This window comes from Aporhodopirellula rubra (assembly GCF_014192335.1).
In the GTDB taxonomy this organism is placed as follows: Bacteria; Planctomycetota; Planctomycetia; order Pirellulales; family Pirellulaceae; genus Rhodopirellula; species Rhodopirellula rubra.
Map to the genome: position 1 here is coordinate 230,685 of NZ_JACHXU010000011.1, position 51,572 is coordinate 282,256.

39 protein-coding genes (1 of these 39 only partly in view) are annotated in these 51,572 nt (G+C 57.5%); 13 read left to right on the forward strand and 26 right to left on the reverse strand.

Annotated features, from left to right (window positions below; all coding sequences use genetic code 11):
- Together FHS27_RS16325 and FHS27_RS16330 are read left to right on the forward strand one after the other, a co-directional pair.
- A protein-coding gene (locus FHS27_RS16325; RefSeq protein WP_184305962.1) for a hydantoinase/oxoprolinase family protein crosses the window boundary here: on the forward strand, window positions 1–818 show its 3' portion. Its footprint begins 259 nt before the window's first position; only the last 818 of its 1,077 coding nucleotides appear in the window; the start codon falls outside the window, past its left edge; its stop codon occupies window positions 816–818.
- Window positions 815–1,456 carry a protein kinase gene (locus tag FHS27_RS16330; protein WP_184305963.1) on the forward strand — a complete coding sequence of 214 codons (642 nt, stop codon included), beginning with the start codon at window positions 815–817 and terminating at the stop codon, window positions 1,454–1,456. Before FHS27_RS16325 ends, FHS27_RS16330 begins: the two co-directional genes overlap by 4 nt.
- Window positions 1,457–1,500: 44 nt before the next feature.
- Here FHS27_RS16330 and uvrA read toward each other — a convergent pair whose 3' ends face one another.
- On the reverse strand, window positions 1,501–4,512 hold the full coding sequence (uvrA, locus tag FHS27_RS16335; protein ID WP_246419915.1) for an excinuclease ABC subunit UvrA: 3,012 nt from the start codon (window positions 4,510–4,512) through the stop codon (window positions 1,501–1,503).
- Window positions 4,513–4,729: 217 nt separating this feature from the next.
- Between uvrA and FHS27_RS16340 the strand changes: the two genes are divergently transcribed.
- Window positions 4,730–6,064, forward strand: a complete 1,335-nt coding sequence (locus FHS27_RS16340) for a 3-keto-disaccharide hydrolase (RefSeq protein WP_315854589.1) — start codon at window positions 4,730–4,732, stop codon at window positions 6,062–6,064.
- 298 nt (window positions 6,065–6,362) lie between these two features.
- Here FHS27_RS16340 and FHS27_RS16345 read toward each other — a convergent pair whose 3' ends face one another.
- Window positions 6,363–7,019 carry a hypothetical protein gene (locus FHS27_RS16345; RefSeq protein WP_184305964.1) on the reverse strand — a complete coding sequence of 219 codons (657 nt, stop codon included), beginning with the start codon at window positions 7,017–7,019 and terminating at the stop codon, window positions 6,363–6,365.
- Between the two features lie 362 nt (window positions 7,020–7,381).
- On the opposite strand from FHS27_RS16345, the gene FHS27_RS16350 reads away from it, so the two are divergent.
- Window positions 7,382–8,893, forward strand: a complete 1,512-nt coding sequence (locus FHS27_RS16350) for a hypothetical protein (protein ID WP_184305965.1) — start codon at window positions 7,382–7,384, stop codon at window positions 8,891–8,893.
- Window positions 8,894–9,028: 135 nt separating this feature from the next.
- Complete coding sequence (locus tag FHS27_RS16355) at window positions 9,029–9,520, forward strand: DinB family protein (RefSeq protein ID WP_184305966.1); 492 nt, start codon at window positions 9,029–9,031, stop codon at window positions 9,518–9,520.
- 164 nt (window positions 9,521–9,684) lie between these two features.
- On the opposite strand, the gene FHS27_RS16360 is transcribed toward FHS27_RS16355, so the two are convergent.
- A complete protein-coding gene (locus FHS27_RS16360) occupies window positions 9,685–10,677 on the reverse strand; it encodes a DUF1559 domain-containing protein (protein WP_184305967.1) in 993 nt (330 codons plus the stop codon).
- Between the two features lie 81 nt (window positions 10,678–10,758).
- Window positions 10,759–14,412, reverse strand: coding sequence for a serine/threonine-protein kinase (locus tag FHS27_RS16365; RefSeq protein WP_184305968.1), 3,654 nt, complete (start codon window positions 14,410–14,412; stop codon window positions 10,759–10,761).
- A 756-nt stretch (window positions 14,413–15,168) separates the two neighbouring features.
- Between FHS27_RS16365 and FHS27_RS16370 the strand changes: the two genes are divergently transcribed.
- The gene (locus tag FHS27_RS16370; protein ID WP_246419917.1) at window positions 15,169–16,623 is read left to right on the forward strand and encodes a carbohydrate porin; all 1,455 of its coding nucleotides are present in this window, start codon (window positions 15,169–15,171) and stop codon (window positions 16,621–16,623) included.
- A 30-nt stretch (window positions 16,624–16,653) separates the two neighbouring features.
- Here the strand turns inward: FHS27_RS16370 and FHS27_RS16375 are convergent, their stop codons facing one another.
- The 8 genes from FHS27_RS16375 to FHS27_RS16410 form a co-directional block, all read right to left on the reverse strand.
- The gene (locus FHS27_RS16375) at window positions 16,654–18,531 is read right to left on the reverse strand and encodes a mu-protocadherin- cell-suface protein (RefSeq protein ID WP_184305969.1); all 1,878 of its coding nucleotides are present in this window, start codon (window positions 18,529–18,531) and stop codon (window positions 16,654–16,656) included.
- Window positions 18,532–18,546: 15 nt separating this feature from the next.
- A complete protein-coding gene (locus FHS27_RS16380) occupies window positions 18,547–19,458 on the reverse strand; it encodes a YybH family protein (protein ID WP_246419918.1) in 912 nt (303 codons plus the stop codon).
- Between the two features lie 35 nt (window positions 19,459–19,493).
- Window positions 19,494–20,621, reverse strand: coding sequence for an HlyD family secretion protein (locus FHS27_RS16385; RefSeq protein ID WP_184305970.1), 1,128 nt, complete (start codon window positions 20,619–20,621; stop codon window positions 19,494–19,496).
- The gene (locus FHS27_RS16390) at window positions 20,618–20,806 is read right to left on the reverse strand and encodes a hypothetical protein (protein WP_184305971.1); all 189 of its coding nucleotides are present in this window, start codon (window positions 20,804–20,806) and stop codon (window positions 20,618–20,620) included. The genes FHS27_RS16385 and FHS27_RS16390 overlap by 4 nt, the downstream gene beginning before the upstream one ends.
- Window positions 20,803–21,168, reverse strand: a complete 366-nt coding sequence (locus FHS27_RS16395; protein ID WP_184305972.1) for a DUF3302 domain-containing protein — start codon at window positions 21,166–21,168, stop codon at window positions 20,803–20,805. Before FHS27_RS16395 ends, FHS27_RS16390 begins: the two co-directional genes overlap by 4 nt.
- A gap of 74 nt (window positions 21,169–21,242) precedes the next feature.
- Window positions 21,243–22,778: an arylsulfatase gene (locus FHS27_RS16400; RefSeq protein ID WP_221225163.1), complete on the reverse strand. Its 1,536-nt coding sequence runs from the start codon at window positions 22,776–22,778 to the stop codon at window positions 21,243–21,245.
- Between the two features lie 673 nt (window positions 22,779–23,451).
- Window positions 23,452–25,578, reverse strand: coding sequence for an excinuclease ABC subunit UvrB (gene uvrB / locus FHS27_RS16405; protein ID WP_184305974.1), 2,127 nt, complete (start codon window positions 25,576–25,578; stop codon window positions 23,452–23,454).
- A gap of 72 nt (window positions 25,579–25,650) precedes the next feature.
- Window positions 25,651–26,670, reverse strand: a complete 1,020-nt coding sequence (locus FHS27_RS16410; protein WP_315854586.1) for an NAD-dependent epimerase/dehydratase family protein — start codon at window positions 26,668–26,670, stop codon at window positions 25,651–25,653.
- A 238-nt stretch (window positions 26,671–26,908) separates the two neighbouring features.
- Between FHS27_RS16410 and FHS27_RS16415 the strand changes: the two genes are divergently transcribed.
- Genes FHS27_RS16415 through FHS27_RS16425 form a run of 3 tightly spaced genes read left to right on the forward strand, consistent with a single transcriptional unit; the run spans window position 26,909 to window position 31,733 of the window.
- Window positions 26,909–28,282 (forward strand): S1C family serine protease, encoded by a 1,374-nt coding sequence (locus tag FHS27_RS16415; RefSeq protein WP_184305975.1) that lies wholly within the window; start codon window positions 26,909–26,911, stop codon window positions 28,280–28,282.
- 10 nt (window positions 28,283–28,292) lie between these two features.
- Complete coding sequence (locus FHS27_RS16420) at window positions 28,293–29,417, forward strand: PDZ domain-containing protein (protein ID WP_184305976.1); 1,125 nt, start codon at window positions 28,293–28,295, stop codon at window positions 29,415–29,417.
- Between the two features lie 3 nt (window positions 29,418–29,420).
- Window positions 29,421–31,733, forward strand: coding sequence for a hypothetical protein (locus FHS27_RS16425; RefSeq protein ID WP_246419919.1), 2,313 nt, complete (start codon window positions 29,421–29,423; stop codon window positions 31,731–31,733).
- Window positions 31,734–31,867: 134 nt separating this feature from the next.
- Here FHS27_RS16425 and hisS read toward each other — a convergent pair whose 3' ends face one another.
- The 4 genes from hisS to typA all read right to left on the reverse strand — a co-directional run bounded on the left by hisS (window position 31,868) and on the right by typA (window position 36,953).
- Entirely contained in the window at window positions 31,868–33,196 is a 1,329-nt protein-coding gene (gene hisS / locus FHS27_RS16430; RefSeq protein WP_184306010.1) for a histidine--tRNA ligase, read from the reverse strand.
- An 81-nt stretch (window positions 33,197–33,277) separates the two neighbouring features.
- Window positions 33,278–34,147, reverse strand: a complete 870-nt coding sequence (locus FHS27_RS16435; protein WP_184305977.1) for a DUF6159 family protein — start codon at window positions 34,145–34,147, stop codon at window positions 33,278–33,280.
- A gap of 167 nt (window positions 34,148–34,314) precedes the next feature.
- Entirely contained in the window at window positions 34,315–35,103 is a 789-nt protein-coding gene (locus FHS27_RS16440) for a histidine phosphatase family protein (RefSeq protein ID WP_184305978.1), read from the reverse strand.
- A complete protein-coding gene (gene typA, locus FHS27_RS16445; protein ID WP_184306011.1) occupies window positions 35,100–36,953 on the reverse strand; it encodes a translational GTPase TypA in 1,854 nt (617 codons plus the stop codon). The genes FHS27_RS16440 and typA overlap by 4 nt, the downstream gene beginning before the upstream one ends.
- Window positions 36,954–37,169: 216 nt before the next feature.
- On the opposite strand from typA, the gene FHS27_RS16450 reads away from it, so the two are divergent.
- On the forward strand, window positions 37,170–38,078 hold the full coding sequence (locus tag FHS27_RS16450; protein ID WP_184305979.1) for an NAD-dependent epimerase/dehydratase family protein: 909 nt from the start codon (window positions 37,170–37,172) through the stop codon (window positions 38,076–38,078).
- A 73-nt stretch (window positions 38,079–38,151) separates the two neighbouring features.
- Here FHS27_RS16450 and FHS27_RS16455 read toward each other — a convergent pair whose 3' ends face one another.
- The 7 genes from FHS27_RS16455 to FHS27_RS16485 all read right to left on the reverse strand — a co-directional run bounded on the left by FHS27_RS16455 (window position 38,152) and on the right by FHS27_RS16485 (window position 44,519).
- Window positions 38,152–38,808, reverse strand: coding sequence for a ribonuclease H1 domain-containing protein (locus FHS27_RS16455; protein ID WP_184305980.1), 657 nt, complete (start codon window positions 38,806–38,808; stop codon window positions 38,152–38,154).
- Window positions 38,809–38,931: 123 nt separating this feature from the next.
- The gene (locus tag FHS27_RS16460) at window positions 38,932–39,954 is read right to left on the reverse strand and encodes a DUF1573 domain-containing protein (protein WP_246419920.1); all 1,023 of its coding nucleotides are present in this window, start codon (window positions 39,952–39,954) and stop codon (window positions 38,932–38,934) included.
- A 123-nt stretch (window positions 39,955–40,077) separates the two neighbouring features.
- The gene (locus FHS27_RS16465) at window positions 40,078–40,734 is read right to left on the reverse strand and encodes a Maf family protein (RefSeq protein ID WP_246419921.1); all 657 of its coding nucleotides are present in this window, start codon (window positions 40,732–40,734) and stop codon (window positions 40,078–40,080) included.
- Window positions 40,731–41,294 carry a DMT family transporter gene (locus FHS27_RS16470; RefSeq protein WP_144059110.1) on the reverse strand — a complete coding sequence of 188 codons (564 nt, stop codon included), beginning with the start codon at window positions 41,292–41,294 and terminating at the stop codon, window positions 40,731–40,733. The genes FHS27_RS16465 and FHS27_RS16470 overlap by 4 nt, the downstream gene beginning before the upstream one ends.
- A 1-nt stretch (window position 41,295) precedes the next feature.
- Window positions 41,296–41,784: an aspartate 1-decarboxylase gene (panD, locus tag FHS27_RS16475; protein WP_184305981.1), complete on the reverse strand. Its 489-nt coding sequence runs from the start codon at window positions 41,782–41,784 to the stop codon at window positions 41,296–41,298.
- Window positions 41,785–41,789: 5 nt separating this feature from the next.
- Window positions 41,790–42,164: a response regulator gene (locus FHS27_RS16480; RefSeq protein ID WP_184305982.1), complete on the reverse strand. Its 375-nt coding sequence runs from the start codon at window positions 42,162–42,164 to the stop codon at window positions 41,790–41,792.
- 507 nt (window positions 42,165–42,671) lie between these two features.
- Complete coding sequence (locus FHS27_RS16485) at window positions 42,672–44,519, reverse strand: hypothetical protein (protein ID WP_246419922.1); 1,848 nt, start codon at window positions 44,517–44,519, stop codon at window positions 42,672–42,674.
- On the opposite strand from FHS27_RS16485, the gene FHS27_RS16490 reads away from it, so the two are divergent.
- Entirely contained in the window at window positions 44,518–45,540 is a 1,023-nt protein-coding gene (locus tag FHS27_RS16490) for a DUF1559 domain-containing protein (protein ID WP_246419924.1), read from the forward strand. The genes FHS27_RS16485 and FHS27_RS16490 overlap by 2 nt on opposite strands.
- 100 nt (window positions 45,541–45,640) lie before the next feature.
- Here the strand turns inward: FHS27_RS16490 and ribD are convergent, their stop codons facing one another.
- The 3 genes from ribD to FHS27_RS16505 form a co-directional block, all read right to left on the reverse strand.
- A complete protein-coding gene (gene ribD / locus FHS27_RS16495; RefSeq protein ID WP_184306015.1) occupies window positions 45,641–46,780 on the reverse strand; it encodes a bifunctional diaminohydroxyphosphoribosylaminopyrimidine deaminase/5-amino-6-(5-phosphoribosylamino)uracil reductase RibD in 1,140 nt (379 codons plus the stop codon).
- Between the two features lie 373 nt (window positions 46,781–47,153).
- Window positions 47,154–49,313: a protein-disulfide isomerase gene (locus FHS27_RS16500; protein ID WP_184305984.1), complete on the reverse strand. Its 2,160-nt coding sequence runs from the start codon at window positions 49,311–49,313 to the stop codon at window positions 47,154–47,156.
- Window positions 49,314–49,485: 172 nt separating this feature from the next.
- A complete protein-coding gene (locus FHS27_RS16505; protein WP_184305985.1) occupies window positions 49,486–49,758 on the reverse strand; it encodes a hypothetical protein in 273 nt (90 codons plus the stop codon).
- 707 nt (window positions 49,759–50,465) lie between these two features.
- Between FHS27_RS16505 and FHS27_RS16510 the strand changes: the two genes are divergently transcribed.
- A complete protein-coding gene (locus FHS27_RS16510) occupies window positions 50,466–50,873 on the forward strand; it encodes an antitoxin Xre/MbcA/ParS toxin-binding domain-containing protein (RefSeq protein ID WP_184305986.1) in 408 nt (135 codons plus the stop codon).
- Complete coding sequence (locus tag FHS27_RS16515) at window positions 50,873–51,349, forward strand: RES family NAD+ phosphorylase (protein WP_184305987.1); 477 nt, start codon at window positions 50,873–50,875, stop codon at window positions 51,347–51,349. Before FHS27_RS16510 ends, FHS27_RS16515 begins: the two co-directional genes overlap by 1 nt.
- Window positions 51,350–51,572 lie beyond the last annotated feature (223 nt).

Here is a 51,572-nt window from a genome sequence, read left to right on the forward strand (position 1 = left end):
AGGTGACCGATTGCCTGCCGCGTGTCGGACTGAGCACGGCCGGCTTCTATGGCACGGACGGACGATTTTACAATGCCGATTCGGCAACCGAGAACTGGGAGAACATCGCCGCATCGAATTGGCACGCCTTAGCCAAATCGGTCGGTCTGCGGCTGATCAAAGACGCTCTCCTTATCGATGTGGGATCAACAACGACGGACGTGATTGCGATTCGTGACGGCGATGTTCTGACGCATGCGGCAACGGACTACGAACGACTTCGTGAAGATTGCTTGGTTTACGTCGGATGCCGGCGCACGCCAGTATGTGCGTTGGTTTCCGAACTAAGATTCCGAGACGAGAGCGTCCCGGTGATGAACGAAGTCTTTGCGACGATCGACGACGCTCGATTGATTCTCGGTCGGCAAAGTGAAGACAGCCGCGATCACGAAACGGCGGACTCCCATCCTCGTGATCGCCGCCACGCCAAAGCACGCCTGGCACGAATGATCGGATTGGACCGCGATCAAATGACGGATCAGGAAGTCAGCGACCTATCGAAACAGATTCTTGCGGCCGCAGAAACGCGAATCGAGACGGCGGTAACGAAGTGGATCACCATCTTACAAACTTCGACGCAGCAATCCCCGACAATCGTGTTGAGCGGTCACGGGCAGGACCTCGTGCGTGTTCCCGACGATGCCCGAGTGTTGGACTTACGTGAAGAACTATCCGGCAGCGTGTCACGCGGCGCTCCCGCGTGGGCCGTTGCCGTCTTGGCGGGTGAGGACGCATTCATGAATGCCGCGTGCGAAACAGTAAAGGACGCTGAACGATGAGGTTGCGGGTCATCAAGATCGGCGGCAGCCTCCTGGTGCGTGATCACCTGATGGCCGACCTTCGCGTGTGGCTCGATCGACAACCTCCCGCGATCACGCTCGCCATTGCGGGCGGTGGCGAGATGATCAACGCGGTTCGCCAATGGGATCGTTTGCGTCCAGGGGATCCGGCGAACGTGCATTGGCGTTGCGTCGAGATGCTGCGATTCTCATTCGAATCACTCGCCGAATCGTTTCAATCCGATTCTCACTTTCCTGACTTCGAAACGATCGCGGACGTCGCCGCATGGCATCGATTCGCAACCATCATTGCAACTTCGAAATCCATCTCACAGTCGACTCCCAAACTCTATTTGGGCAACGTTCCCGCGTTCTATCACCGAGACTCTGTCGCCCAGCACACATCTGATCGAGTGCCGCGTTTGCCTGAAACGTGGGACACCACGACCGACGCGATCGCATTCTGGATGGCCGCGCGTTTAAACGCCGATGAATGCGTCGTACTAAAATCGTGCGATGTTGATCCGGCCTCGTCACTGGCGGATCTCATCGATGGCGGCGTGGTTGACCCAGCCTGCTCACGTTTTGCAGGCTGCGACTTCCGGATCGTCGTCGAACGATTGCCACTTGCTTCGTAGACGGTCTAATTCGGAACGCGAGGGTCGCACGACACGCAAATGAATTAGACCGCACGTTCGGATCGAACGATTTCTCCACCCTCGTCAGCCGCTCCCGGTCCGATTTCGACGATCCAATCCGCAGCTTGGACGAGCATCGGGTGGTGCTCGATCACGATCAGCGAATGTCCGTCCGCGATCAGTGCGTTGAAGCAATCGATCAAACGCTCCACGTCGGCAAAGTGCAATCCCGTCGTCGGCTCGTCCATCAGGAACAACGTCCGCCGGCGTTTTGTTCCGGCGAGAAACGCAGCGAGTTTCAATCGTTGAGCCTCTCCCGAGGAAAGGGTCGTTGCGGGTTGGCCGAGATGGATGTAATCCAAACCGACATCGATCAACCGCTTTAGTCTCGCCTGTGCTTTGGGCATCGTGCGAAAGAAGCGATACGCTTCGCCGACGGTCATCTCCAACACGTCCGCGATCGTGCGGTCTCGATAACGCACCTGCAAGACTTCCTCGCGATATCGCCGACCACGACATTCGGGACACCGCATCGAAACATCCGCGAGGAACTGCATGTCAACCGTTTGCACGCCCGCGCCCTCGCAAGCGGTGCATTGACCGGCGGCCGAATTGAAACTGAAATGGCCAGGCTTGAAATTACGAATTTTGGCGTCAACGGTTTCAGCGAACGCCTTGCGAATCTCGTCGAACGCTTTCGCAAACGTGACCGGGCAACTCCGCGGACTACGACTGATCGGCGACTGATCGACTAACAAACAATCTTCAATTCGTTCAACACCTTCAATTCCCTCGTGCGGTAACGTTTGCGCCGTATCCGGGTTCGGCGTCTCCCCACGACGATGCGATAATCGTCGCGAGACGGCACCGAACAAGGTGTCATGGATCAACGAACTCTTCCCACTGCCCGAACGTCCCGTCACCACGCAAAGTGCACCGAGCGGAAACTCGACGTCGATTTTTTTCAAGTTGTGTCCCGACGCTCCACGCAGTGTGATGAAGTCAGTCGGTTTCCTCGCGGCATGTTGACGTTCGTATCCGCCAACGTCATCGGCAAGGTATTCACCCGTGACGGAATCGCTATCGTTTTTCAATTCGTCGGGCGTGCCCTGAAACGTGACCTGACCTCCACCCACACCCGCGTTAGGGCCGATCTCGATCACATGATCTGCTGCCGCGATTAACTGCGCGTTGTGCTCCACCGCGACAACGGTATTGCCACGATCGCGCAGCTCGACAATGGTGCGGATCAAGTTGGTCACATCGTCGGGGTGCAAACCCGCCGTCGGTTCATCGAGGACATACAACATCCCAACGAGAGTGCTGCCGAGCGCCGACGTCAATGCAATCCGCTGCGTTTCGCCACCTGAGAGCGTCCGCAATGGACGGTCGAGTTGCAGGTACCCCAATCCGACCGCGTCCAAAAAGCGAAGCCGATCGCGGATCTGTCGCACCGGTTCGCTAGCAATGGTGTACTGCCGCAGATCGTGAGCCTCGGCGACCATCGCGAGAGTCAACTGGCTATCCGTACCGGTCTCACATTTTGAATCCGTCTCGCTCTCGGCAGTGGTAAGGTGCCCGCTATCGGCATGGGATTCGAATTCGAGTGCGGCAAGGAATTGATCGAGTTGATCGCAACGCATTTCCAAAACATCCGCCACGTTCCGACCGTCGATCCGATAGGAAAGAGCCTCGGGTTTGAATCGCTTGCCCTCACAGGTCGGACACGTCGTGTAGCTGCGATATCGGGCTGCAAAAACACGCACGTGCATTTTGTACTTCTTGCGATCCAACCACGCAAAGAAACCATCGAGTCCTCCGAAATTTCGTTCGGGAACGCCACCGTGGATTTTCTTTAATTCGCTCTTCTTCAACTTTGAAAAAGGAACATCCACGCGAATTTTGTAATCGTCCGCGAGGTCGATCAGTTCATCTAATTCGTGACTGTACGACGGCGTGTTCCAGGGGGCGATCGCGCCCTCACGCAGCGACAACGATGGATCGGGAACCACGCGAGACATGTCGACTCGCAATACGTCCCCAAAACCTTCGCACGTCGGGCAGGCACCGAGCGGATGATTGAAATTGAAGAGACGTGGCACCGGATCGGGAAACTCGAGATCGCACTCGTCGCAGCGGCGTCGATCGCTGACGATCCGTTGCACCATCTCGCGACCGTCGACGGCGATCGTCCGTGGCGACATATCAGACTCGACCGGCGATTCCGGTGCAGCACCGGACGCCTCGTACAGCACGACACCGCGCCCGTTTCCTTCCGCCATCGCGGTTTCGAGCGATTCGGTCCACCGAGGTTGTTCGCTTTGTCCCGACAACCGGTCGACAACGACGATCGCGGTCGCCCCGCGGCTGCCGATGCGCCGAGCCAGCGGACGACGATCATCGTCGGACAACTGAAACGTCTCACCTTTGAGAATCAGACGCAGATAGCCTTCCTGTTGCAGCCCCAACAAGATCTCACCGGCGGACGTCCGGTCGGGCAACCATATCTCGAACCCGACAATCGCGCGACCTACCTGCGTGGCCGGATCCGTCATTTCCGCCGCGACGCTCTGCGGGCTGTCAATTTCGACTTTTCGCCCGCACTGATAACACGTCAAATCGCCCGCTTTCGCGAACAGCAACCGAACATGCTCCGCGATCTCGGTCGCCGTCGCTACGGTACTGCGGTTGTTCTTCACCGCCGAGGCTCGGGTCACGGCGATGGCGGGCGGGATCCCGTTGATGGAATCGCAATCGGGCTTCTCCAACCGCGCCAGATACTGACGTGTGTAAGCCGAAAAGCTCTCGATGTAACAACGCTGCCCTTCGGCGTAGAGCGTGTCGAGCGCGAGCGAAGTCTTGCCGCTGCCCGAGAGCCCGCAGACGACGACGAGTTTTCCGCGGGGAATGTCGACATCAATGCTCTGCAGATTATTAACGCGACAACCACGCAACTCGATTGGACGCGTATCGGCCTCATTTTCTTTACTGGCCGACGTATCGATTGCGGTGATCGTGCCGCCCGAACGCTTTTGACTGCGAGCTTTTGATTTCATGAACGTTTTCGAGTCCTCTCCGGTACAACGACCTTCGCGCCGCCAATTACAATACTTGCTTTACTATTTCGCTTCGGCGACCCTCCCCCCCACACTCCCCTCCGACCAAACACTGCCCAAAATGATGATGAAGCATTTCTCAGGGACCAATCACAGGCCAACTTCGTTGACTCCGGCCATTTCCGCCGTGGTTGTCGCTCTCGCTTTTGGATTGGTTGTGTTGCCTTCGAAAACTGCCGCCGGGCAGGAAAACGCCGCGGCAGCGAACGAATCGCCCGATGCGGCTCAATCCGACGTGGCTAAAGATAAGCCGAACGAGGCGTCGAGCGAAGAGCAGTCGAAATCCGCCGCAGAGGAAAAACAACCCGCCAAAACGAGCGATCCGAAGGCGGACGGCGACGCCGCGAAAATGAAATCCGGAAACGACCAAACTGGTACCGCCGCCACCGATTCCAAGGAATCACAGCCCAAAGAATCGCAACCCGAAAAGGCCGAACCCGATACTCCGACCGAGGAAACACCCGCCCCTGAGCCCGGTCCGGACCCGGAATGGAAAGCCAAGGGCGTTTGGACGTTGCCGCCAACCGATGGCCCCGCCGCGATCGACTTTTCCCTCGTCGGAGAATATCTAGGCGAACTCGAGTCAAGCGACAACAACCAAAAGGACGGCGACTCCGCTGCAAAAAATCGCCGCCTGGGCGTGCAGATCCGCAATCTCGGCAAAGGTGAATTCGAAGCCCGCGCTTACTCCGGCGGACTTCCAGGACAGGAATTATTCGAAGACGAGAAACCGATGCTGCTGTTCGGACGTCGCAGCGGTTCCACCTTGGTGCTTTCGGGTGGCCCATGGGCGATGTTCGCTGGCGCCGAAGAGTGCAAGATCATCGACGAGACCGGCACGACGCTCGCAAAACTTCCACGTGTCGAACGTTCCAGCCCCACGCTCGGTGCCACTCCACCCGAAGGTGCGATGGTCTTGTTCGACGGAACCGACACCAACGCGTTCGCACACGCCCGGATGACCGAGGACAAATTGCTCGCTCAAGGTGCTAACATCAACTTCATGCTCAATGATTTCGATTTGCACCTTGAGTTCCGCATCCCACACATGCCCGCACAGCGGGAGCAAAAACGAGGCAACAGCGGCGTCTATTTGCAAGGCCGCTATGAATGCCAAGTGCTCGACTCATTCGGCGACGCCAAAGTATTCAACGGCCTCGGTGCCCTGTACCGGCACAAGGCTCCTAAGTTCAACATGGCATTGCCGCCGTTGGTTTGGCAGACCTACGACATCCACTTCACCGCCGCACGATTCGCCGCCGATGGCAGCAAAATTCGTAACGCCCGGATTTCATCCTGGGTCAACGGCGTCAAAGTTCAAGACGATGAAGAGTTGCCGGGTCCCACCGGACACGGCAAACCCGAGTCGCCGACTCTGTTGCCAACGCTCATCCAAGATCACGGTGACCCAGTGCGTTTTCGCAATATTTGGGTAATCGATCGCGGATTGTCCGGCGGGATCGAGTTCCCGCAAATGGCCGACACCAAGTAGCCGGACCGCTAAAGTCAAGATCATCGGCTAGAGCATCCACGAAAATGCTGTAGCCGATGTCGACCAAATTCAGAGGTCTGAATTTTGGCGAGACAAGCGGCGGTAAGCGAGCCCGGCAACATGCGTCATGCTCTCGAGCGTTACGACGCGCGATGTGCGTTTTCAAGGTAGCTGCGTTAAACCGAACGTGGTCCAACGTCGCGCGACGGTGGCTACATCAAAAATGGAAACGCTCTGGCGGATCACCCCGTGCGCCCCCAACGGCAGCACCTCCGGAGTGATCCAACCACCGAGGCTTTTATCGTTTGTGGATGAACTCACCCGAAACGCCCGCGACGGAAAATGCGGAACGAATCTCGCTTCGAATCTTTCCCAACGTCGGTGTGAGCGAAATCACACCCACGAGGCATACGATGACGGCCGCGAAATGCAACGCGTTCCCATCGAGCATCGAGAGCACGAGATTGACGACGGCGGCGCCTTCCAAAATCGCCTGCGATACCAATCGTGACGTTTGCGACCCTTCCAAGTACTGACGCAGCGGTCTCGGGAGCGTCTCGTCGCGGTCCCAATTCTCCCACGCGTCCCGCGCCGGTTGCGATGCCGCAACGCCTCCGCTGACCAACTCAGCCACTTCGGGCTCCGTTCGCAGTTTGCTCGCCGCGGCAGACCGCAACATCATTCGCATCAAAAACGCCGTCACGAGTGCCATCACAAACACACCGCCGCCGATCAGCAACAACACCATCTCACCCTCGGCGGCCTCTTCGTCATTCTGCATCATCAAGAACGCGAACACCGCCGTCATCGTGATAATCCCCGACGTAAGTGCGAAGGAGATCAATTGGCCCACTCGCAGGAACTCGCTGAGCGTCGTGGACGTCCTCCCGGTCCTGGACGAGATCGCCGATGAAGGCGATGTGAAAGGATCATTCGAATTGGGATCGTTGGACAAGGGACCACCATCGTGATGCGAAATGCGGATAGAAAGACAAAGCGACCAGGCACGGCAAGAATGCAGCTTGTTTCGCCTCCTTGCTTCTAAACAATCTAGCGGTTTCGGACCAGCCCCGTGGGACGCTGTCGTGGCGCGTCACAACTAATGACACGACAGCCTTCGCGTCAGAGAGACTCGCTCCCCATGAATCCTTCGCATGCGATATGATCTTTGGCGACCGCTCTACGACCTAAGCTTGCGAAAACCATCCATCATCGATTCGAAATCGGACATTCATCGCCAACATGAGTCCTGAACTGCCAACACCGAACTCAATCAGGCACACGCCAATAACAAATGCGGTGAATCACCTCGGCAGCATGTCCGCATTTCCCACCATGCTAATGTGGTCGGTCGTCTTGATCGCGGCCGCAGTCTTCTCCGGTCGCTGGACGTTCCATATCGTCTCCGACACAGCGAGCTATCTGCAGTACGCGTTCTCGCCCGCCTCCGCCGCGGCCGCCGAAATCCGGTCTCCCGTGTATCCATTGGTTCTGCGTCTCTTCACGTCTCTCGCCCCAACCCGTTCGTCGGCACTGCAGCTCGTCGTTCTCGGACAAATCTTATTGCACGCAGCTGCAACCTCGGCATTGATGCTCGAACTCCGAAATTGGAAAACATCCTGCCTGATGTCCTTATCCGTTGCGGCAACGGTGGCGATCGGATGCACGTTCTGGGACAACGTCTCCACCATTGCAACGGATTGCCCCGCCATGTCGGTCGGTGTGATCACCGCAGTCTGCATGATGCGGGGTTGGCGTCGTGGTTTTTCGATTCGTTTGTCCATCGCGATTGCGGCATTTGTCCTCATTGCGATCGGTTTGCGTCCGGCGTATTTGTTTCTGATTCCTTGGACAACAATCGCGATATTTTTGCGTCCCGCTGAGGCAATCGATTCCACGTTTAGCCACCGAGTTCGCGACGGGTTCGTGATCGCGGGCATCCCTGTTGTGACATTACTTGGGTGGTGCGTGTTTCGATACGTCACGGTCGCGGATTTTTCGCTGCTGCCGTTCGGCCATCAAAACATGGCAGCCGTCACCACACAGCTCCTCGACAACGACGAATTAACAACGATCCCTGGAAAACCAGGTGAACTGGCGTCCGAAATCGCCCGACGACGTGTCGAAGTTTCGTTGGGCGAAAATCTTCGAGCGACTCCAAACCAGACATCCCAAATTAGCGACTCAGGCGAGGCTCGCGGTGTCCGCACCACATGTGCCGCCGACGGGCTGGATTTACGAACGCACGGCGATCCATCGCGGCGTGCCGATTCCTACATGACGCTCGAAAACCGTTGGGACGCGATGACGTACCTCGTCGTCGTCCCCGCCGCGGCTCACGTGATCCAATCCGACGCGTCGAACGATGCCGCGCGTGATGCCGACATCGTTGCGCAGCATCAATTGATCGCCGAACTAGATAAGTACATCGTGCGTTCTTACCCGTTGCGATACGCGCGTTGGTGGCTGCTCGCGGTGCGACGGGGATTATGGGGGTCGGCCGCGAACATCGTAATGCACCCCATCTTCTTAATCCTGATCGTTGTTGCGGCACTTATCACAACAGTTCGATGCATTCATCCGTCGCGTGCGGAAACCAACCGAACCTCCGTGACACAATCGCGCGCGGGTGTTCGTGCGTTCCTGCTAATTGCGATCACCTATGGAGCCACCAAACTCGGCTTTGTTGCCTTGACGAGTCCACCGATCGGGCGATTTTCCGATGCCGCATTTGTGTTCGTTCCAGGCGTCATGGCGATCGCGTATTTCGCATTCCAACACAGTCTTCGTTTCGAAGACATTAGCAAGTCGACATCCAAAACGCACTGAGTTTCCATGCAGATCACAAACAAGCTTCCGCCGGTGTCCGTGGTTCGTGCGGACGCGTATAACTAACGCCTCGCATGGCCCGTTCATGCGAGTGTTTCTATTTCTCTTACGCACTCTTTTCCGAGCGACACGAACATGAACGCCTTCGACATCCTCAAACAAACTTACTCGACCAGCCAGATGGTGTTAACGTCCTACGTGAGCGACCTCACCAGCGCTGAACTGCTGACGCGTCCCGGCGAAGGCTGCAACCATATTGCATGGCAATTAGGACACCTGATCGTTTCCGAAGGCAGCCTGCTCGATTCGATCATTCCCGGTCACTCGATCACACTGCCCGAAGGCTTCGCCGAAAATCATTCCCGAGAAAACGTCGCGAGCGATGACGCGAGCCAATTCGCAACCACGGAAGAGTATTTGGCGTTGTTCGCGAAATTGAAAGACGCGACCTTTGCCGCGATCGATTCACTGAATGTCGAAGACCTCGACAAACCCGCCCCCGAACATCTCGCGAAGATGTTTCCGACCCTTGGCTCGATCCTCGTTCTCGTGACGACTCACCCGATGATGCACGTCGGACAGGTCGTGCCCGTCCGGCGCAAACTCGGCAAGCCAATCGTCATCTGATCCGATACCGAATCAGCTCACGTGCCGGGCCTAAACATCAACACGCACTGATTTAGTCACGAAACCGCGTCTGCTCTTCAGACGCAGTTCGGATGAAGAAGGACGCCGACGATCCTGACGTCCGACGAATACTCTCAGAGCGAGACACCACGAAGCCCCTCCGCTTACTCAGGCTTCGGCGGCTCGTGCCCACGACGCGTGATCATTGACGCGAACAGATAGGGCTCAATGCTCTCGGTGAACAAATTGACCGAGCCATCGGCTAACAGGAAGTACGATCCACCGACATGGAAACTGTGAAATCCAAAACCACGGGCGTTGGTGCAGTTGATGGCACACGGGCCGTCTTCGGGAGGCCAAGACAATCCGCTACGCTGCGAACCCTGGAACCAGTGCTCGCCGTTGACGAGGTCTCCCCATCCCCCACCGTTAACTCCCACGAGGTTTGCGGTCGCGACCCCATCAATCCGTCCGGCGCTGTAGACCGTTGGACCGCCCGTCCGCTCCCCCAATATAAACGTGTGTGAATGGCCGTCGAGAATTCCAGCAAAATTCCCGTCCTGGCCACCGCCAAACACTTCACTGACGACTTGCAGTGCTCCCTCACGTTCGATCGATCCGTCGATTCCGGCGTGCAGCATGTATTCCCCGTTCACTCCGGTGGTCGGACAGTAATCGATCGGCGCGATATCGGTCGCGGTGAACGGTAGCCCCATCGATGACGAGTCAAACGTGTATCGCCGGGTATCGGCCGATTCCGGTGTGGACGGGCAGACGTACCCCGTTACCACCGACTGGATCACGGCCACGTTTCTGGGGCTGATTTGATCGACCGCGACGAGATCGAGATCAAATTCGTCATACAGAGCCTGCTGCTCCATGAACGGCAAAATCGCGACTGACCAAGGTCGACCATTAAACGACTGCGGAGGCGTTTCAAACCATAATGCACGGGGTAGAACGCGAAACGCACTATGGTAATTGTGAATCGCCAATCCCATCTGCCGTACCTGATTGCTGCACTGCATCCGACGCGCCGCCTCGCGTGCCGCCTGAACCGCGGGAATCAACAACCCAACCAACACGGCAATGATGGCGATCACCACCAACAATTCCACTAACGTGAATCCGTTACGAATTCGTTTTTCATTTCTCATCTGTTCTCAATGCCCCAAAATCATGATGAATGTCAGCGTTTTCACGCGAACACTTAGCTAGGATAAAGTTTACTGTCCCCATTAATCCGCCGCCAATGGGATTACGTGCAACGAACATTCGTCATCGGGAAGCGTGGAATCGTTTGGCCAATCACTGAACATCAGCACTTCGTTCCCTGCCGAGATCGAAAGATGCCTGATGGCTCTCTCTTCCGGAATTAGTCGGACCGATCCGAGCAAACGCAAGTTGGACGCGTTCCAAATCCCAAGTTCGCCGGTCGAACTGCCCGAAAGTACAGTCCGCTGATCAGGTGAGAGCGCGAGCGAGGTAATATCACAGTGCTGGTCATTGCCATCCGAGCCTGATCGCCATTGGCGAGATCGATTGATACGTTGACCACGCTCATCCAACGCATAGATCCGACCATCCAAACTTCCGATCAAAAACCGTCCTTCGCGTGAGTCCTGACAGACTGCCCGAATGTGGTCGAATCCTGGCCCCAATACCGTTTCGGCGACGTCACCTGAACGGTAATGACACATCGTGTCACCGAACAGCATCAGATCGCCGTCCTGGGTCATCAAAATCGCATGCGCCGAACGTCGCGTTCGAATGCTGTTTTCGTGTTTGAAATGCGGGCTACCATCCGCCTCGTTGCAGTCGATCCGATAGGAATGCAGGACGTTACTTCCTTCACGCAATACCATCCGACTTCGCTGTGGATCGAGAATCACGGCTTCGACGCCTCGATACGCGTGTCTTCCAGGCTCCTGTTCAGGAAGATGGATTTCAAAGACGCGTTTGGCACCTGACAACTCCTTAATCCGTACAAAGCTGTTGTAGCCGGCGATCAACCAATCGTTGGCTTCGGAAACAGTGAGCGATGATGGAAAATCAAGCGATGCAGAAGAATGTTGAGTGATTGGCAGTTCCTCAACGATCTCGCCGTCTTCGGGTGTGATCCGAAAGACGGAACCGTTTCGTCGCATTCCAAATACGGATCGCCCCTCATGCGTTCCCACACAAACGAGCGTTTTGTCCATCATGGTCGGGTATTCCCCGCTCGATGCCACGCGACCGCCTGTGCGATCGGTGACATCCGCGGCACCCGAAAGGTGTGAAACGACAATCACCCCGTCATCACCACCGCTGTAGATCTGGCCCGACTCATCAATCGATAACGCGGTGACCGCCCCGCGATGTCGGACTTGGTACCGAACAGGATCACACTCCAAGGTGATCGGCTGGTTTTCGCCGCGTTTGATCGCCCTCCGTTTGAGGCGATCCAATTCGTCCACGTTCCAAACGCCAACGCCACCACTGACCGTTCCGATCACGAGGTGCTCACCATCACCAGTTAATGCGATCCGGCTGACCGCACCACGTGAGCAATTGAGCTTGTAACGGACCGGATCTCCATCCTGGAGGTCACAGAAATAAACAAACGGGTGGCTAACGCATGCACAGCAATACAGCGTGGAATCTTTGGTTGCCTTCACCATTCCAGCAGCAGAGGAAGAGTCATTCTTAAAGACCACACGTCGTTCGCGGGTACCCAAGTCATACGCAGAAATTTCGCCTAGCACTGGACACAACACCAACTCGCCCTTCGAGTTGAATAGCATTTCCTCATTGCGGCGTTCCGATGTCAACTCAAAACGCTTTGCCGGATCATCGATCGTGATCACGCGAATCGGTTCGTATCGGCAGCCCACGGCGAGTTGTTTGCTGTCGGGTGTGAACACGAGCGATTCCACCGTCGCGTCAAATCCCGTGAAGCTTTCGTGAACGCTTAACTCCGCGGAATGGTCATCGGGTATTTCGATTAACTCAACCGTGTTCAGACCAGACCAGGATGCCAACGTCGCCGAAGACGCTTTTCCTACTGCGATCCAACGTCCATCGGGGGACGCAGCCAATGCATTCACTTGGACATATCCACCGAATCCGAACAAGCTTTGTCGCGGAAGCTGCCACGCGTTGACTAACCGACCGTCACGGCGGTCGTGGATCCGAATCCATCCGTCCAACGACGACGAGACGACCAAATCGCGCTGCGGTATCAACACGGTTTCGGTGACCCGAGCCTGTCCCGTCTCATCGCCCAATTCCAACTGTCTCCAACCATCGCGCGTGAAAGTTTGCAACAACCGCCAATCGAATCGATCGTTGACCCGCTCGACACCGCAGTAATCCAAAACCTCATCAGCGATCTGTTGTGAGTTCGCCGTATTGCCCGCCGCCACGGCCGCGAAAGCTTGCCGCAGATCGGATTGATAGGCGATCTCGAGCGCAGCATTCTCACTGGCCTCGGCGTTCAGTCGCTCCTGCTCGGCCTCCCGCAGCGCCACACTCGCTCGCGTTTCAGCATCTTTGGCGACTCGTTCGTTGTGGGACGCGACCGCGATCGCACCGGCCAACGTCTCGCTCTTTTGACGCAGACTACGGTTGCTCCACGCGAACGTCGCCGCGGCGATCGTCGACATCAACAGAAGACAAAACACCAAAGTCGACTCAACCGGCGAGCGACGCAGGGTTTGCAGCATGCGTTCGGAACGAGATCGAGGCCTCGCCCGAACCGGAAAGCCTTCGGCGTACCGCTCGAGATCGTCGCCGAGCTCTTCGATCGATGCATAACGTCGGGACGGTTCACGCTCCAAACACTTCATGCAAATCGCGTCGAGATCTCGATCAATATTGGGGTTTCTGTCCCGCAGTGGCGTCGCCGCTGATTTCGACACCAACTCGATCAATTCGATCGGATACTTCCCTTTGAAAGGAACACAACCGGCCAGCATCTGATAGATCACCACGCCCATTGAATAGACATCGCCGAGCTTCAATTCCGGCGGGGCATCGCCCGCTTCATGCGTCAGTTGCTCAGGGGCGATGTACGACAAAGTTCCGACGATGCGGTTACCCTCATGCGACTGAATCGAATCGACAATATCACGGACTAACCCGAAGTCAGTCAGACGAGGCGTGAAAGGCAATCGTTCCGATCGAACGAGTGACTCAAATGACTCGTCGTCTGCCCCCAACGTTGGTCCGCCAACGGAGTTCGCCTCGCCATTCTTCGCAGGCAGCGTCGCCGCGTTTCGTCCCGGATCGGGAACCAACAACACGTTGCTGGGTTTGATGTCCCGGTGCACAAATCCACGCTGGTGAGCGTGCGAAATCGCTTGAGCCAACTTCGTCGCGATCGTGATCGCCCACGCGGGCTCAATCCCACCGGGATGAGCCGAGATGAATCGCCGGAGAGTCGGCCCCGGACACAACTCGGACACCAAATAGATGCAGTCGCCTTCCTCGATGATTTCGTATAGGGGCACGAGATAAGGATGACTCATCTTGGCCGTCGCTCGTGCTTCGTGCAGTCGTCGCTCGTCGTTGCCCAACGCACCTCGCAAGCGAGAGATTGCCTTGATCGCGACTTCACGATCGAGCACCGTGTCGTACGCCTTGTGCACCACGCCGAACCCGCCGCGACCGAGTTCTTCCTTAATCACGAACCGGCCCACCCGCGGAGGAACCGTCGGAATCGGAACATCGGCGCGATGCGTTTCATTGAAACGAGTGCTCTCACTCCCGTCGCCCGCTCCGTCGTCGCCCAATGATGCGGTCGGACGGTTCGATGAATTGACGCTTTGAGACGAGTTCACCGTAATCGGAACAATACTTATCACATCGTCGAGATGCTCGACCGGGTCGTGATTGAGGTGCTTTCGATTCACTGGGGCAACACCTCAATGGAGTGCCGCTGAATATTGAGCATCAAGACATGAATCCAACAGGCAATCATTTTCGTTTTTGCGAACATCGCGTCGCGATCTAGCGGGCCGCGAGACACAAGACCGTCGCACGTGATTTCAACTCGATTCACTAGGCTCGACCAATCTCGTATCGCAGGATTTCGACGCGCCGGCAGGTGCAGAGAATCAATCATCGAATCGATAACCACGGCCATAAAACGCGATTGATGTAAACGAAATGAGTCCAACGAACGCGGGCTTCGTATTCCGTCGCCCGGTTCACTCCTCTTTACCGGCTGCCGCCCCGCAGGCCGCCTACTTTCCATTACTCACGCGTCGTGTTTCGACATGTCGTTTTAACGCCCGATCGCACACCGTCTGTGAAAGTGCGCATACGGGTATTCCCTCAATATACTGACCACGGAAACCATGTCCAGGTATCCGGGCTCCCCCCGGATGCATTCCGGCCACATTTCCCTGTAACCAGAACGCTTCCCAAAGGCGGCAGTATGTATTTTTCGTGAGGAGTCGTGGCGAACGCAAAACCACATCTCACGCATGCTTTTGCGATTGGCAATTCTGTCCTGCGACCTGCAATTTTCCGCACCGACCACGTCGGAGGCCCGTTTCAGGTCGTGACAATCTGGACGGATTAGATGGCCCCTCCGGCGTCGGGTGGAATCGATAACACCACATGCGGCGGTTGGTCGATTTAAAGCGATATCCACGAAAATTCCTATGAAAACGAGCGGTCGATCGGTACGAATGATTCACTTCATTCCAACGGCGTCCCCACTTCGTGTGCACCGCCCCCGCGAGCGAAACCACAAAACACGGTCGGTCGATTCGCCCGCTCCAAACAAACATCCCGAAATGGTCAAACGCATGAACGCCAATTCGAAACGTCGATGGCTAGCGTCGTTACTAGCACTGGCGGGAGCCTGGACCGGCGCGTCCGGCGTCATCGCACAGGATACGTTTTGCGATCTCGGGTGCGATTCGCCAATCGCGTGCGACGCAGCATTTGATGACGCGTGCGACTCGCTCTGCCAGGAACTCTCGTGTCGTGAATCGCTAGCTCAATGCGGCCTCACCTTCAGCAACAACGTGACGCAGTTCTATTTCGGAACCGTCGATGGCGGTGTCGAACAAGTCGGTCGCTACGCCGCTCACGGTGACTATGTTGCCAACGTCGATTTCGGAAAACTCGGTGTTCACGAAGGCCTGTTTTTGAAGGTCCGCGCCGAACACCGAATGGGTGAATCGATCGTGGAGTCGACCGGCGCGTTCCTACCCGCGACACTTGCCGCGGATCTACCAACGACAGAAACCCGCAATCTCTACATCACCAACTTTATCATCACCCAAGCGTTATCGGAGTCCTGCATCGTCTTTGCCGGAAAGATGGATTCGCTCGACGGGGATATGAACGCGTTCGCCCACGGACGTGGGATCACACAGTTTTCCAACGTCAGCTTTATCGCCAACCCGATCGCGTTGAGAACCGTTCCCTATTCCACACTCGGTGCCGGCTTCGCCTATTTGATGGAAGGCGAACCGCTGTTCTCGTTCTTGGTACTCAACCCGACCGACACAACGCGGACGAGTGGACTCAGCGAACTGTTTAACGATGGCGTTGCCCTTTCGTCTGAACTTCGCGTACCGACCCATTTTTGCGATCGTCCCGGTCACGTGCTCGTTGGAGCGACCTACAGCACGCGCGATTACGCAAGTCTCGATCAAGACCCGCGGATCATCTTGCCGCAAGTCGACATCGGTCGCTCGTCCGATTCGCGGTCCGTGTACTGGAACACCGACCACTATCTGCATGTTGATCCCCACGACGAGTCACGTGGATGGGGTTACTTCACGCGTGTCGGCTTCGCAGACGACTCGAACAACCCGATCAGCTACTTTTGGAGTGTCGGGATCGGCGGCAACAGCGTGATCTCTGGTCGCGACAAGGATTCCTTCGGCCTCGGCTACTACATGTCCGAAACCAGTGACGAGATCGCACCGTTTCTGACAGCACTCGTTGGAGAAATCGGCGACAGCCAGGGCGTCGAAGCGTTTTACAACATTCAAGCGATGGACTGTCTGACGATCACACCGGACTTCCAATGGCTCTCGCAAGCTCGCGCCGAACTCGATGACGCGTACGTCCTCGGAGTCCGGGCGAACTTGTCGTTCTAGATCCCAATGAGTGACATTCGGCGACGCGAGCTATTTCGCTTCTGCAGCCGAATCATCGCTACCGGTCGTATCGTCTTCATCTTCCGGGGCATCCAGACGGACGAGCACGTAGTTCTCCACGCGTTCGCTTCCGAAGTGCACCAGCAACGGGACGTTGTCTTCGGTCAGATTGTAAAGTCCCGTCTCGGCAACGATTTCGTCGTTGTCTCCGAACCGTATAGCGACGCGTTGCGTGTTCTTGTCAACGCGACCTTGCACGGCAAGGGACTTGTCGGTCTCTCGATTGTAAACCGTTCCCGAGATGATTCCCGATTTGTCGACCGCCAACTGCACCACGCGAGTCGGATCGACGTCGTCTTCATCCGTCGACAACGCGAACGTTCCCAGTGGCAACCATTCCGCTTCTTCGGCTTCCTCTTCCGATTCAGGAGGGACCACCGTTGCCAGCGCCGCGGCACTCTGAGCGAACTCGTCCGCCGTGGCAACCGGTTCGTCGTTGATGTAGACCCGGTTGTCTTGGTACGTGACGTTACCTCCCGAACCATAGTCGTAATAGATCGGTTGTTCCCAAACGGTTTGAGGCGCCGTCCACGCAAACCATCCTGCGGCCACCGCCCATGTCGGACGCCGCCACCAATAGTTCCAGGGGTAGTAGTTGAACCGGTGGTAATAGTGCCATCGACACACGCCGCCCGGATGCCCGTACCACCAATCGCCTCGGAACCAACGTCGATGATGGTGATAGCCGTTCCATCGGAACCGGACACCATCTCCCCACCCCCGCCAGTACCCGACGCGTGCTGGACGCGTTCTCGCCCATCCGTGAAGCCCACCGATCTGCGTCTGCCATCGGGAGTTGATTCTGCCGACGGTGTTACGATCGATGTTCACCCACGACGGCCGGTTGTTGATAACCGTGTTGCCGACTTTGATGTTGCCAATATCGATCGGGCGGTTATTGAGTCCAGGGCGTCCGGGCATCCCAGGTCGGATATCCGTGATCGGTCCGCCGCCCGGACGGTTGTTCCCAGGACGGTCGCCGATACCCAGTCGATCTCCATTACCTGGGCGGTCACCGATTCCTGGCCGATCCCCAATTCCAGGACGGTCACCGATTCCAGGACGGTCACCCATGCCAGGCCGTTCGGGGAGTTTTCCGGGACGCGTTTCGGGACGAAGTCCCCCCTGAATTCCTAGGAAGTCGCCCACGTCGCCGGGCGAGGGACGGTTTCCCGCGCCGGGTAAACGGTTCCCCGGAAGGTTGTTGCCTGGACGATTCGCACCGGGCAGCCGATCGCCGCCGGGCAATCCGTTTCCTGGTCGTGTTGTTCCCCCTCCGTGTCCTCCCCCGAGGTTCGGCAGGCTGGGACGTGTCCCCGGCTTGGTACTCGGGCGATCTCTCGAAGGTAAATTCCCAGGCAGCGTGCTGGGCCGGCTCGGGAGTGTGCCGGGCGTCGACGGACGCGTGCTCGGCCTCAATCCGCCGCCAATGTTCGGTGTGCTCGGAAGAGTACTCGGGAAGCTCGGCCGGGTGCTCGGCCGCGAAGAAGGAAAGCTCGGACGCGTCGACGGCACACTCGGGCGTGTCGACGGAATGCTCGGGCGCGTTGACGGCATGCTCGGGCGTGACTGAGGAAAACTCGGACGGGCGCTCGGCATCGATGGTCGTGAACTCCCACCGCCTAAGTGCGGCGTGCTCGCCGGACGAGCGCCACTGAATCCGCCACCGCCTCCTCCGAAACTACCACCGCGGCTGAATCCGCCTCCGCCACCTCCGCCGCCGCCCATGCGGGCACCACCGCCACGCGAGCCTCCACCGCCGCCACGAAATCCGCCCGCATCGACGGGCACGATTTGGGTTAACAAGAGACACCCGATGGCACCTCCAATGATCGCAATTCTTTTCATCGTTCTCATCTCAGATTACTCGGATGCGGATACGGAATCGGTCGTCGCCACTTCACGGCGGACGATCACCTCGGAGAGCAACGATGGTTGCGGCACGCCTTCGATTTCATGGCCGACCAGGTTGATCGCGAACTCGTCCTCGCTTCGCATCGTGATCACATAAGTCCCCGATGCCGAACGTCCATCGCTTAACGTTTGCGTCGATTTGATCAGCCATTGATCTCCGGACTTGCTCCATTGCCCATCGCCGAAGGAACCGTCTGCGTTGAACGTCCACGAGCGGATCGTTTGCTGACGAGGATCCCACGCGATGACTTGCGTGCTGTTTGTCTTGCCGCCTTGCTCGTCATCCGCTTCGAACGACCGAATCAAAAACGCACCGTTGTCGGACGCTCGCACCGTCGAGCGAACCAACACATCCCCTGAATCATCACGCCATGTTCCGATCATCCAGTCAAGTTGCGAGAGCGCGTCCGGTGAACTCGGTTGCGGAATCTCAAACTCGTCCATCGAATCGATCACCCAACGGTCATCGCTCTTCACGAGAATCGCCGTGAACTGAGTGCCCTTCGGATCCTCCTCTCCGACCGTGACCATCACTTTGCCTTCAACCTGCGCGACCGAGTCGGTCACCATCCGGACGTGATCCACGGTCCCCGACAACATTACCGATTCAGGCCGAGTGAATACGTCCTCGATCGCGGTCATGATGTCCTCACGACCGTCCGTTCGCTCGGCGAATTCGTGATCCATGTAAGTCGCGTTCTCGGCCCACATGTTCCGCAGCGCATCAGCGTCCTTGGCATTGAAAGCCTTCACGTATTCTCGGATCGCCAGACCGACCGAATCGTCGGCGATCGCGAACCGATCTCCCGCGAGTCCTCCCAACAACATCGCCATCAGGAAACAAATTGTACGATTTCTCATCAGTCTACTCGCGTTTGCGTGGGGTTTTAAAAGCATCACATTAGGTACCGCAGCCAACTTTTCGCCCGGATCAAAAACATGATCGGGATGCCTGCGATTTGAACATCTTCTGTATAAACGGCGGCGATCGCTCTAGAACCGCCCGGGATCCGTAACTCGTCGCCGCGGTCCAGCTTAATCCGCACCGCGAAAGGACTCGCCGCTCCCGTTGCCACTTCCGTGGGCAGAGTTCCGGACGTCGCCATTTGCCCCGCCCCAGAGACGTCGATCGTGTTAAGCACGCGGGCGGTGAAAATATCGCCCGGGTAACCGTTCAACGCGACCTCCGCGTACTGCCCGGGCTGAATCCTCAAATAGTTCTTTTGATCAAACGTCGCCACGACGACACCTCGCGACCATTCACTCGAATCGAGCACGAAGCTCATCACGGAACCCGTCACGCCACCACCGACCAACATTCCGGGCCGCAACTGAAGGTTCGTCACGAAACCATTTCCCGGCGCGATGACGGTGGTTTGGTCGAGATCGTATTGTGCGTCATCACGCTGAGCGGCAATCTGTTTGGTTTGAGTTACCGCCACATCGACTGACAACAACGCCTGGACGAGTTGCGATTTCGCGGTCGCACGTGCCGCTTGTGCGACGTTGAATTGATTGACGGCCGCATCCAAATCTTGTTCGCTGCCCGCTTTCTGATCCATCAACTCCTTTTGTCGATCTCGGTTGGCCGTAGCGAATTCTAAATCCGAATTTGCCTGATCGAGCTTTGCCTGGGCGAGATCAACCGAGGCTTCTGCCACTTCTTTGGCCTGTCTCGCCTCCTGCAGCGAAGCTTCTAACCGCGCCAATGCGTTCTCATACGGAACACGATCGACCTGGAAGAGTACGTCGCCCGTTTTGATAGGCACATTGGGTTGGACCGCGACCCTAGTAACACGCCCGGACCGACTCAGTTGTGGAGTGATCGGAATCACCTCCTCCAACACGATCGCAGACGAAGTGAAAGGATGAAAGTATTGCGCACAAAACAAGAGTGCGATAATCAGCAGCGGTCCCACCGACGCCAACATGATTGCCATCGGAAGCGACAATCGCATCAGTTTCAACTTCGCGAACACCAACCAAATCACACCACAGTAAATGCCGCCCAATATCCAGCTCATGAGACGCTCTTTTCTTTCGTCTCGGCCTTCATCTCATCGACTTGACGCTGCATCGCCTCGATCCGATCGATCAATCCATCCACGCCGCGAACCCCGGAAGGATTTATGCCGCTCTCATCCGAAGGCGAATTCAGAACTCGGTAAAGATAGAGAACAAACAATGCACTCAATATCGCTGGGATCATTGATTCGTGCCGCCCTTCATTGAATGTAGTGTCGCGAGACTCGCCTCCAACGCGTCGAGCTTTTCAACCAACACCGCGTGCTCGTCGTGCATCGGATCAGGTGCCTCCGCAGCGATTCGGCGTGCGTCGTGCTTCCAATAGGCCCACACTATCGCCACCACCCATAGAATTCCCGTCGGCAGTCCCAACCACCCACAGATGTTGACCGCGTCGGATTGCGGGTGATTGCGTTTCCTCGCGATACTGCCCGGCAACGCCGCGAGGCCGACCAATACCGCGACAATCAACATCACGAACACGAGCAGGAATACCAATGCAATGATTCGGAGAGCCGGCCCCGCCGCCTCATACTGATATTCCATCGCTAGACTCCCATTCAAATAAAAAAGTCATGCCGGGCGAGATCGCTCACGCCCGGCATGACCATATCCAACGACTAACGTCCGCCGCCGCTTTCCTTCAGCTTGCGCATCACGTCGTCAAGATTGAAGCTGGCGGCTTCCTGACGTGGTGGAAATTCTTTGAACGTTGCCAAGAATTTGCCCACATAGTCCTGAGCCGGCACCAACAAAAACGCGTGATCCAACAACCAATCGTAGTACGTGTTCGACGTGATGTCGGCACGCTCGTACGGGTCCGTTCGGAGGTTGAAGATTTTCGGCAATCGAAGCGACACGAACGGTTCGGCCCAAATCTGCAGCGTTCCGGCAACGCGTTGCTCGAGGAAAACGAGTTTCCAATTATCGAATCGCAGGCCGGTGAGCTGTTGATCGTCGTTGCAATAGATGAACGACTCTCGAGGTCCCTTCTCTTCTTCACCCGTCAAGTATGGCAACAGATTGTACCCATCCAGGTGCACCTTGTAGTCACGACCGATCGCTTTGTGGCCTTTCAGCAATTTCTCTTTGATCTCGGATTCGCCTGCCATCGCCAGAATGGTCGGCAACCAATCCAAGTGCGAGACGATTTCATTCGAGATCGTTCCTGGTTTGATTTTGCCCGGATATCGGACCATGGCGGGCACGCGGTAGGCACCTTCCCAGTTCGAGTTCTTCTCACTGCGAAACGGCGTCATCGCCGCGTCGGGCCAACTATTCATGTGCGGGCCGTTGTCGGTGCTGTACATGACGAATGTGTTGTCGGTGATACCGAGTTCGTCGATCTTGTCCAACACGGTGCCCACGTTCTTGTCGTGGTCGATCATCGCGTCAGCGTACTCGCTCATCCAGCGTCCCGACTGGCCGCGACTCTCCGGTTTGATATGTGTCCGGAAGTGCATGTGTGTGAAGTTGACCCAAACGAAGAACGGCTTCTCCGCTTTCGTTTGACGCTCCATAAAGTCCGCTGCACGATCGGCAACATCATCGTCGATCGTTTCCATCCGTTTCCGGGTCAACGGTCCGGTGTCTTGAATCCGTCCGTCCGAGAAACTGTGCAGGACTCCGCGTGGGCCATACTTTTTACGGAACTCGGGATCTTTCGGGTAATCGGGCAGTTCGGGTTCCTCTTCAGCGTTGAGGTGATAGAGGTTGCCGTAGAACTCATCGAACCCATGGTTGGTCGGCAACATTTCGTCGCGGTCACCGAGATGGTTTTTACCGAATTGCCCGGTCGCGTAACCGAGCGGCTTGAGCAACCCGGCGATCGTCGGATCTTCCACCTGCATGCCCAGCTCGGCCCCCGGAAGACCAACCTTCGTCAACCCCGTTCGCATGCCGTGCTGTCCCATGATGAAGGACGCGCGGCCCGCCGTGCAACTCTGCTCGGCGTAGTAGTCCGTGAACATCATTCCTTCCCGCGCCACGCGGTCGATGTTCGGCGTCTGGTATCCCATCAACCCGTGGGTGTACTGACTAATGTTCGCTCGCCCAATGTCATCACCCCAGATGATCACGATATTAGGGCGTTTAGATTCCTCTGCTTGCGTGCTCAGCGGAGCGAGCGAGCACGCGATCAATGCCGCCACCATCATGCGACATCGTAAACTGTAGAAACTCATTGCATCTCATACGTCAAAGTAGGAACAGAAAAGGCTCACGCGAAAGTTCTGCGCGAAATTGAACCACGACCAAGTTCGATCGCTCGCAATATACATCCGCCTCTAGCGCGGGGTGCGCAGAAAGAACGCAAATCATTCGACAGACGAGAAAAAAACTGCCACCTCAGCGAGACATTTAGTATTTGGCCGTTCGACTATAGAGCGACGCAAAATTTGACAATTGGCGCATGCTCAGTTTTTAGCCCACCTGACACGAACCAACGCCCGGCAAATTAGTAGGATCCCCTCACTTTTGACTTCGCAAACTCGAACCCGTCCCTCGTCGCAACGAACACCAATTGAAGTGCAACGCGGCAGACGTTTGGGAAACCGACTACAAACACCGTCTCTCGAGACAACCGAAGCAACCACGCGCCTTGGTCGCCCGTAGCGATTATTGAAGATCTCGCGAGAAATCGATGAAGTGTTGCACGATTGGGCGTCAATCGACGAAAACCAACAGAACGTGCGTTTCCTAGCCCCGCCAGCCGAAACACACGAACGCGAGCCTCACATTGCGTGCGTGTCCCCTTTCTCGGGTCGATGTGCTTTCGATCGACAAACCGGTGATCGATTCGGGGAAATCATGCGGTGCCACGCAGAAACCCTAGCCCCGTTTGGGACGCGGAATTTTGGCTCGATTCGGGTTGATCCCTTTCTGCTTTTTCCCGGCACGCCGCCCCTGACCGCGTCCACCCGAACTCGGCTTCTCCGCCGGCAATTCAATGTCCGAAAGTGGTTTTCCGATATTGTCCTTCAATTGAACGACGCGATCGCGAAGACGGGCGGCACGTTCAAATTCCAAATCCTCCGCCGCAGATAGCATCTCACGCTCGAGTGCTTCAACATATTCCAAAGTGATATAAGTGATTTCACTTTCAGCGGTTGCCTGTCGTTCGGCTTCACGGTGCTTCGCCGCGTCGGATTCAATTCCCGACCGTATCGTTTTGAAGATGGTCTTGGGAACGATCCCGTGCTCTTCGTTATATTTCTTCTGAATCTCGCGACGGCGCTCGGTCTCATCGATCGCCAATTGCATGGAATTAGTCATCTTATCAGCATACAAAAACACTCTCGAGTTTGCGTTCCGTGCCGCTCGGCCGATCGTCTGTATCAAGCTCGTTTCGCTGCGTAAGAAACCTTCTTTGTCGGCATCGAGAATCGCAACCAACGAGACCTCGGGAAGGTCAAGGCCTTCTCGCAACAAGTTGACACCGACGAGGCAATCGAACTGCCCGGTACGTAGTTCCTGTAACAAATCAACTCGCTCGAACGCATTGAGCTCACTGTGCAACCAACGGCAGCGGACCGCCTGTTCTTGGAAGTAATTCGACAAATCTTCCGCAAGCCGTTTGGTTAGCGCGGTCACGAGAACGCGTTCGTTTTTCGCCGCACGCAAACGCACTTCTTCGAGCAGGTGGTTGACTTGCCCACGCGCCGAGACGACTTCCACGACCGGGTCGAGCAACCCCGTCGGACGGATGATCTGCTCGACGACTTCACCGCCCGTCCGTTCGAGTTCGTAATCGCTCGGCGTCGCACTGACGAAACAAATCTGTCCCGTGCGTTCTTCCCACTCATCAAACTTCAGCGGGCGGTTATCCAAGGCACTCGGCAAACGGAATCCGTGCTGCACGAGCGTCATCTTTCGGCTGCGGTCGCCCGCGTACATCGCGCGAACCTGGGGCACGGTCACGTGTGACTCGTCGACGAACGTCACCATGTCTTTTGGAAAGAACTCATACAGAGTATCGGGAGTCGCCCCCGGCGGTTTGCCCGAGAGCGGCCGCGAATAATTCTCGATGCCCGGGCAATGCCCAACTTCAGCCAGCATTTCCAAATCAAACTTCGTCCTCGCCGAAAGACGCTGCGCCTCGAGCAACTTACCTTGCCCCTGGAAGACCTCGAGTTGTTCGGCGAGTTCCGCGCGGAGCGATTTCAGTGCCGCCTGGATACGATCCTCGGGCATCACGAAGTGTTTCGCCGGATAAATATAGAGGTCATCGACGGTCTTGATGGTTTCGCCCGTCAACGGTTTGATCAACGAAATGCGTTCGATCTCGTCGCCCCACATCTCAACACGAAACGCGAACTCTTCATACGTCGGCCAAATCTCGATCGAATCGCCTCGGACGCGAAACTTGCCACGCTCGAACGCAAAATCATTGCGGTCATACTGAACGTCAACCAACTTCAATAACAAGTGATCGCGTCGAGTCGTCTCGCCTCGATGGATATCGATCACGAGCTCTTTGTAATCCTTCGGCGAACCGAGCCCGTAGATGCTGCTGACCGACGCGACGATCACCACATCGCGGCGGCTGACGAGAGAACTCGTCGTGGCCAATCGCAGCCGATCGATCTCTTCATTGATCGACGAATCCTTCTCGATATAAACGTCTCGCTGCGGGATGTAAGCCTCGGGTTGATAGTAGTCGTAGTAACTAACGAAATAGTGCACCGCGTTGTTGGGAAAGAATTCTTTGAACTCCCCATACAACTGGGCCGCGAGCGTTTTGTTGTGACTGAGGATCAACGCGGGACGGCCGAGATTCGCGATCACGTTCGCCATCGTGTATGTCTTCCCCGTTCCCGTCGCACCCAACAGAGTTTGCGAGGTCTTGCCCGCGAGGAAGCCCGCGGTCAGTTTCTCGATCGCGGCGGGCTGATCACCCGATGGTGAGAAGGGCTGATTGAGATCGAATTTTGCGGCGGGAAGAGTAGGCATGTTCATGTCGGTAATTCTAACGGCAGTCAAATTTTCGTGGAACGCGGCGAGAGACGACTCGCGTGATCGCATCGCGGATCAAAGGATGTCGCGAAGCCCTTCGACGTAACTGGGGTATCGCAACTTCGGAAGCAAATCACGTTTGAGTCGCCGGTTCCAAATTCGCTTGTCCGTTTCACTTCGGAAACGCACCCCTGAATTCTCGCCCGGCTCAACGAACACGGGATCCGCCGCACCGGTCTGGCGAGCGATCTCTTCGTAGAATTGCCGGCGAACGACCGGCCCGTCATCGCTGACCACGTACAACCGCTCACGCTCAGAGCAATCGCGATTCCGTGGCGGTGAATCGGCAGACGCATTCTCCGGCATCGTCTTCCCCCGTCTCGTCCACGAGAATGCGGAGATGACGGCCGATGCCGCGTCATCGACGTGAATCAGATTCAAATGACCTTCCGGCGGCGACGCGATCGGACGTCCCGCACGAACGTCGGCGGCTCGGGGCACCCGTCCAGGTCCGTAGATCCCCGACAAACGCAAAATCGTCCACGGCGAATGCCCCAAACAACCCCGCATTTTTGACTCCGCCTGCAAGTGAGCCCGACCACCGTCGCGATTAGGATGCGTGGGCGACCGCTCGTCCACCCACATTCCACCGGTTTGGTGATACACCCCCGTGGTGCTGATATAGCAAACGTCCGGCGAGTGCCCACTCGCGTGACCAGGCACCGCACGAATCGCCCCTAATAATCGGGATAACCCGTCGACTTGCGAAGCAAACCGATCCACCGAGCTGTTTCGATCGTAGCTGACGGAGATCAACACGCGATTAATCGCGTGACTCTCAATCACTTGCGAAATCGTCGAAAGGTCTCGCGAATCGTTCCAATCGAAGCGAACCGGTTCGAATCCTTCGTCCGCAATCGATGACAATCGCCTGCGGCTGGTGGCGGCGACGGACCAACCTGCCGCTCGTGCCTGCCGTCCGACCCGAACGCCGAGGTACCCGCAACCAATAATCAGCAAACGCGGCGGATCCATCGAATCAGGGTGCGTCGCGGCGAGATCATCGGGGCGGTCGGGCACAGTTTTTTCGGTCACGATTGTTTGGCGTCGGCGAGAGAGGCGAATGGAAGAGGCATCACAGCGTAGCCGAGTCTTCGGGATGCGCGGATGGCAGCGGCCTACACTGCACGTGAGAACCAACGCGGCGGTGGGAATTGAGCAAAAAGGTGGGCGATTTCGGGCCAACAGGGTACAATAGGACGCAGCCCAGAGAGGGGACTTCTGGTAAGGTTTATCGGAGCGATGACATTCACGAATACGAAGGGCACCTAGTTTGATTTTGGATTCTTCGCCCGAGCCAATCCGGCCGGTAGAGGCCGTCGCGATCGAGCACACCGCATCCAAACGCGGGCACCGTGGCGGTCCCCTGCGCGTCGCAATCGTGGTGTGCTGTGCCGCGTCGATCAGTTGGCTGCATTCGCCGACCATCTCGTTCGCACAAACACAGTTTTTTCAAAACGGCCAACCGCTCCCCGGCGGAACGGTCGTTCCCGGGACCGTTCTTCCCGGCGAAGTGCTGCCCGGCGATGTCGTTCGCGGCAACGTGCGTGGCAACATCATTCAAGGGAACGTGATCCAGGGTGACGTGATTCAAGGCACGGTCACCCCGGGAAGCAGCAGTTCCGAGCGTGTCGCCAGCCCCATGGCGAGCACCGCGGAGGAACGCGACGCGTCCAACGCACCCGGGTTTCGGCCCAAGGGAGACACCTGGGTAAAACCGCCTGACGCCTTGGTCGAACTGCTCGATCAGGGAGGCGTTCCCGACTCTCTTGAGACAATGCGTCTTCTCCAACGGCAACAACAACTCGTCGCCGCTCGAGCCGCCGAATGTACCGTCAGTGTTCAGATCGGCCCGGCTCAGGGATGTGGCGTCATCATCACTGAGTCCGGCTACGTCCTCACCGCCGCTCATGTCGCGATGCGTCCCGGCAAAAACGCCGTGCTCACGCTCGCCGATGGTCGCACCGTGACAGCAACGACACGCGGGATGAACCGCCACGTTGATGCCGGTTTGATGAAAATCAATGACGGTCAAAACGGTGGCAAACCGTGGCCCTTCGCATCTCCGGGCACCAGCGAAAATCTTCGCAGCGGAATGTGGTGCATTGCGACCGGACACCCCGGCGGCTACGACCGCGAACGTGGCATGGTCACTCGCGTCGGCCGGATCCTCGATGTTCGTGAAGATTCTCTGGTCACCGATTGTGCGTTAATCGGCGGTGACTCCGGCGGCCCACTCTTCGATCTGTCGGGACGTTTGATCGCGGTCCACAGTAGGATCGGCAACGAGGTCACGGACAACCTGCATGTGCCCGTTGATCATTACCGTGACTCTTGGGATAGAATGAACCAAGGTGAATCGTGGGGCTATCTCCCTGGATTCAAACCGGTGCTCGGCGTGCGTGGCAACGCCTCCGATCCCGAAGCCAATGTAAAAGTAATCAACCCGGGGTCGCCTGCCGATGAAGCCGGCATCGAATCGGGAGACGTGGTCGAGCGGTTCGGTGACGTGCAAATCACAGATTTTGAATCGCTCAAAGCTGCGGTGTCCGACACGATGCCCGGCGAACGCGTCAAAGTATGGGTTCGACGGGAAGGGCGTTTGATCCAAGTCGTTGTAGAAATCGGTAGAGCCAATGACCAATAACAATTTCCCGATGACCAATAACAAATTCGTCGTCCTGCTCTGTCTAGTCGCCTCGGTATGGCTGGCGCCGAACATCGCGTCGGCACAAGACCTCGGCGAAACGCCCGAGTGGTTGCAACACCAGCGGTTGGTCGACCGAGCCATGCACCGCCGTGATTCGATCGTGCATCGCCGCGACTCCAGCGAAATGATGCGATTGGTGCACCCGATCGCCGCATCGATCGAAGGCAGCATCGTCGAAGTCATCAACAGTGGCCGTCCTGTCGCGTTGGGAACCGTCGTCCAACGACAAGACGGCACGTCGAAGGCTCCCGCAACTGTCAATTCGTCGGATCAAATCGACACTTACATTTTGACCAAACGCAGCGAATTGTCGGGCGACCCGATCCGTGTTCGCCTCGCCGATGGCCGACTGCTGCCCGCTCGCGTTGCCGCCGTACGACGTGCCAGTGACCTCGCGTTGCTGGTCGTGCAAGCGGACGCAAACACCGTGCGAGACGCACTCAAACCGGTCACCTTCCAACGTTTCGTCCCCATGATCGGGAGCTTCCTGATTAGCCCCGACCGGTCCGCTCGCGTGATCGGACTCGGCGTCGTTGGCGCGTCACCGCGAAAGGTCGCACACAAGGGACGACTGGGAATCGAGCTGCAACGGATCGAAGAAATCGGCGCTCGCGTTCGTAACATCATCCCAAACAGCGGTGCCGATGAAGCCGGACTCGAACGTGGCGACCGAATCATCGCGATCGATGGACGCACGCAGAGCAACGTCGACAAAGTCGTCTCGACTCTCAACAGCATGTTCCCCGGCGAGGTCGTTCAACTCACGATCGAACGGGATGGCAGCACCGTCGACATCCCGGCCCGCTTGAGCGAGTACGCCGTGATGCAGGAGTCCGAGAACGATGCCCGCGTAAACGGCGCCCGAAACGTTCGACTGTCAGGATTCGAACAGGCGATCCAACACGACACGGTGCTGAACCCGGAACAGTGCGGTGGGCCGATTCTGGACTCGGAAGGTCGCGTGATCGGAATCAACATCGCCCGCGCCGGACGCGTTGTCAGTTACGCGTTGACGGCTTCGCTCGTCTCCTCGGAAGTCTCCAGCATGATCGCTGAAGCGGGCGGTAAATAACACTTGGCTGTTCCTTTCTCTGTCCGCTGCGTCAGTTGCCATTGTCGTTTGAAGGTAACCGACGAAGCGCTCGTTGGCACGATCGTCGCCTGCCCGCGATGCGGATCGATGGTGCAAATCGCTGAACCGGAGACACCACCCGCCGATGCGCCGCCCCCGGCGGCAAACACCCCATCCCCTCCGAACCCGACAGCGCCGAACCCGGCTTCCAAATCGCCAACCTCTCAAACGCCGACTCCGGGTACGCCATCTCCCAGTTCACCGGGAGCACAGAGTCCAACACCACAGCGATCTTCGCCCGAAACACCCACCCGCCGCGTTCCCGCCAATCCGCCGCCGGCATCGCAACCACCGATGGTCGTCGGGAACGAAAACGTCGACAGCGAAGAGATGACACAGTCGGACGTGTTTGGCGACGCATCAAACCTAGGGCACGTTCCTCCCGACCACGACACGCTGCAAGAAGCATTCGCGAGCCCGCATGATGCACCGCCCGTCGAATCGGGCTTCGCAGGGCACCGGGAATCGTCTGCCAAGACTCCGCACGCTTCCGACGCAGACGACACGGACTGGGAATCCGCCGGCAATTGGTCGAGCGAGCCGAGCCAGCGACGTAAAAAACAACTCCTCATCGGCGTCGCCGCCCTGGGCAGCCTCCTGGTTCTGGGTATCCTCGCCGCATGGATGTTCGGCGATTCATCAACGCCTGAACCTGTCGCGATGCAGCCCACCGCAACAACCGACGAAGACGCCAACATCGACGATCCACAACGCACGACCGAGGATGGCGAGACCGAACCCTCGACAGTCGCGACCAACCCAAATGACTCCGTCGCGAATGACAACACGCTGCCGATCGATAACGCGCTATCGGACCGCGGAAATCCGAACGCACAACTCGATGAGTCCCCCAACGCCGACAACACCGATCCGACCACCACTGAAGATCCCCCGACATCGATGCAGCCCAACCTTGGCGGCCCGATTCCAAACGATCTGATTCCCGCCGACATCCTCGGTGGAAACGGCCCCGTCGTTCCTCCACCGGCGGATCAAAACAAAAACGCGGACGCCGACAACGTCGACAGCAACGATCCGCTGATGGAGATGCCCGCCGGACTCGAGGTTTTCACTCAACTGCTCGATCTGCCGGGTGCCGCCCCCGACGCCCCGCCGACCACGCCGCAGGATGCACCCGCCGAAGAACTGATGATCGAATCGGCCGCCGACGCGATGCTCGACCCGATGCTTCTCGCGACGCCGCCGCCCGAAGTGAACATCGACAACGCGTTGAAGTTTCGCGTCGCGATCCAAACCGAAGGCTACCCACTGTCGGACTTCATCCTCGTCTGCAGCGAACTGACTCAAGTTCCCATTCAAATCGATTGGGTCACACTCGACCTCGCTGACATTTCCGTCGCCCAATTGGTACGAGATGACAAGCCGGGATGGAAACCGATCGGTGACCTGATGAATGCCGTCGCGCAGCACCTCGGGCTGACATTCGAAAAGGAACCCACGCGTTTGTTCCTGACAATCAGCGAAGCGGCCATGAAACAGCATCTCAGTGATGCGATCTCAGTCGATGACTTCGGCGATGAGAAGGACTCCGCACAAAAGTGGATCGACCAGTTCGTCGAATCAACCGAATGGGAAGAACGCGAACGAATCGGTCTACGGGCCCTCGTCACCGACTGCCTCCGTGATGCCCGCGGCATGCCAACAAAACTGAGTGCAAACGCACGATCGCATTGGTCCGCTCGCGCCGAATGCTTAGACCAGCCGATCCCGTCTGGCCCGGTGGTTCGCCGTAACGATGAACCAGACGTGTTTTCCGATCACTGGCCGCTGCTCGCAGGCGGCGAGTCGGGACCTCAACTCGATACCGCGATTGCACTGGCGGGACTCCTTCGCCACACCGCTCGCGTCAACCAAGCAGCCTGTTTGGTCAATTGGGACGACGCACGCCAACGTCGATTGTCCCCCGGCCAACTCGTCCTTCCCTACGCGAACCAACCCGCCGGCGCGATGCTCGCGAAATCCCTGGCGCCGATGGGTTTGCAAACCCGCGTTGCCGACGAAAAACACTGGTGGGTCGGAACCGAAGCAACCTATGACCGAATGCCGTTGTTGATCATCGGCGATGAACTCGGTCCGCGCCGCGACGAAATTATCGCCCGGATCAACGAAGCCGCCGTTCGCGCCGACACACTCATCCTGGTCAAGCACGATCCTGTTTCGGATCGCTACCTCGGACTTGTGCCGCGTTTCCTCTACCGGCAACTGCCCGCGATCCTAAAACCGTTCGCAAACTAGCTGACCAGCGACTCCCGCCACGGATCTCGGTCTCGCCGAGACTTAGCCCGAGCCGGAACCTGAGTCTGAGCCCGAGTCTGGAGCACTAGCCCTAGTGCGACGAGCAACTCACGCGTCCTCAGATCGCGCCGCCCTTACGACGGCGAGTTCGTCAGTCTCGCGATCAATTGCTCCGGTGCATCGTGGCTGTAAACGACGTCCTCAGACACTTTCTCCGCCAGCACTTTGACTTGCACCTCGCCCCGCGCCCATTCGTCACCGCCCGCGATCAGAGCGTACGCGAATCCGTGCCCATCGGCGTACTTCAACTGAGCCTTCAATTTACGAGGTTCGGGATAGACCTCCGTCCCAATGCCCGCACGGCGAAGGTTCGTCGCCAAACGTAGGTAATCGTCACGGTGATCCTTATCAAAGAAAGGAATGAACACCGGACACGGCTTACTGTTCGATGACAATCGATCGAGCGTCTCTAACGCACTGAGCAAACGGTCGAGCCCCAATGAGGCACCGATACCTGGAAGATGCTGTTTCGTGTACAGACCCGCGAGGTTGTCGTATCGCCCACCGCTGCAGATGCTACCGATACCGGGCAACTCATCGAGAGTCGTCTCGAAAATCACGCCCGTGTAGTAATCCAACCCACGTGCGATCGAAACATCGATCTTGATCCGATCCGGCGAAACCCCCGACGCGATCGCACCGTCGTAGATCTCACGCAACCGAGCCGCCCCTTCGTTTGCCTTTTCGTTATCGCCGAGGATTCCGGGCAACTTCGAGAACACCTCTTCGGCCTCGCCGTCGCACTGTGCCAACTGCAACACTTGCCCAGCTTGCTCCATCGTGATTCCCGCCGCATTGACCATTTCGGTCGCCGTCGCCTCGAGTCCGATCTTTGCGAGCTTATCGAGACTACGCAAAATCGGAGTCGATTTCTCCGCGAGTCCGAGTGACTCGAGCAACCCGTTCAGGATCGCACGGTTATTGATGCTGATCGTGAACGCATCGATTCCGATCGCGCGGATCAACGAGTCGATCACCGTTACTGCTTCGATATCCGCGAGCACGGACTCAGTTCCGATCGTATCGAAATCGCACTGATAGAATTCTCGGTATCGGCCCGCCTGCGGGTTTTCGCCACGCCATACCGGCGCGATGTGATACCGTTTGAACGGCGTACCGAGTTCGTTGATGTGCTGGGCCGCAAACCGAGCCAACGGCACCGTCAAATCGAACCGCATCCCAACAGGCCGTTTACCCGCATCGACGAACTGATACAACTGCCGGTCCGTCTCTTCGCTGCCCTTGCCCGTCAGAATCTCGAGATGCTCGAGCGTTGGCGTGTCGATCGGTGCAAAGCCGAAACTTCGAAAGGTTTCGCGAGCGGTTTCCATCAATCGCTCGCGGGGGATCATTGCCGCGGGCAAGTAATCACGGAACCCTTTGAGCGTGCGGGGTTGAATCAGGGACATGGGCAAACAAACGGGGTGTGGAGATCAAAATTTTCCCACGTAGTTTATCGCCCCTGCGGTCCAGCGATAGGGACGTTACGCCTTCGCGAATGCCGATCGCAGCGTCGTGGATTCGAAACCGGCGGGCACTTTCCCGTTCGCGCCGTACATGTACACCGCCGCCTGGATGATCGCCGACAGAGCACTCGAAATCAGCGAAACCAACAGCAAACCGGCTACGCCTGCGACAATCAACGCCGCACCCACGATCGCCAAGTCGTTACCGATCGCCACGACGCCACCGACGATCAAACCGATACACGGCAGCATCGCCAGAAACGAGAAAAAGCCGATACTCGCGTTGCCCGCAAACGCTTCGCCCCACGATTCCTTCAAAATCTGAGTCGAACGTTTGACCGCCGTGATCGGCCCGGCCCGCTCGATCACCAAAATCGGCACCACGAAAAACGTAACCGCCGACCACGCCATACCCAGCAATCCGGCGACGAACGCGCCCACCCGCGAACTGCGACTCTCGATCGCTCGCAGTGCCACGCCAACGGTCGCACTCAGTAACGCCCAACCGGCGATTTGCGGCAACCGAGCCATCGATGCGGAAAACCCTTCGGCGATCGTCGGACGCTCACCATAGAAACGCTTCACCGCACACGCGATCAACGCGCTGTTGAAAAAAACGATGACGAAGTAGTTCACAAAATAGAAAACGAACAACCCGCCCCACATCAACACCTCAGTCAACGTGTCATCGCCCGCGACCTCAACGTTGCCGTCCTGCATCGCGCCCTCAAAGATGCCCGACGCGAAGAGCGGAATCGCAAACGTCGCCATCACAATCAAACAACAAATGCCGCTCAACATTGGAAACAACAACAAATGCTTGTCCGTCTTCAACACGTGCCAGCTTTGTTGAGCCAGGTGAAAACCGTTTGTGAATCGTTGGAACATGGCCTAAACCCCGGCAACAAGAGAGCGACACTCAGCGATGAGAAGAACGATCGCCGCACGCCAATCCTATCGCCCCCAACACCCTCACGCAACTTTGCGGCACCAACTGCGACGACAACCGAACTGCCCGCAACAAGATGCCACGCAGCCGTCAGGCTGCTCGCGACTCAGGACTCGCGTCCGGTAATCAACCGCGGCGGCACGTGCGTGACACTGTTGAGCGATCCCAATTGCCAAACGCCTTCACTCGATCCACGAAGCATGGTCACCGACGTGTTCGCAATGGCGCCGACCGAATCCATGCAAAGAATGTCCTTCAAAAGGACGCGAAGCAACTCACGTTTGAAGTCAGCATGGATGACCAACGCAACACTCAGACGGGTTCCGCCGAACGTCTCGACCAAACGCTCGGCAACCTGGGTCGCGCGGAGTTTCGTCTCATCCGATTCTTCGCGTGGACGACACGCCCACCATCCCGCGTCACCGATCTCATCGTCAATCGTCAACGAAAACCGATCGTCCAGCCCATCTTCACCGGCCGAAGTATCGCCTGAGATCGACGCAGGATCCTGCGTTCCCACGCTCACGCCCGCGAGGGCCGGTTGCGGTTGAAAGAAGCGTTCGATTTGCCGGCGGTTCATGCCTTCGGCACCGACGAAACTCTTGACGTCGTGGCCGTGGTAGCAACCGCCATTTTCAAACACGTCATGCCAAACCTGCACCGGGCACGCTCGGCGTTTCAGGATCGGATAAGAGGTCTCGAGAGTACGACGGAACGGACTCGTCACCAGAACGTCCAGCGGCAACGAGTGCATCCAAGTCGCTAAGTGATCCGCCTGCAACCGACCACGCGGGGTGATCGGTGGATCGCAAACCCGTTCATAGACAGGTTTCGCGTTGTTGGCACTTTCGGCGTGCCGAATCAGCAGCAGCTCAAACGACTCTCCGGGGTTCACGCGTTGCGTCCCTTGCGACGTCGCTCAGATTCCTTCAACGCCATCTTACGCAAACGAATCGATTCCGGCGTGACTTCGACCAACTCATCGTCTTCGATGTACTCGAGTGCTGTTTCGAGCGACATGTCGCGTGGTGGCTTGAGAATGACGTTCTCGTCACTACCACTCGCACGCATGTTGGTCAGCTTTTTCTCACGCGACGGGTTCACGACCATGTCGCCTTCGCGAGCGTTTTCGCCGACGATCATGCCTTCGTAAACTTCCACGCCCGCAGGCACAAACAGATCACTGCGGTCCTGCAACGCGTACAGTGCAAACGGCATGGTCTTACCGCCCGTCATCGAAACCAACACACCGTTGGCACGACGCGGCACATCGCCTTCGACAACACGGTAGCTTTCGAACCGGTGGTGAATGATCGCGGTACCCTTGGTCGCGTTGAGCAAACGGGTACGCAGTCCAATCAAGCCACGCGAAGGAACGCTGAATTTCAACAGGCTGTAATCGCCGCGTTGCTTCATTTCTTCGAGTTGCCCACGACGCAATCCGACGAGTTCCATAACAGGCCCCATCACATCAGTCGGCACTTCCACGCGAAGCGTTTCGAATGGTTCGTGCTTCTTGCCGTCGATCATTTTGAAAACAACGTGCGGCTTCGCAACGCTCAGTTCAAAACCTTCGCGACGCATCGTTTCGATCAAAATCGCCAAGTGCAAAACTCCGCGGCCTGCGACTCCATAAGCCTCCGTTCCTTCGATCATCCGAACGCGAAGAGCAACGTTCCGCTCCAGCTCTTTTTCGAGACGCGCTTTGATTTGGCGCGTGGTCACGTACTTACCTTCACGACCGGCCATTGGCGATGAGTTCACACTGAACACCATCTCGAGAGTCGGCTCGTCCACGGTCAGACGAGGCAACGGGTTATCCGCACCGGTTGCCGTCAACGTGTCACCAATCTCAACATCATCGAGACCTTCGATCGCGACCAAGTCACCGGCGGATGCCGTTTCCGCCGCAACGCGTCCGAGATTATCGAACAAGTAAAGACCGGACGGTTTGACTTTGCGTTTGGTCGGCTGGCCGTCCGCACCGAGGCAGTGCAAGTCGAACGATTGCCCTGTCGAGATCGTCCCCGCGTTGATACGCCCCACGGCAATTCGGCCCACGTATTCGCTCCAGTCGAGCGTCGTGACCATCATTTGAAAGTCCGAATCCGGATCAATCGTCGGCCCAGGAATGTGATCGACCAACAGATCCAACAACGGCAACATGTTTTCCGTACGGACTTCGTGATCGGTCGTCGCGAATCCTTCCTTCGCACTGGTGTAGACAAATCCGATGTCATCGAGCTGTTCTTCGCCACCGAGATCCGCGAGCAGTTCGAGTGCTTCGTCGAGAGCCTCGTGAGGTCGACCGTCGGGACGATCCACCTTGTTCACAACCACAATCGGCTTGCACCCCGCTTGCAGGGCCTTTTCCAAAACGAAGCGGGTTTGGGGCATCGGGCCTTCCGCCGCGTCGACCAACACCAAACAACCGTCCGCCATCTTCACCACCCGCTCGACTTCGCCACCGAAGTCCGCGTGACCGGGCGTGTCGATCAAATTAATTTTGACGCCGCGATAAGGAATCGCGATGTTCTTCGCGAGAATCGTGATCCCGCGTTCTCGCTCGAGATCGTTCGAATCGAGAATCCGCTCTCCCTGCAATTCCGTGTCCCGGAACTGCCCGCTCTGACGCAGCAGGCAATCGACCAACGTCGTTTTACCATGGTCGACGTGGGCAATGATCACCACGTTGCGAATGTCTTCGCGGGTGGACGACGGTGTGGTGGAGGTGTCTTGGTTCAATGTGGACGCGGGAGACAAGGGAGGAACTTTCGATCTAAACTGACGTTGGCGGGCGAAAACAGATAGCATGGTCAGTTCGGCATCGCTATCTCGATGGACGTTCGCCTAGTTCTAGTTTGTGCGGCGATCTGTCACTAGGCGAATTGGCACGAATGTTGCCCATCCCCGCCGTAACCGCCCCTAAAACCCAATGCTCGCCCTTTCGCAAATTACACCATGCTCGTTGCCATCACCGGCGGCACCGGATTCGTCGGTCGCCACGTCATCTCACACCTGACCGACGCCGGGCACACCGTCCGAGCCTGGTACCGAAGCCACGCCCCAAAGCCGAAATCCCGCGTCGAGTGGATCCGCGGCAGCCTCAACGACTCCGCCGCCACACGCAGCCTTGTAGAGGGGTGCGACGCCGTGGTTCACTCCGCCGTCGCACGCCAAGGTCAGAGCTTCATGACCGAACCGGACGACCCGATCGCCTACTTCGAGACCAACGTCGTCAGCTCGCTGCGATTGATCACCGAAGCCGAGACCGCAGGAGTTCAGCGGTTCGTGTCGATCTCGTCGGGGACCGTTCACCAGAAGGTCGCCGATGACCTGCCTCTGGATGAACGACACCCGCTGTGGCCGACCACCATGTACGGCGCCAGCAAAGCGTCCGTCGAAACGCTCGTCCATGCCTACGGATTATCCGATCGCCTCAATATCGCCACCCTCCGCCCCGTTTCCATCGTGGGCGTCGACGATCCGATCGAAAACTCCAAGTGGTACGAACTCGTTCGTGCGATCAAATCCGGTGAGTCCGTCGACATCAGTGGCGGCGGGAAAGTCGTTCCCGTGAACGATCTCGCCCGAGCCGTCCTGTGCCTGCTCAACACCGACCAACCCATCGCCGGGCAAACCTACAACTGCTCGGCCGGTTTCTACAGCCACCACCGAATCGCAACGATGGTCCGCGAACTCACGGGCAGCGATTCAAAATGGATCGGCGACGAAAAAACGTCCGCCCGCGAACTCCACACCGACAAGATCGAAGAACTCGGAATGCGTTTCAGCGACGAATCTGAAATCCGACGCATCATCGAGACGTTGGTGCGGGTAACAGGACATAAGCTAGAAGCTAGAAGCTAGAAGCTAGAAGCTAGAAGCTAGAAGCTAGAAGCTAACAGCTAACAGCTAACAGCTAACAGCTAACAGCTAACAGCTACTTCCTTCCAAAGTCGGCGGGGATCTCGCCCCAGACTTTTGTTTCCCATTTCAAAATGGGGTTTCGAACCTCGTGCTCGGCCAACCATTTCTCTGCACGGCGTACCAAGTTGAATAGTTTTTGGTTCTCCGCCGACGCGGGCAACTTCGTCCGGCAAACACCTTTCTCAACCCACGTCCGTCCGATTCGCGAATCGGAATAAATCGGCGTGTCGTATTGCCCTGCGTGATCGAGCAGAGCCAACGCGTGAACGATCGCGAGAAACTCGCCGATGTTCACCGTGCCCTCGGGGTAAGGCCCCATGTGAAACAAGTTGATACCGGATTCGATCTCGACGCCCTGGTATTCCAATTCACCGGGATTGCCCTTACACGCTGCGTCGACCGCCCACGCGGACATGTCGACGCCTAACCCCGCGAGGTCATCCGGGTCAACCGTTGGCGTGGGTTTCTTCTTCTTCGAATCCCCACCTTTGCCCCAGTACGCATCAGGCCCTTCCGCGTACGCCGACTCCGCCGCCGCTCGCGTAGGAAACGACTTGTACTTCGCATCCGAAAAGCCCGAAATTTCCTTCTGGCATTGCGCCCATGTCGAATACACGCCCGGATGAAACCCTTGCCAAACGACATAAGACTTTGGCTTTTTCGCCGCCATACTAACTCTTTCGGATGCCAATCAAAACCAAACAAACCTCCGGTGCACCCACTGGCACTCGTTCTACCGTAGTCGCTTAACCGAACTACCTACCCGGCAACCCGCAACCTGTCAGCTGCAACGTCACCTCACCGTCCCGGTCGCAACACACTCCGCGGTTTTCTCGCCCGGCAAGTCAGTAACAATTTCGATCTTTTGTGCGATCCGATCAGGCTCATCCCCAGCCGCAAACTTCAACTGAACGAAGTGAAGCTTCTTCTTGCCCTCGGGGATTTCAAACGTGAAACGCTTGTCGATGCAGCGAACATCCGTGATCGAAAACGGCTCGTCGGCTCGCACCAACAATCGCTTGCCAACCGATCCACCGATCTCCGACGTCCCTAGACTCACCGCTGCGGGTGAAACGCTGAGAGTGGGACGAACATGCCCCGCGACGGCCATTTCAATCGTCGGGAACTGAGTGTCATTGCTGATCAACGTCAACCTTTCGCGGATGTCGCCCTCGCTCATCGTTTCCTTCATCCGAACCTGCATCTCGTACTCAACCAAACCTGGTTGCACACGTGGCGGGCTCAACTTCACTGCCAAATCGCTGCAGTGACTGCGGACGTCCTGGATGCGCCATCCTGGGTTACCACGGTGAGAAATTTTGATCGTCCGGTCCTTGATCTCGCCCGGTTTGGACTGACCAAAATCGATCTCCGCCGGTTCGAACGTCACGTCCGTGCGAATGAAACCGCTGACCTGCAACTGCACTTCGGCGTAGTAAGGCTGGTCAAACACGACCGTGATCGTGGCCGCCTTTTGGCCGATGAAAGTGCTCGTGTTCAACGTCGCGACGATCGACGCCGTCTCATGCGTGGCGAGAGTATCCTTGCTGACCGAAGGCGTCGTGCATCCGCAACTGCTGCGGACAGCGGCAACGTGGACGTCTTCTTCGTACAGGTTTCGGAAATCAAAATAATGCTCCGCCGTCGCCCCACGTCCCACGACTCGGAAGTCATGCTTCGTTTCAGTAAACATCCGCTGAGCCCAGTTTTCTTCCGCGATCGCGTCGACGGGCATCGTGAGCACGGAAACCGTACCGACCAAGAACGTAAAAATCAAACTACGGACGATGCGGATTGGGGGCATTGCTGATTTCATTGGATTGAACTTCCGTCGTTCCTGTCTATTGAAATATTGGAGGGTCAGCTGGACATCTCACAGCTGACGGTCACTCAGCGGAATTCCCCCTGAGTCGTTCCTGCATATTCGGGCCGAAGCAGATCAGCGGACTTCCTTTTGTACCTTGTCGGCTAATGATGCGAAATTTTCCAATATTTCCGCCAATCGTTCCATGGGTAATCCGACAACGTTGCTTTCACTATCGTTTTCGACGATTTCGATCCAGTCATTGTCGTCCTGGTACCCGAATCCGCCGGCCTTTCCCTGCCACTTACCTCCGTCGAGGTATGCGGTGATCGCGTCTTCGTCGAGCTCCGACATTTGCAAACGCGATCGCACGACGTCCAAATAGCACTGATTCGTGCCCGTCGACCACAAACAAACGCCCGTATACACGTCGTGTTTCTGCCCCGACAGCAGCCGCAACATCGCCTCCGCATCGGCCCGGTCTTTCGGTTTGCCGAGTATCTTTGCGCCGCATGAGGCCAACGTATCGGCCGCAATGATGAACGAACGCTTGCGACGACGTACCACATCGACGGCCTTTTGAAACGCCAACCGAGCCACCATCTCCTGCGCGGTCTCTTTGTAGTCGACTCCACATTCCGCCGAATCCGCCGCCGGACAAACCTCGAAATCGTACCCGGCCGCACGCATCAATTCCGCTCGGCGGGGCGACCCACTGGCCAACACCAACGGTTCTCCCGTCGGGACTTTCGCTCGCGGCAAACCTTTCATCAAAGGCAACGTGTTACTCATTCGACCGGATTCTCCCCGACTGTTTTAGTAATACTCGTGTCGACGTGCTCGCTCGGCGGAATCGATTCCGCGACCGCTCCGCGTTTGGCAAACACAATCGCCAACACGCCCAAGATCAACAGCGTGACCCCCAACACCCGAAGCGGCGTCGCTGGGACACGCGGGTTGCCCAACCATCCGTAATGGTCGAGCAACATTGCCAACAGAGTTTGCCCCGTCATCACCGCCGCAAACCACGGCAACGATCCGACACGCGGAACCAGCACCAAGGAACTGGTGACCAAGACGACACCGATCGCGCCACCGATCCACGCCCAAAACGGCAACTGCGTCGGCGACACACTCATCCGCGGAGGCAAAATCCCGCACACGAGCGAGATGACCAGCACGATCACAAACCCGGAACCGAACGAGTACAACGACGCATGCAGCGGGTGATGCATGTACCGACCCAGCATCCCGTTGGCACTCGGCTGGATTGCCAATATCCCACCGGCAAACAAACCGATCACCACCGCCAGCGTCATCCACCCCGTTTCGCCCGCCGGTGAGGGACTCAACCTAGCACTCTTCTGCGAACGCGTGCTGGCGAGCGGCCGCCGATTTAAATCCGTCGGCGTCGGACGTTTTGCCCGTTCCGCGATCCGCCGCCGTAGGCATCTGAGGCCCCGGGACCTCGGGTCCGGTGTGACTGATCTCGTTCTTCTCGTTCACAAAGATCAGCTTCGGTTGGTGCGACTTCGTTTCCGATTCCGGAATCATCGCATACGCCGCCAAGATCACATGATCGCCCGGGCGAATCAAATGCGCCGCGGCGCCGTTGGCGCAAATATCACTCGAGCCCGGCAAGCCCTCGATCGCATAGGTTTCCAACCGCGAACCACGTGTCACGTTCCAAACGTGCAACGACTCATAAGCAACAATCCCGGCCGCCTCCAGCAATTCCGGAGGCACCGTCAGACTACCTTCATAGTTGACGTCGGCGGCGGTCACGGTCGCGCGATGAATCTTCGCGGCGAGCAGTTTGCGATAACGATGGGGAGCGTCCAAGGTCGCTAGCTCGTTAGAAAAGGTTTCAGTTTTTCGATCGTTCCCTCGTTGCCGATCTCCAATTTACCAAATCCGTACGTCGCACCCTCAGCCACAGCGGCCTGTTGGTGCTCGTCGTAATTGGTGACCAACATCACGGGAACATTACCGATCTCAGGATCCGATTTAATCTTCTTGATGATCTCCAATCCGTCACTGTAATCACGGTCCAACTTGCGATTGACCGTCACCAAATCGACTTTGCGTTTACGGAGCAACTCAACGGTGTCATCGGCGCCATGCGTCTGCAACACCGTGGCTTCAAAATTTGACGTCACCATTTGGCGAATCGAATTGAAGTCAGGACCGCAATTTCCGCAATCAACTAGCGTTTTTACCATTGGGAGGGACGTGATGTGGGGGCGAAGGAGGGAGCATCTAAAGATTAAGAGAGACCAATCGGTCTCAAATGGCCGATCGTTCCCAACCGCCTCATGCGACAGACCGCTCGGCCAGTCCCGCATTCTCCGCGAAACGAGCCCGTGATTCCAATCGGAACACCGGGGCAACTCATCATACGCGGGCGGGAAAGCCATGGGTCGGGTGGGGAACATCAACAGGTTTAACCGGGAATCCGCGAATCGGCAAGGTGCACGGATCTCGCCAGCCCGCCCCGTCGGGCTTTTGCCTCGCACAACCGCAAATCCCCGCCCACTGCACCCCGTTTTCGGCCCGCTTTCGCCCCCCTACCAGCCTTCCGCCCACGCGGCGCTTCACTTTTCACTCGCGCTTCCTATCTCGCCCAACACGCCTTCCGCCACCCTCTCGCACCGCAAAAGCACCTCGCGAAAGCGTGAACGCTTTCAATAATCGCGCCACATCAACTCACGCCTCGTATCAAAACCGCGTTACCGGATCGGATCACCAATCGCCAGAAACACGATCCTCCCGTCCGGATTCGCCATGAACTCGATTCCGTCATAACGAAGCCAGACCGCCCCGTCCAACGAAGGCCCTCCGTAGCTCAGCGGTTTCTCAAACTCTCTCACCGCCCTCGCCTGGGCGGGCACGCCGAACTGCTCGAGCAAGTACCCCACGTCGACCAAATAGGAAAACGTGAAGCACGCGTTCCATCGCACCTTTCTGCCCGACAACTCGAATTCGTGGCCCGATTTTGCCTCCCCGATCGCTTTGGCAATCGGCAAAACCGGCGACGCAATCTCCTCCCCGCGAGGCAACTCCTCGGGAAGACTCTCGAGATGCCGAACGATCTCGCGGGCAGAACGATCGCCGCCGGCAGTTTCACCCGCACCGTATCGATTGCGATTCGCATCCACCCACGCGGCCGTTAACTCACGTCGTCCATCAACCCACCTCGCCGACACCGGGTACCCCAAACTCAATCGCTCGCCGTCGCAACGCACGAACAGATCACGAACCGGATGCCCATCCAATCGCGGCGGCGACTTAACAAACCCGCCCAACTTCAGATAACCGTCCGATGGTTCAACCGTCGATTCGCGATGGTGCGGTTCCGCCTCGTCGTAGCGAATCACCAATTCATCATCAGGCCGGAATCCGCTTCGTTCGTCCTGGCGATCCGTCCACGAATATTTTCCCGTCCACGACGTCCCCGTCGCGTTCACCAACACGCACGTTCCGATCTCACTCAGCGAAACCCCAAACGTTGGCTTCGTCGCGCCGGCCTCGTTGACTATGCCGGCCTGTTCCACCGTGCTGGCCTGTTCCACCGCACCAACATCGTTCACCACACCGACCCAATTCCCCACAACGCTTTGCCGCGGCAACGGCATCCGTTTGTACGCCGAATAACCAACCGGCAATCCGATCACACACGCAATCACAACCATCACCACGACCAACTTCACCGCAACACGAGGTCGAACGAGTTGTCCGATCCGCTCGTGCACCGAATCTCTCAACCGCGAAAAAACACCAACGCGTCGTCGGCGTTCGACGTCTCTCGCTAACTCCTTCTCTTGCGCCGGAGCACGCATGGCTCCAAACCCAAAAGCCTCATTCCTGCGGTCCAACCCTACCGACTCACCTGAGGACTTCACCGACGACTCAGCCGCGCCCGAGCCATCATCGATCGCCGCCCCACTCCCCGCGGCGACCGCTTCGTTCGCGATTACGTCGGGAGCCGAACTCGACCTCGATTTTGTCGACGACTTCACTGCTACGCGATTCGCCGAATCCGCCAACGGCGCCGCGGTCGCTCCTTTGGCCTGAATCTGTTTGGCCCTCTCGATCGGGCTGATCAACGACTTCAGCCGCTCCCGCCGCTCCGATAAATCCTTCGGAACGAGCGTCCGCAGCACCAGCTTTCCGCCTTCGTCGATCCGCACCAAATCGCCCCGCAGACACGCCGGTAAGATCCCTGTCCCGGTGATGGGAATCCACGGACGCGACGGGTCGCTCTGCAATTCCGTGCCCGGCGGCAACATTCCCTGACAGGCAAAGCCGATCAATTCGCGTAATTTGAACGGTCCCATGAACGCGCCCGGCATTCCGCGCGTCTGATACGTTGGAACCCGTGATCCCGCCGGATGCGGCAACGCATTGCCTTTGTCGCAAAACAAACCCGCACCCGCCGCCGCAACCCACGGCCCTTCGCTGCCATGACTCAGCAGCGTGCCCGGACGAACAATCCCCGCCAATGTCGCCTCGCGAACTTCGATCCCCGTAAATGGGCCGGCCACCGCGAGATCCGTTTTGATGTAAAACGATGTCATGGCAACGATCATATCCTTCATTCGCCATGCTTGTCTAATTATTTATCTTCCGCTCGAAACGCATCCCATGATCGAACAACCCAATCATGTCTCTGCGAAACGATTCGCATTCACGCTCGTCGAAGTGCTCGTCGCGATCGCGATCATCTCGATCTTGATCGGATTGCTCCTGCCGGCGGTTCAAGCCTCACGTGAATCGGCACGGCAAACCCAGTGCATCAACAACCTCAAACAAGTCGGCCTGGCGATCCAAAACTTCGAGAGCCAAACCAAAGAACTCCCGCCGAGCCGCAACTACGATCACTTCCAAAGCTGGGCGTTCCTCATCCTTCCGCACATGGAACAAACCGCACTCCCCGAAGCCTGGGACGATCGGTTGAAATACTACTACCAAACCGACACCGCACGCCAAACACCGATCCCGATGTACTTCTGCCCGTCACGCCGCGACGGCAAAATCCTCAGCACGCAGAACGACGACATTCTTTCACCGTTCGAAGTCAGCGGGCATGTTCCCGGTGTCGTGAGCGATTACGCATGCTCGGCCGGTCACGGCCCCGCCGGCGTTTGGAACTGGATCACGTCCAACGGCGCGATGATCATGGGACGCGGCGAAACCGAACCGCCGACCGTTCCCACCGGTTGGTACGCACCACCGCTCGCCGAACTGGTGCAGTGGAGCAGCCGGACCAACTACGCGAGCCTCAGCGACGGAGCCAGCCACACGATATTGGTCGGTGAAAAACACGTCCGTCCCTCACGCATCGGAATCGCACCCGAAGACGGAGCGATCTACAACGGAGATCACCCCGGCAACTTCTCTCGGTGCGGCGGCCCCGGTTACCCGCTCGCACGATTCCCAACCGATGCCTACCAAACCAACTTCGGCTCCTACCACACCGGCGGAGTCAACTTCGTCTTCGCCGACGGCAGCGTCCGAACCTTCGATCCGTCGATCTCCACCGAACTGCTAGGCCGACTTACCGCGCGCAACGACGGCAAATTCGCCGAAGACAATTAGGTGGAGGGGATTAGGCAAACAGCAAACAGCAAACAGGCAACAGGCAACAGGCAACAGGCAACAGGCAACAGGCTAATGGCTAACAGCTAACAGCTAACAGCTAACAGCTTCTCTTCCAATAAATCACACGCACATCGTCTTCGAACCGAGTCACGTCTTCGATCGCGAACGCACTCGCATCATGAAGTCGCCGAAAGCCGGGATCACCGACCGGTCCCGGTGCCTCACGACCGCCGATCACCTTCGCCCCGATGTAAACGTGACACTCATCAATCAGATCGCCCGCGGCAAAGCTCCCTAACAACTCGCCACCACCTTCGACCATCAAATTCGTCATCGGGCGACCACTCGGGTTGTCCGAACTACCAAAGCGCCGCAACGCCTCGTCGACCATGCCCGCTGCGTCATGCGAATCAACGCGAATGATGTCGACCTCATGGTCCGCCAACCGAGCCAACGCACCATCCGATAATTCAGGCCCCGCTACCAACCAAACAGGAGTCTCCGACGCCGTCTGAACCAACCGGCTACTCACCTCGGGAACACGCGACCGTGCAAACACGATCCGCGCCGGCGTCCGTGGACCGCCACCCCTCGCAGTCAACATCGGATCATCCGCGATCACGGTCCCCATTCCGACCGCGATCCCCTCGACGCGGCCTCGCAATTCATGCACGCCCGCGCGAGACGCCCCGCCCGTGATCCATTGGCTCTCGCCCGACGAAGTCGCAATCCGCCCGTCCATGCTCATCGCCCACTTCGCAATCACCCACGGCCGGCCCGTACGCACGCGTTTCAAGTACGCCGCCAATTGCTTCGTCGCCGCATCGGCCTGCACCCCCGTCGACACGCTGATCCCCGCCGCACGCAATCGCTCGACGCCGCCCCCGTCCACCTGATCAAACGGGTCCACGACCGCGACAACCACCCGTGATATCTCGGCCGCGATCAACGCGTCCGCACACGGCGGAGTCTTGCCGTGGTGACAACACGGTTCCAACGTCACGTATGCCGTCGCACCGCAGGGCGACTCACCGCGCCGCTGGCAATCCGCCAACGCGTTGACTTCCGCATGCGCCTCACCGTACCGCTCATGAAATCCACGCCCGATCGCACGCCCATCACGCACGATCACACAACCCACCATCGGATTCGGCTCAACGCTCCCGAGCCCACCCCACGCCAAATCGATCGCCTCAGCAACCCAACGCTCATCCCCCGACCGCACGTCGTCCATCATCACTCACCCAGTTCGCATTCCAGCCCCAAGCCCCAAACCATCCTACTGCCCAAACTATCCACTTCACCCTCCCACTGAGAGTGTCAAGCAAAGCGAAGCGTGAGCAACCTCCCACTCACCAAAAGTTACCGAAGCCCCACGCCTCTTCTACGCCGAAGGCGTTTCAGAAATTAGCCGGCAGTCGAGCGAGGCGAACACTGCCGGATCCATGCAAACTAAAACACAATCGACCCCGAAGGTGGTCGCACCGCCAACACACTGGCTGCTGACACCACCATCGGGGTCGACGCAATTTACGTTTGACACGGCATCCGCAGGCGCGCCACGCGACCCACGGATTCTAGCCTCGAGATTCCAGCGTGCCCGCCGGCAATCAGTCCATCCCCGGAACCCACAGCTTACTCGGCGCCGCACCACCGCCGTCGCCCGCCGGAGCTGCCGCAGCCCCGCCGCCACCGTCCGGTGTCCACAAGCCGCCCGACTGTGATTGCCCCTGTCCCGCACCCTGTGGTGCCTGAACCGGCGATCCGTCCGGACGAATCAAGCCGAACTGAACCAGCAATTGCTGCAGCCGCCCCATCACTTCCGGATCGTTACCATGAGTCCGCGCGATCTGTTGCACACAATCCTGGAACTTCTCAGGCTCGCCGCGACGCAGACGCAGCGGCAACTCCGCCAACAACAACGACGCCGTCGAGAACTTATGAGCCTCGGCGTACTTCTTTGCCGCCTCCAAATTCTCGATCGCATCGTCACTCTTCGCTGCCGTTTGCATCAAGAACGAATACCCGAGCAACTTCGCTCCCGCCAATTCACCTTCCGATGGCAACTCCATCTCGGTCAATTGACGCGACGCACGGCGTCCAATCTTCGTCGCCGAAATCTGCTGAGCACGCTGGATCACGTAAATCAAATTCTCGACGTCCAACCCCGAAGGATCGATGCGGTTCAAGTCATACGCGGGAATGTTTTCGACATCTTCACCCTTCGGTTCAATCGCCTCAGGAGCCGGCCGGCCACCAATCTCACATAATCGCTCGACCAACGTCTCATCGCGCGAGATCAATCCGTCTTCGCCCTCGAGGTAACGCAACAACGCCGCTCGCGCCAACCATTTCGAATCATCGCCCGCCGCGTCCTTCAACGACTGATCGCCCAGCAACGGAACCGCCGTTTCCGACAATTTCTTGACCGCACGATCGACGAACAAATTCTGTTGCAACAAATCGAACTGCGACGGATCCGTGATCTTCAATCCGCCCGGTTGCGCCATCGCCACATAATTCAGAGGCAACCATCCCTCGCGTTCGGAATCGAAATGACGCCCCGGCAACGCCAACCCCAACAAATCGCGAGCAACCTGCTCGTCCTGAGCCGTCACGCCGACAACCTCAACGCGTGCCGCACGGTCCGTTTCGCGTCCGAACACCGTGACCAACGCAATCGATTCCGGCACCATCGAAACGTCACTCGGGACACCTTCTTCCATCGGTGGCTCGCGGTCGAGCATTTGATAGGCCGCACGCGGTCCGATCTCTCTGTCGCCCTTGAGCTGTTGCAGAAACTCAGGCGGCAATTCCGCGAACCGTGAATGCGACGACAACGACATCATCGTCTCTTCGATCGACTCGACATCCGTGGTCAGCGTCCGCTTCTCGACCGAAATCGCATCCGAATCCGGACCGGCCACAAACGACGTTGCCAAGTAACGAGCACGATCGTCCGCGGACAAACTCTCGCATTCGGACAGTTTTTTCAATAACTCGATCTGCTTCTGGTAGTCGCCCCGCCAAACCGAACACGTCAGCAATCCCGACAAAACCGCGGGCTGCGACGGAGCGGTCCGTTGCAGAGAATCGAATTTATTTTCAGCCAACACAATCTTGTTGTTCGCCAACATCAGCGCCGCTTCGTCATACCTCTCGGCCCAATCAACGCCGTCCGGACGCGGAATCAATTCCGGCATGAACTTCGCGAGCAAATTGACCGCTGGGTCCCGGTTGATCTGCTGCAGCACATTGGCTGCCATGTTCGACCCTTCGTATCCCTCCGAAACAAACGCCAACGTCGCATAAATCCGCGCCGTCAGGAGAATACCGTTGCCCGCCAAGCCGTACGAAAGCAACGAGACGACGTCGAGAACGAAGGAGTCGACGTTCTGGCCGCTCTCCGTCAACGCCTCCAACATCAACTCAGTCGCCTTGCCCAAATCCTGCGCGAACATGGCCGCCGCAGCACTCTGGGTCAGAGCCAACGGGTTCGAAGGCTGCAGGCGCGTGAACCGCTCCGCATTCTCTTTCAACGAATCGTACTCACGCAGGTCCATCAACAACCGACCGCGAATCGCCAACGCCCAAGCCGCATCGGGATGCTGATCCAGGATCGACGCCAATCGATCGAGGGCCGGCACGAGCTGGCCGCCTTCAACCATCGTCAGAACCCGATCGAGTTCATGCACGGAGTCCTTGCACTTGCAGAATTTGATTTTTTTGCCACTGCCACACGGGCAGATCGCATAAGTGTCGATCGACATAGGGTCACTTTGGAGGGGACGTGAAATCAGTTGCCCCAGCAACTTACCATGCCCACGGCAGCCCCCCAAGCCATGCACCCCCAGCATTCCACGCCCCAAAACCAGCCACCGCCCAGGCCCACAGGCCCGACACAAAAACCACCCTCACCCGTAGCTGACCGAGGCCCCTCGGTCAGCCCCCAACACCATCGAGCCCAAACAGCCTCAGCCCGCTACAACCCAACTCCCACCCACCCCAAAACAACAAACCAGCCCCCACCGCCCAAGCCACCACCCAGGCCCGAAGGGCCCAAAAAATCCACCACCAAAGATCAAGATCAAGATCAAGATCAAGATCAAGATCAAGATCAAGATCAAGATCAAGATCAAGATCAAGATCAAGATCAAGATCAAGATCAAGATCAAGAATCAAACCCCAGCCAAACCCCAACACACCAATCCCCAATTTGCCCTCCCACAACCTCCAACCAACAACCACCCCCCACCCACCCCCAGGCCCAACGGGCCAGCACAGAAACCACCCTCACCCGTAGCTGACCGAGGCCCCTCGGTCAGCCCCCAACCCATCAAGCCCAAACAGCCTCAGCCCGCTACAACCCAACTCCCACCCCAAACAACAAACCAGCCCCCACCCCCCAAGCCACCGTCCAAGCCCAGCGGGCCGACACAACCAATGCAGGTGGTGCCCCACACCGCTCGCCAACGCGAAAAATCTACCCAGCCCCCCAAATTGCCGCACTCGAAAAACGCGTGCACCTGTGTCCATCGAAAGCAAAACGCTTGCACCGCACTCCAAGATCCGAGACAATCCCCCCTGTAGAATCAGCGGGGCACTCAGGAATCTCACGAACGTGAGAACAAGTCACCCAAGCGGACGAAGTCCGCCCACAACGGGTGAGAACAAGTTAACAAGCCAAGACTTGTTCTCACGACCATCCCCCCACAAACACCCCCAAACCACTCGTTCTCCCCCGGTCCGACTGGTGAAAAACAAGTTATCTGACAAATGACCGAGCCTCGGAAACTGCGTTTCGATATTTGATTGTGGCTCACCACTGCTCCTGCTAGCATTAAATCTGCTGTTGCCGTTTCCAGCTAGAATCCGTAAAGGTCGGTACGATTTTGATCAATTCCGCGCGAAAGAGATTTCCAATGCCAACCGCCTCTGACGTATCTCGGTTGCTGAAGCTCAACCTTGAAATGGCAGACTTTAGCAGCTTTGTGCCGTTCATCCGAAACGGATTCTCACGACAATGTTTCGACGAATTTCTTTCTGGTACGACAATCGCGAGCGCGATCACGCGGCTTTCGGCTTTCGACAACCTAGCGGAAGATGCGAAGGAGCTCTCACCAGAGGCTTCGGATTGCCTACTCCGTATCGCACGGGTTTATGCCGAGGCGCTCGAGCTATTTGGGGAGAAGGAAGACGTTGCGCAGTGGATGGTTACCAAGAGCCTTACGCTGGGTGATCAAACGCCGCTGGAACTCTTGGATACAACAGTTGGTTTTGAATTGGTATATCACGAGCTGAAACGACTTCAGTACGGGATTGCCGGTTGATGAATGTTTGGCGTACCTCGAAGACTAAGTACGCATCGACTGCATTCACAGGAATTGGTGCCACGAAAGTTGGTGGCCGCTTCAACAACATAGGTTCCCCGCCTGTTGTGTATACGGCATGTGACACGCTAGCGCTAGCACTGCTGGAAGTCTTAGTCCATTTGCACAATCGAATTGTTCCGCCTGATTTCAGTTACATCAGAGCGACCATTCCCGATGATGTGTCGCGCGAGTTTCTGCGAGCAGACCAGCTCCCGATCAACTGGCTGATGTGGCCCCACCCTGATTCAACTCGTGTGATTGGGGATGATTGGCTTGCAAGACAGTCGAGTTGTATTTTGTTGGTTCCATCGGCGGTAACACGTGTCGATTACAACTGCTTGATCAATCCACAACATCCAGACTTCGGTTTAATCGAGGTTGAGCCGCCCGTGCCGCTGGAGTTCGACCAACGTCTTCTGGACTCGAGCGCGTAAACTGCTTACACCACAGATAACCATGCCATGCACACGAAGGACGGCATGGGGCGTTTACAGATGGAAACCACAATGGCCGTCCTCGGTGATGGCGGTCGACTATGAAGTCCGTTGTTTGGCAAGTGGGTTTTGACTCTGTTTTGTCTTACTTCATTTTTTTTCCGCTGGTGGAGGTGAGGTGCCGTTCGCCGGAGGCGTTTTTCGGTCGCTCGCCCGTTAGTGG

Bases quoted from the DNA above. Each gene is read 5' to 3' on its own strand.
- FHS27_RS16330 (WP_184305963.1), top strand. From the start codon at position 815: ATGAGGTTGCGGGTCATCAAGATCGGCGGCAGCCTCCTGGTGCGTGAT.
- uvrA (WP_246419915.1), bottom strand. From the start codon at position 4,512: ATGAAATCAAAAGCTCGCAGTCAAAAGCGTTCGGGCGGCACGATCACC.
- FHS27_RS16350 (WP_184305965.1), top strand. From the start codon at position 7,382: ATGTCCGCATTTCCCACCATGCTAATGTGGTCGGTCGTCTTGATCGCG.
- FHS27_RS16355 (WP_184305966.1), top strand. From the start codon at position 9,029: ATGAACGCCTTCGACATCCTCAAACAAACTTACTCGACCAGCCAGATG.
- FHS27_RS16360 (WP_184305967.1), bottom strand. From the start codon at position 10,677: ATGAGAAATGAAAAACGAATTCGTAACGGATTCACGTTAGTGGAATTG.
- FHS27_RS16370 (WP_246419917.1), top strand. From the start codon at position 15,169: ATGAAAACGAGCGGTCGATCGGTACGAATGATTCACTTCATTCCAACG.
- FHS27_RS16375 (WP_184305969.1), bottom strand. From the start codon at position 18,531: ATGAAAAGAATTGCGATCATTGGAGGTGCCATCGGGTGTCTCTTGTTA.
- FHS27_RS16380 (WP_246419918.1), bottom strand. From the start codon at position 19,458: ATGAGAAATCGTACAATTTGTTTCCTGATGGCGATGTTGTTGGGAGGA.
- FHS27_RS16385 (WP_184305970.1), bottom strand. From the start codon at position 20,621: ATGAGCTGGATATTGGGCGGCATTTACTGTGGTGTGATTTGGTTGGTG.
- FHS27_RS16390 (WP_184305971.1), bottom strand. From the start codon at position 20,806: ATGATCCCAGCGATATTGAGTGCATTGTTTGTTCTCTATCTTTACCGA.
- FHS27_RS16395 (WP_184305972.1), bottom strand. From the start codon at position 21,168: ATGGAATATCAGTATGAGGCGGCGGGGCCGGCTCTCCGAATCATTGCA.
- FHS27_RS16400 (WP_221225163.1), bottom strand. From the start codon at position 22,778: ATGATGGTGGCGGCATTGATCGCGTGCTCGCTCGCTCCGCTGAGCACG.
- uvrB (WP_184305974.1), bottom strand. From the start codon at position 25,578: ATGAACATGCCTACTCTTCCCGCCGCAAAATTCGATCTCAATCAGCCC.
- FHS27_RS16420 (WP_184305976.1), top strand. From the start codon at position 28,293: ATGACCAATAACAAATTCGTCGTCCTGCTCTGTCTAGTCGCCTCGGTA.
- FHS27_RS16435 (WP_184305977.1), bottom strand. From the start codon at position 34,147: ATGTTCCAACGATTCACAAACGGTTTTCACCTGGCTCAACAAAGCTGG.
- FHS27_RS16450 (WP_184305979.1), top strand. From the start codon at position 37,170: ATGCTCGTTGCCATCACCGGCGGCACCGGATTCGTCGGTCGCCACGTC.
- FHS27_RS16455 (WP_184305980.1), bottom strand. From the start codon at position 38,808: ATGGCGGCGAAAAAGCCAAAGTCTTATGTCGTTTGGCAAGGGTTTCAT.
- FHS27_RS16460 (WP_246419920.1), bottom strand. From the start codon at position 39,954: ATGAAATCAGCAATGCCCCCAATCCGCATCGTCCGTAGTTTGATTTTT.
- FHS27_RS16465 (WP_246419921.1), bottom strand. From the start codon at position 40,734: ATGAGTAACACGTTGCCTTTGATGAAAGGTTTGCCGCGAGCGAAAGTC.
- FHS27_RS16480 (WP_184305982.1), bottom strand. From the start codon at position 42,164: ATGGTAAAAACGCTAGTTGATTGCGGAAATTGCGGTCCTGACTTCAAT.
- FHS27_RS16490 (WP_246419924.1), top strand. From the start codon at position 44,518: ATGGCAACGATCATATCCTTCATTCGCCATGCTTGTCTAATTATTTAT.
- FHS27_RS16485 (WP_246419922.1), bottom strand. From the start codon at position 44,519: ATGACATCGTTTTACATCAAAACGGATCTCGCGGTGGCCGGCCCATTT.
- ribD (WP_184306015.1), bottom strand. From the start codon at position 46,780: ATGATGGACGACGTGCGGTCGGGGGATGAGCGTTGGGTTGCTGAGGCG.
- FHS27_RS16500 (WP_184305984.1), bottom strand. From the start codon at position 49,313: ATGTCGATCGACACTTATGCGATCTGCCCGTGTGGCAGTGGCAAAAAA.
- FHS27_RS16510 (WP_184305986.1), top strand. From the start codon at position 50,466: ATGCCAACCGCCTCTGACGTATCTCGGTTGCTGAAGCTCAACCTTGAA.
- FHS27_RS16515 (WP_184305987.1), top strand. From the start codon at position 50,873: ATGAATGTTTGGCGTACCTCGAAGACTAAGTACGCATCGACTGCATTC.